General features: G+C 52.4%; 52 protein-coding genes and 3 rRNA genes (2 of these 55 cut by a window edge). 12 read left to right on the forward strand and 43 right to left on the reverse strand.

From position 1 onward, the window contains the following. Positions 1-627, forward strand: the 3' portion of a protein-coding gene (locus NSS83_RS13945; RefSeq protein ID WP_341348451.1) for a response regulator transcription factor. 60 nt of this gene lie to the left of the window's left edge; only the last 627 of its 687 coding nucleotides appear in the window; its start codon lies off the left edge, out of view; the stop codon is at positions 625-627. A gap of 2 nt (positions 628-629) precedes the next feature. Continuing rightward, positions 630-2,048 (forward strand): HAMP domain-containing sensor histidine kinase, encoded by a 1,419-nt coding sequence (locus tag NSS83_RS13950; RefSeq protein WP_341348452.1) that lies wholly within the window; start codon positions 630-632, stop codon positions 2,046-2,048. 23 nt (positions 2,049-2,071) lie between these two features. Here NSS83_RS13950 and NSS83_RS13955 read toward each other — a convergent pair whose 3' ends face one another. From NSS83_RS13955 to NSS83_RS14010, 12 genes are all read right to left on the reverse strand, one after another. Continuing rightward, on the reverse strand, positions 2,072-2,545 hold the full coding sequence (locus NSS83_RS13955) for an OsmC family protein (protein ID WP_341183991.1): 474 nt from the start codon (positions 2,543-2,545) through the stop codon (positions 2,072-2,074). Between the two features lie 64 nt (positions 2,546-2,609). Further along, on the reverse strand, positions 2,610-3,311 hold the full coding sequence (locus NSS83_RS13960) for a metallophosphoesterase (RefSeq protein ID WP_341348453.1): 702 nt from the start codon (positions 3,309-3,311) through the stop codon (positions 2,610-2,612). 129 nt (positions 3,312-3,440) lie between these two features. Further along, positions 3,441-4,238: a dihydrodipicolinate synthase family protein gene (locus NSS83_RS13965; protein WP_341348454.1), complete on the reverse strand. Its 798-nt coding sequence runs from the start codon at positions 4,236-4,238 to the stop codon at positions 3,441-3,443. Positions 4,239-4,267: 29 nt separating this feature from the next. Then, a complete protein-coding gene (locus NSS83_RS13970; protein ID WP_341183988.1) occupies positions 4,268-5,014 on the reverse strand; it encodes a type 1 glutamine amidotransferase in 747 nt (248 codons plus the stop codon). 92 nt (positions 5,015-5,106) lie between these two features. Then, complete coding sequence (locus NSS83_RS13975; protein WP_341183987.1) at positions 5,107-6,198, reverse strand: hypothetical protein; 1,092 nt, start codon at positions 6,196-6,198, stop codon at positions 5,107-5,109. Positions 6,199-6,301: 103 nt separating this feature from the next. Next, on the reverse strand, positions 6,302-7,597 hold the full coding sequence (locus NSS83_RS13980; RefSeq protein WP_341348455.1) for a HAMP domain-containing sensor histidine kinase: 1,296 nt from the start codon (positions 7,595-7,597) through the stop codon (positions 6,302-6,304). 80 nt (positions 7,598-7,677) lie between these two features. Beyond that, positions 7,678-8,337, reverse strand: a complete 660-nt coding sequence (locus NSS83_RS13985; protein WP_341183985.1) for a response regulator transcription factor — start codon at positions 8,335-8,337, stop codon at positions 7,678-7,680. A gap of 211 nt (positions 8,338-8,548) precedes the next feature. Next, a complete protein-coding gene (locus tag NSS83_RS13990) occupies positions 8,549-9,637 on the reverse strand; it encodes a hypothetical protein (RefSeq protein WP_341183984.1) in 1,089 nt (362 codons plus the stop codon). A gap of 439 nt (positions 9,638-10,076) precedes the next feature. After that, positions 10,077-10,193: ribosomal RNA gene (gene rrf / locus NSS83_RS13995) — 5S ribosomal RNA — on the reverse strand. Between the two features lie 77 nt (positions 10,194-10,270). Continuing rightward, a 23S ribosomal RNA gene (locus tag NSS83_RS14000) occupies positions 10,271-13,196 on the reverse strand. A gap of 250 nt (positions 13,197-13,446) precedes the next feature. Next, positions 13,447-15,007, reverse strand: a 16S ribosomal RNA gene (locus tag NSS83_RS14005). The 16S, 23S and 5S rRNA genes sit together here, the layout of an rRNA operon. 194 nt (positions 15,008-15,201) lie before the next feature. Further along, positions 15,202-16,086 carry a hypothetical protein gene (locus NSS83_RS14010; RefSeq protein WP_341183983.1) on the reverse strand — a complete coding sequence of 295 codons (885 nt, stop codon included), beginning with the start codon at positions 16,084-16,086 and terminating at the stop codon, positions 15,202-15,204. Positions 16,087-16,473: 387 nt separating this feature from the next. Here NSS83_RS14010 and NSS83_RS14015 point away from each other — a divergent pair, with 387 nt between their 5' ends. Next, entirely contained in the window at positions 16,474-17,787 is a 1,314-nt protein-coding gene (locus NSS83_RS14015) for a hemolysin family protein (protein WP_341348456.1), read from the forward strand. A gap of 50 nt (positions 17,788-17,837) precedes the next feature. After that, positions 17,838-18,902, forward strand: a complete 1,065-nt coding sequence (locus NSS83_RS14020; RefSeq protein ID WP_341348457.1) for a hemolysin family protein — start codon at positions 17,838-17,840, stop codon at positions 18,900-18,902. A 57-nt stretch (positions 18,903-18,959) separates the two neighbouring features. Here NSS83_RS14020 and NSS83_RS14025 read toward each other — a convergent pair whose 3' ends face one another. Further along, complete coding sequence (locus NSS83_RS14025; RefSeq protein WP_341183980.1) at positions 18,960-19,730, reverse strand: class III extradiol ring-cleavage dioxygenase; 771 nt, start codon at positions 19,728-19,730, stop codon at positions 18,960-18,962. Positions 19,731-19,736: 6 nt separating this feature from the next. Next, on the reverse strand, positions 19,737-20,396 hold the full coding sequence (locus NSS83_RS14030; protein ID WP_341348458.1) for a dienelactone hydrolase family protein: 660 nt from the start codon (positions 20,394-20,396) through the stop codon (positions 19,737-19,739). Between the two features lie 159 nt (positions 20,397-20,555). Between NSS83_RS14030 and NSS83_RS14035 the strand changes: the two genes are divergently transcribed. After that, the gene (locus NSS83_RS14035; protein ID WP_341183978.1) at positions 20,556-21,107 is read left to right on the forward strand and encodes a helix-turn-helix domain-containing protein; all 552 of its coding nucleotides are present in this window, start codon (positions 20,556-20,558) and stop codon (positions 21,105-21,107) included. Positions 21,108-21,156: 49 nt separating this feature from the next. Here NSS83_RS14035 and NSS83_RS14040 read toward each other — a convergent pair whose 3' ends face one another. From NSS83_RS14040 to NSS83_RS14050, 3 genes are all read right to left on the reverse strand, one after another. Then, the gene (locus NSS83_RS14040) at positions 21,157-21,885 is read right to left on the reverse strand and encodes a peptidase E (RefSeq protein WP_341348459.1); all 729 of its coding nucleotides are present in this window, start codon (positions 21,883-21,885) and stop codon (positions 21,157-21,159) included. 103 nt (positions 21,886-21,988) lie between these two features. Next, positions 21,989-22,795: an RNA methyltransferase gene (locus NSS83_RS14045; protein WP_341183976.1), complete on the reverse strand. Its 807-nt coding sequence runs from the start codon at positions 22,793-22,795 to the stop codon at positions 21,989-21,991. A 31-nt stretch (positions 22,796-22,826) separates the two neighbouring features. Continuing rightward, positions 22,827-23,486: a TrkA family potassium uptake protein gene (locus NSS83_RS14050; RefSeq protein ID WP_036700269.1), complete on the reverse strand. Its 660-nt coding sequence runs from the start codon at positions 23,484-23,486 to the stop codon at positions 22,827-22,829. Between the two features lie 193 nt (positions 23,487-23,679). On the opposite strand from NSS83_RS14050, the gene NSS83_RS14055 reads away from it, so the two are divergent. Further along, positions 23,680-23,916 (forward strand): small acid-soluble spore protein SspI, encoded by a 237-nt coding sequence (locus NSS83_RS14055; RefSeq protein WP_036700271.1) that lies wholly within the window; start codon positions 23,680-23,682, stop codon positions 23,914-23,916. 123 nt (positions 23,917-24,039) lie between these two features. Here the strand turns inward: NSS83_RS14055 and NSS83_RS14060 are convergent, their stop codons facing one another. From NSS83_RS14060 to NSS83_RS14120, 13 genes are all read right to left on the reverse strand, one after another. Beyond that, positions 24,040-25,626: a peptide chain release factor 3 gene (locus NSS83_RS14060; protein ID WP_341348460.1), complete on the reverse strand. Its 1,587-nt coding sequence runs from the start codon at positions 25,624-25,626 to the stop codon at positions 24,040-24,042. A gap of 345 nt (positions 25,627-25,971) precedes the next feature. Continuing rightward, a complete protein-coding gene (gene zwf, locus NSS83_RS14065; RefSeq protein ID WP_036731156.1) occupies positions 25,972-27,522 on the reverse strand; it encodes a glucose-6-phosphate dehydrogenase in 1,551 nt (516 codons plus the stop codon). 209 nt (positions 27,523-27,731) lie between these two features. Continuing rightward, positions 27,732-28,538 carry a hypothetical protein gene (locus NSS83_RS14070; protein ID WP_341348461.1) on the reverse strand — a complete coding sequence of 269 codons (807 nt, stop codon included), beginning with the start codon at positions 28,536-28,538 and terminating at the stop codon, positions 27,732-27,734. 147 nt (positions 28,539-28,685) lie between these two features. Next, positions 28,686-29,345: a response regulator transcription factor gene (locus NSS83_RS14075; RefSeq protein WP_341016752.1), complete on the reverse strand. Its 660-nt coding sequence runs from the start codon at positions 29,343-29,345 to the stop codon at positions 28,686-28,688. A gap of 15 nt (positions 29,346-29,360) precedes the next feature. Then, positions 29,361-30,395 carry a sensor histidine kinase gene (locus tag NSS83_RS14080; RefSeq protein ID WP_341183974.1) on the reverse strand — a complete coding sequence of 345 codons (1,035 nt, stop codon included), beginning with the start codon at positions 30,393-30,395 and terminating at the stop codon, positions 29,361-29,363. Between the two features lie 38 nt (positions 30,396-30,433). Next, complete coding sequence (gene liaF / locus NSS83_RS14085; RefSeq protein ID WP_341016750.1) at positions 30,434-31,081, reverse strand: cell wall-active antibiotics response protein LiaF; 648 nt, start codon at positions 31,079-31,081, stop codon at positions 30,434-30,436. A gap of 280 nt (positions 31,082-31,361) precedes the next feature. After that, a complete protein-coding gene (locus tag NSS83_RS14090; RefSeq protein ID WP_341183973.1) occupies positions 31,362-32,069 on the reverse strand; it encodes a PspA/IM30 family protein in 708 nt (235 codons plus the stop codon). Positions 32,070-32,072: 3 nt separating this feature from the next. Then, complete coding sequence (locus NSS83_RS14095; RefSeq protein ID WP_209994095.1) at positions 32,073-32,552, reverse strand: PspC domain-containing protein; 480 nt, start codon at positions 32,550-32,552, stop codon at positions 32,073-32,075. A 4-nt stretch (positions 32,553-32,556) separates the two neighbouring features. Then, on the reverse strand, positions 32,557-33,234 hold the full coding sequence (locus NSS83_RS14100; RefSeq protein WP_341016747.1) for a PspA/IM30 family protein: 678 nt from the start codon (positions 33,232-33,234) through the stop codon (positions 32,557-32,559). Between the two features lie 47 nt (positions 33,235-33,281). After that, the gene (locus NSS83_RS14105; protein ID WP_036731138.1) at positions 33,282-33,584 is read right to left on the reverse strand and encodes a hypothetical protein; all 303 of its coding nucleotides are present in this window, start codon (positions 33,582-33,584) and stop codon (positions 33,282-33,284) included. A 240-nt stretch (positions 33,585-33,824) separates the two neighbouring features. Then, positions 33,825-34,697 carry a helix-turn-helix transcriptional regulator gene (locus NSS83_RS14110; protein ID WP_341183971.1) on the reverse strand — a complete coding sequence of 291 codons (873 nt, stop codon included), beginning with the start codon at positions 34,695-34,697 and terminating at the stop codon, positions 33,825-33,827. Positions 34,698-34,725: 28 nt separating this feature from the next. Then, positions 34,726-35,697 carry an EamA family transporter gene (locus NSS83_RS14115; protein WP_341183970.1) on the reverse strand — a complete coding sequence of 324 codons (972 nt, stop codon included), beginning with the start codon at positions 35,695-35,697 and terminating at the stop codon, positions 34,726-34,728. Beyond that, the gene (locus NSS83_RS14120; RefSeq protein WP_341183969.1) at positions 35,694-36,299 is read right to left on the reverse strand and encodes a transcriptional regulator; all 606 of its coding nucleotides are present in this window, start codon (positions 36,297-36,299) and stop codon (positions 35,694-35,696) included. The genes NSS83_RS14115 and NSS83_RS14120 overlap by 4 nt, the downstream gene beginning before the upstream one ends. Before the next feature lie 223 nt (positions 36,300-36,522). On the opposite strand from NSS83_RS14120, the gene NSS83_RS14125 reads away from it, so the two are divergent. From NSS83_RS14125 to NSS83_RS14150, 6 genes are read left to right on the forward strand one after another with little or no spacing between them, the layout of a single operon-like run. Continuing rightward, positions 36,523-37,404 carry a sugar ABC transporter permease gene (locus tag NSS83_RS14125; protein ID WP_341348462.1) on the forward strand — a complete coding sequence of 294 codons (882 nt, stop codon included), beginning with the start codon at positions 36,523-36,525 and terminating at the stop codon, positions 37,402-37,404. 35 nt (positions 37,405-37,439) lie between these two features. Next, positions 37,440-38,282 (forward strand): carbohydrate ABC transporter permease, encoded by an 843-nt coding sequence (locus NSS83_RS14130; RefSeq protein ID WP_341348463.1) that lies wholly within the window; start codon positions 37,440-37,442, stop codon positions 38,280-38,282. Between the two features lie 34 nt (positions 38,283-38,316). Beyond that, complete coding sequence (locus NSS83_RS14135; RefSeq protein WP_341348464.1) at positions 38,317-39,666, forward strand: ABC transporter substrate-binding protein; 1,350 nt, start codon at positions 38,317-38,319, stop codon at positions 39,664-39,666. Positions 39,667-39,706: 40 nt separating this feature from the next. Next, a complete protein-coding gene (locus NSS83_RS14140; protein WP_341348465.1) occupies positions 39,707-40,657 on the forward strand; it encodes an HAD family hydrolase in 951 nt (316 codons plus the stop codon). A gap of 14 nt (positions 40,658-40,671) precedes the next feature. Further along, a complete protein-coding gene (locus NSS83_RS14145; protein WP_341028040.1) occupies positions 40,672-40,995 on the forward strand; it encodes a multidrug efflux SMR transporter in 324 nt (107 codons plus the stop codon). 39 nt (positions 40,996-41,034) lie between these two features. Beyond that, a complete protein-coding gene (locus NSS83_RS14150; protein WP_341183965.1) occupies positions 41,035-41,961 on the forward strand; it encodes a metallophosphoesterase in 927 nt (308 codons plus the stop codon). Positions 41,962-42,076: 115 nt separating this feature from the next. Here the strand turns inward: NSS83_RS14150 and NSS83_RS14155 are convergent, their stop codons facing one another. The 13 genes from NSS83_RS14155 to NSS83_RS14215 all read right to left on the reverse strand — a co-directional run. After that, positions 42,077-42,925, reverse strand: a complete 849-nt coding sequence (locus NSS83_RS14155; RefSeq protein WP_341026972.1) for a MetQ/NlpA family ABC transporter substrate-binding protein — start codon at positions 42,923-42,925, stop codon at positions 42,077-42,079. A gap of 34 nt (positions 42,926-42,959) precedes the next feature. Further along, positions 42,960-43,622 carry a methionine ABC transporter permease gene (locus NSS83_RS14160; protein WP_209994116.1) on the reverse strand — a complete coding sequence of 221 codons (663 nt, stop codon included), beginning with the start codon at positions 43,620-43,622 and terminating at the stop codon, positions 42,960-42,962. Then, entirely contained in the window at positions 43,615-44,376 is a 762-nt protein-coding gene (locus NSS83_RS14165) for an ATP-binding cassette domain-containing protein (protein ID WP_341028041.1), read from the reverse strand. The genes NSS83_RS14160 and NSS83_RS14165 overlap by 8 nt, the downstream gene beginning before the upstream one ends. A 306-nt stretch (positions 44,377-44,682) precedes the next feature. Further along, on the reverse strand, positions 44,683-45,645 hold the full coding sequence (locus NSS83_RS14170; RefSeq protein WP_341026976.1) for a carbohydrate ABC transporter permease: 963 nt from the start codon (positions 45,643-45,645) through the stop codon (positions 44,683-44,685). Further along, positions 45,645-46,619, reverse strand: coding sequence for an ABC transporter permease subunit (locus NSS83_RS14175; RefSeq protein ID WP_076081983.1), 975 nt, complete (start codon positions 46,617-46,619; stop codon positions 45,645-45,647). Before NSS83_RS14175 ends, NSS83_RS14170 begins: the two co-directional genes overlap by 1 nt. A 90-nt stretch (positions 46,620-46,709) precedes the next feature. Continuing rightward, on the reverse strand, positions 46,710-48,410 hold the full coding sequence (locus NSS83_RS14180) for a sugar ABC transporter substrate-binding protein (RefSeq protein WP_341026979.1): 1,701 nt from the start codon (positions 48,408-48,410) through the stop codon (positions 46,710-46,712). Between the two features lie 112 nt (positions 48,411-48,522). Beyond that, positions 48,523-50,070: a response regulator gene (locus NSS83_RS14185; RefSeq protein WP_341183964.1), complete on the reverse strand. Its 1,548-nt coding sequence runs from the start codon at positions 50,068-50,070 to the stop codon at positions 48,523-48,525. Between the two features lie 3 nt (positions 50,071-50,073). After that, positions 50,074-51,897 carry a histidine kinase gene (locus NSS83_RS14190; RefSeq protein ID WP_341183963.1) on the reverse strand — a complete coding sequence of 608 codons (1,824 nt, stop codon included), beginning with the start codon at positions 51,895-51,897 and terminating at the stop codon, positions 50,074-50,076. A 191-nt stretch (positions 51,898-52,088) separates the two neighbouring features. Continuing rightward, on the reverse strand, positions 52,089-53,636 hold the full coding sequence (locus tag NSS83_RS14195) for a response regulator (protein ID WP_341348466.1): 1,548 nt from the start codon (positions 53,634-53,636) through the stop codon (positions 52,089-52,091). Between the two features lie 556 nt (positions 53,637-54,192). Next, on the reverse strand, positions 54,193-55,596 hold the full coding sequence (locus tag NSS83_RS14200; protein ID WP_341348467.1) for an ADP-ribosylglycohydrolase family protein: 1,404 nt from the start codon (positions 55,594-55,596) through the stop codon (positions 54,193-54,195). Positions 55,597-55,599: 3 nt separating this feature from the next. Further along, positions 55,600-56,556, reverse strand: a complete 957-nt coding sequence (locus NSS83_RS14205) for a nucleoside hydrolase (protein WP_341183960.1) — start codon at positions 56,554-56,556, stop codon at positions 55,600-55,602. 42 nt (positions 56,557-56,598) lie between these two features. Then, the gene (locus NSS83_RS14210; protein WP_341183959.1) at positions 56,599-57,537 is read right to left on the reverse strand and encodes an ABC transporter permease; all 939 of its coding nucleotides are present in this window, start codon (positions 57,535-57,537) and stop codon (positions 56,599-56,601) included. Continuing rightward, on the reverse strand, positions 57,534-57,671 hold the 3' portion of the coding sequence (locus NSS83_RS14215) for an ABC transporter permease (RefSeq protein WP_341183958.1). Its footprint extends 909 nt past the window's final position; only the last 138 of its 1,047 coding nucleotides appear in the window; its start codon lies beyond the right edge, outside the window; the stop codon is at positions 57,534-57,536. The genes NSS83_RS14210 and NSS83_RS14215 overlap by 4 nt, the downstream gene beginning before the upstream one ends.

A 57,671-nucleotide genomic window follows, 5' to 3' on the forward strand; every position in this document is an offset into this window, starting at 1 on the left:
AAGCGGGCAGGCTTCGAGATCGCGGAAGCTTCTACCGGTGAAGAGGCGCTGAGCATTGCCCGGGAGCAGAGGGATTTCGACATCGCGATTCTCGACCTGATGCTGCCCGGACTCAGCGGGTTCGAGGTGTGTACCCTTCTGCGTGCACAGTTCCCCCGGCTGGGAATCATTATGCTCACGGCCAAAAGCCAGGAAATCGACAAGGTCATGGGCCTGGAATCCGGCGCAGACGACTACGTAGTCAAGCCCTTCAGTCCGGTAGAGCTGGTTGCCCGGGTGCGCTCGCTCTACCGCCGGATGTATCCGGGTGAGGCGCTGCCGCAGGAGAACCTTATTGAGCTTCCGCCTTTTACTCTGATGCTGGATGAACGGAAATTATTGAAGGACGGGCAGGATATCCCGCTGACCCCTACCGAGTTTATGATCGTCAAGCTGCTGATGGAGCAGCCGAACAAGGCTATGAACCGGGACGATATTCTGACAGCCGTATGGGGGCAGTACTTCATGGGTGATCTTAAGATTGTTGATGTGAATATCAGCCGAATCCGCCAGAAGATCGGACAGGAGTCCTCCGGGCCGCAGTTCCTCGAGACGGTATGGGGATTCGGATATATTTGGAGGGGCTAAGAGTGCTGAAGGGAATCAGGTCCAGACTTATCGTCTATATTACCCTCATGCTGCTCCTAATCGTGCTGCTGCTGGAGGGGGTATTCATTGCCGCTGTTCACTATTATTATCTGGGCAGCGCGATGGAGACATTGAATACAAGGGCCACGACTTCAGCGACCTTTTTCAATAAGTATCTGGAGAGCTATAGCTTGAATGAGCGGGCGCGTTATATTCTGGAGAATATTTCCTCTGAGGAGAGCAGTAAGGTGGAAGTGCTAAGCCCGGCCGGGCAGGTGGTCATTAATTCCTTCGGCTTCTCCAGTACAGAGCAGGTGAATACCCCTGATGTGAGAGCAGCTCTGACCAGCGGCAAAGGAAGCTTTCAGAGCATCAAGCCGGTGAACGGGGAACGAATTATGGCAGTTTCTATTGCGCTGAAGGAGTCGGGGAGTACGATCGGCTTGCTGCGTTACTCAGTCTCGGCAGAGCCTTTATATAACGTTATTCTCAAAATTGCGCTGAATGCAGCCATCGTCGGGCTGCTCGTCATTGGGTTCGGCTTCATGCTCAGCCTGATTATCGCCAAACGGATCGTAGGGCCGATCCAGCAACTGACCGGGGTCGCCAAGGAAATGGCCACCGGTAATTTTGCCGTCCGGGCAGAGAGACGCTATGACGATGAAGTCGGTACCCTTGCGGTAACGCTGAATTATATGTCAGAGGAAATTCTGAAGAGCGAGAAGCTCAAATATGATTTCATCTCCTCCGTCACCCATGAGCTGCGGACCCCGCTGACCTCTATCAAAGGCTGGGGCGAGACACTGCTGGTCGGTGATTTGTCGGACAGGCAGGAGACACTCCAGGGTCTTGAGGTCATGACCGGAGAGACAGACCGGCTGATCGGCCTGGTCGAGGATCTGCTCGATTTCTCCAAGTTCCAGGCCGGAGAGATCCGCATGGTACGCCAGCCATATGATCTCAGAGGCCTGCTGGAGGATCTGCTGCTGCAGTTCAGATACCGGGGGCAGACGAAGCAGATCCGCCTCTACGCCGACCTTCCCGATCAGCCGCTGCCGGTGGACGGTGATTTTAACCGGTTGAAGCAGGTGTTTGTCAATTTGCTGGATAACGCGTTCAAGTTCACCCCTGCGGAGGGTGAGATCCGCCTTACCGCAGTGCTGGAAGGCGAGCGGATAACCGTCACCGTTGCTGACAACGGCGAAGGCATCGAGGCTGCGGATCTGGCGCAGCTTGGCACCAAATTCTTCAAAGGCCGCTCCCGTCAATCCGGCAGCGGCCTGGGCCTCGCCATCTGCAAAGAGATTATCGAGCTGCATGACGGACAACTGCGGATCGAGAGCGAATTCACTAAGGGAACCACGGTAATTGTAGAGCTGCCGCGCTACGAGGTGGAGCAGCATTTTACCTCACCAGTGTAGCTCTAGCTCTGTATTCCGCTGTGCTATGACTCTATCCGGGCTTGTCCGTTCCCGTGCGCGATTTCTACTACTGGCTGAGTCTCAATAGAGACGTTCCCGGCCACAGCTCTGGAGATCATACAGGAGGCTTCAGCCTTATGTGCCAGCCGCTCTGCCAGTTTGAGCTGCGCCGGTGTCGCATCAGCCTGAAGCACAATGCTAGGCTTATGCAGGATCCGCTCGTACGTGAACACATTATTCGTGACATCTACTGTTGCCTCAGATGCCAGGGTCAGCCCCTCTGGAACAATCTCCGAACGCTCCAGCATCGCAGCCAGGGTAATCAGATAACAGGTCGCTGCTGCGCCCAGCAGCATCTCATCGGGATTCGTGCCGGTTCCCGGTCCGCCCATCTCCTGCGGAATCGATATGACCGTCCGCAGTCCGCCTGCATCGATATGCCCTTCGCTGTTCCTCCCTCCATTCCATACCGCCTTCAGGTGAAAAGGATGCTTCATCTCAGTCCGTCCTTTCTTTTCTCCATATCAAATAAGTGCTATTGTCTTTGTGTCACTCCCGAAGCTAGATACGTCCGATCCGTCTGGTCTCCAGCCGCTGGTCTGCCTGTCTATACACATGGCAAGTCATCTCCGTCAGATTCACCAGTCCCAGCGACCTTTCTTCAAGTATCGGGTAGGTATTAGATCCCAGATCGCAGTTCATCCTGGCGCCATCACCATAGATCCGTTCAACCGGCGTATGCCCATGAATCACCGGCCTGCCCTTCGTTAAGGCAAGCAGTGCTTCACGCGGCTGGCGGTAGAACTCATATTCTGTCATCCATAGAATCTCCCGGTTCTGCTCCTCCAGAGGCTGCCCTGTATACAGTCCGGCATGTGTATACACATATTCATCATCCTCGAAGTACAACGGCAAAGAATAGGCCCACTCCATCAGCTCCTGCCGTTGATCCGCGTCGGGATAAGCCTGTTTCAGACCCGCTAACGTCTCGCGTCCGCCGTGACTCAGCCAGAGCTTGTCACCGCTGATTATATAATCCCCCATCATTTCTTCATGATTGCCAATCAGCGCATGGACCTGGCCCGGATGCCGCTCTGTAAGCTGCTTAAGGTAACCAAGCACTCCAGCCGAGTCCTTCCCCCGGTTGATCATATCTCCGCCGATGACCAGCTGGTCTTTTCCCCAGTCCAATCCAGACTGCCGGAGCAGCAGCTCCAGCCCCTTTTGATCCCCATGGATGTCCGTTATGAAGAATTTGCGCATGAACTCCCTCCTTAACGGTTAATCTCAGCTTCCTCAGATTCTCAGGCTGAAGCTGTCCCTCTCCAATAACTCTATACCCGCAGGCTCCTTAATCAGCCGTTCCAAAGCATTCCACCGTCATTGTGAGCATCACAAAAGAGGCGCTCGGCAGATCCCCGCATGAATACCTAAGCTGTTGTAATGCTGCTTGATGTTAATCAGAGCATGGCCGCTGAACACCCGGGAGACCCTCTCTTCGATGGGACCAGCCTCCACCTGCTCCTGCCGCAGCAGCCGCTCCACCGCGGCCTTGATCTCCATGGGATATATATTTCCGGCCACACTGGAGAGACCATTGCAAGGGCCTGAGGTGAAATTCTCCACAAGCTTCATATCCCCCGCGGCAAAAAGAATGAATTCCTCCGGGGACTCCACCCCCACATGCCGCTGCAAATCGCCTGTTTCCTTGTAGCCGACAATATTGGGATGGCGGCGGATTAACGTATATAGCGACTCCGGTGTCAGATCGAATCCGGTTCTTCCCGGATTATTATAGAGGGCAACAGGCTTAGCCGTATGACTAAGCAACTCCTCCACATAAGCGATTGCCTGCTGCTGCGTAGGCCGTATATATGGCGGGAAGCCAATCATGATGGCATCCATCACCGATGTCTCCAGCGCCTGAACCAGCATTACCGCGTCTCGGGTTCTAATGGCAGAAGCCCCGAAGACCAGCTCTATCCCTTGGAAGCGCTGCTGATTGAAGTATTCAATGATCTCCAGTCTCTCTCCGATACTCATCGAATGCTGCTCACCCGTGCTTCCTGAGATAAGCAGCGATTCGATACCGTTCTGCTTCTGGTAGGCGACAATCGCTTCGAATCCTTCTACATTCAGACCTTCATCGCTATGAAAAGGCGTAGGTATCGCTACATTTAATCTTTTCATATTACACTCCTTACTGTTAGTAGCCGTACTTAAGAAGTTCTGGACAAATGCTTCTCTTCCATCGCATCCAGGAGTATGAACAGCAGGGTATTAGACGCTATTATTCGCTCCGCCTGATCTGTCATGTCGGACGGTGCTTGAATGTACTCACCAGGCTCCAGCTCTCCGGCACAATTGGTAATGATTTTGCGGATGCTGGATTCATTAACCTCCAAATGGAACTGCAGCCCGACTACATAATCCTCATATTCAAAACACTGCTGGGCACAGCCCAGGCTGGAAGCAAGCCTTCTCGCTCCGGCAGGCAGACTGAAGGTGTCTCCATGCCAGTGAAACGGCACCCATTGCTCTGGGAATCCTTGGAAAAAGGCAGAGGTCTGCGCATCTCCGGTCAGTCTGACAGGGAACCAGCCAATTTCCTTCCACTTGTTGGGGTAGACCTCGCCGCCGATTTGTTCAGCAATAAGCTGGGCCCCCAGACAGATACCCAGCGTCAGCTTGTGCGATTGGATCCCTTCTTTAATGAAAGCTTTCTCTGCCGTCATCCAAGAGTATAGTGCCTCATCATATACACCCATCGGGCCGCCCATCACCACGAGCATATCGAAATCCCGGATGGCAGGCAGAGCCTGACTCTCATACAGCCGTGTTGTGGTTAGCGCATGCCCCTTGACCTCTGCCCAACCTGCAATTTCCTCCGCCGCTTCGAACGGAACATGCTGCAAGCAATGAATTCTCATGCACTCCACCCGCTTTACATTTTTTTGTACGATCATCTTCTATCTCCAATGTAACAAAAAATCCTGATGAATCAAGAAATACTTGATCATCAGGACAAATTCAGTTCTATAGCAACATGACTTCCCGCTTATTTAGCCTTGCCGGCAGGCTCATAGATCAGACAACGCAGCTGCTTACCCGGATAGCGTAATTCCGCATTATATTTGCTGCCGTCTTCCAGTAATACATCCACAGCCACCATCCCGCGTTTATTGTTTACCTCAGTGCCCGTCAGATACGCCTTCACTATTTTTCTTTTCTCTCCCTGCTTGTCCTTTACAATCCGGGTGGCTTCCTTTATCCAGCTGTCATCCTTCTTCATGGCAGCCGCTGCCGCAGCGTCGATAGGGGTTCTTTTAATCACAGAGTTAAAAGCTGTCGTATCTACCACCACCCCGGTGTCAGGATCGATCTGCACACTATATTGCCAGAACTCCTGGCCTTGTCCAAGCAGAGTGGAGGACTTATAAGGAATGTAGCCAACTGACCAGAATGAAGGTATACCATATCCCGGCTCCACCAGCATTACATTCGTCTTCAACTTGGAGACATCGGCATCGAACAGCTTGCGGACACTTTCAGCCGCCCGTGTCTGTATTTCAGCCTTACTGAATTTCTCCGGTACAGCAACGACAGGAGCAGTAATATTACGTTTGGATGCCACAAGATTAAGCCTGTAGCGCCAGTCAATCATTTGCAGCAGCTCTTCATCCGTCCAGGTGCGCTCCGGTTGATGATACGTATTGGTCTTCAGATCCAGATACACTTCTCCTTGACCCGCCTGTAGCGGCAAAAGCTTCTTGGGACGTACACCATCATACACATACTGATCTTCAAGCACCTGCCTGCGTTTAATCTCCGCATCGGTCATTTCCCTGCCTGAAGTGTTCGGATCGCCCGGTAGCTCCAGATAGTCGTAGATTTGCTGGATCTGCTCCTCTGTCATCTGCTTCAGCAGCAGATCATCATTCACCGTAGATACCGGCACGGGTGCCTCTACCTTCAGCACCGGAACAGCACTTCCTGCCGGACTTGCCTTAGCATTGACCTCAGTTGCCGTACTGTACTTCGCAATGACTGCTGAGTTCGCCAGACTGGGGACAAGGAGTCCGCTGAATGCAAACATACCGCCTGAGCATAGGACAACAGCCATAGTAACAGACCACTTTTTCTTGTTCAAATGTATTACCTCCATCGGGATTCAGAATATGAACTCTTTCCATAGCTTAATCCCGGGATATTATAGAGTAGAGGAGCAGTTGTTAGGGAGTTGTAAAATAGCTTCACAAAGTGGAGCTTAAAAAAAGGCGGATGTGCGTTCCCTCTCCGGGAGCAGATAGCAGCTCAATTCTGGCCTGATGCGCTTCGGCAATCTGGCGGCATAAAGAGAGACCCAGGCCTGCATGGCCATAGGCCCTCGAACGTGAAGAATCTGCACGGTAGAACGGCTCAAACGCACGCCTGCTCTGCTCATCTGTCATTCCGCTTCCGCTGTCCTGTACTTCAAGTACCCCTTCTCCGTCCTGCGGATAGGCCAGCACACGGATCGTCTGCCCTGGCGGGGACACCGGAATCGCATTCTCGATCAGATTCACCAGTAAAGCTGCCAGAAGATCAGCATCTCCCCATACGGCAGAAATGGAGCTATTCATCTCCAGCAATAATCCATTCTCCTTTACCCTTTGCTGCTCGGTCTGGGCCACAGTGTCGAATAGAGAAGCTACGTCTACCTTTGCCAACACCAGCGGCTGATGCCGCAGAACGGACAGATCCAGCAGTTTAAAAGCCAGATTCTTCAGCCTCACCGTCTCACTAAGAATATAGCGGCCCGCCTTGACCTGATCCTCCTGATCGATGTTAGCCGTGGTCAGCAGCTCCGCGAATCCCTGCATACTGGTCAGCGGTGTCCGCAGCTCATGAGCCAGATTATCGACCATCCGCTGCTTATCCTCAGCCATGCCTGCGAGATCGGTGATCCGCTGCTCGATCACTGAAGCCATCCGGTTGAAGTTTACGGCCAGCTCCCCGAATTCATCCCTGCTGTTCAGCTCCACACGATTGGAGTAGTTACCTTCGGCAATCGTCTTCGTCGTCTCTGACAACAGCTTGAGCGGCTTGGTCAGATGCCGGATCAGAAGGTAGAGCAGCACCACAAGAAGTGGCCCCACAATCCAGTTAATCATCACAAAAAAACGGTTCAGCTCCTCCTGCTGAGCATACAGACCGCTAATATCGCGGTTATAGGCCAGCTCCAGATGCTGATAAGGAGCAGGGAGCGGCATCGCTAACGTCATGATATGTTCTTCCTGCGCCGCATGCACCTCTTCCTGACCGGAACTCCCCCCGTTCTCAACGGGATAGAGCAGCAGTCCATTATCCCGCAGTTCCAGTTCTATTCCCTGCTTACGATAGTGTTCTCCATAGGACTTGGCTACACTGACCAGCAGTGCCGGGGTAAGAGAGACACCTCTTGCCCGAATCGAATCCAGATTCTCATAGATATTATTCGTAATTAGCAGTTGCTCGCTGGCCGCACGTTTGCTCTCACTGGCCATGTTCAGCTGCCAGCTTTTTTTCATCACCATTACGACACTTATATCAAGGGCCGCTATAAATAGCACCAGGACAGCAAGGAGAATCTTATGCCAGAACCGCATGGCTAGACCTGAACTTCCAGCCGGTAGCCCAGCTTGAACACGGTTTTGATCCGTTCTTCCCAGCCCAGCTTTTTGCGCAGCTGCCTTATATGTACATCTACAGTGCGAGTATCGCCCGCATAATCATAACCCCATGCCAGCTCCAACAGCTTCTCTCTGGAAAGAGCAATATTCCGGTTACGGATCAGCACTTCAAGCAGCTCAAATTCTCTGGCCGTCAGATCCACCGGCAGCTGTTCCACCCACACCTGACGCTCCGTGAACCGTATTTCAACCCCATCGCATACAAAAGCAGAGGCGGCCTGCTCATTCCTCCGCAGCACGACATTAATCCGGGCCAGCAGCTCCAGAATCTCAAAAGGCTTGATAATATAATCATCCGCCCCCAGCTCAAAGCCCCTGATGCGGTCAGAGAGTGCACCCCGGGCCGTAATCAGAATGACTGGAATCTTAAGCGGAGCAATCTGCTGCATCACCCCGAACCCGTCCAGACCGGGAAGCATGACATCCAGCAGGACGAGATCCGCCCGTTCCTTCTCCAGCAATTCCGCAACCTCTGAGCCGGTATAGGCTTTGGAATACGTATGTCCCACCAGCTTAAGGTTCATAGTTATTAAATCATTAATCGCCTGTTCATCCTCAACAACAAGTATATGAGCCATCTATTGAATATCCTCCTAACTCTAGCCACAGGGTACCTGTTTATAGGTAACCTTGTCTTAATCATACCAGATTCCAGTACATCCATTACCTATATGCTCGGAACCTGACCTTACACACCCGCCCACCTGCCAAAAAATCCTGACGAATCAAGAACTCCTTGATCGTCAGGACTTTTTAAGTTCATTGAACATAAGGCTGCCCGCTTATCATTTATTTCTCCTTATCAGCAGGCTCATAAATCAGACAACGCAACATCATACTCGGATAGCGAAATTCTGCATTATATTTGCTGCCGTCTTCTAATAACACATCCACCGCAACCATTCCCCGCTTATTGTTCACCTCAGTATCGGTCAGATACGCCTTTACGATTTTCCGTTGCTCTCCTTGCTTGTCCTTAACAACCCGCTTAGCTTCCTTGATCCAGCGATCATCCTTTTGGATAGTCGCAGCCGCAGCTCCGTCAATAGGCGTTCTTATTGCGTCCAAATTAATAGCTGTCGTATCCACTAACACTCCGGTATCTGTATCGATAATCACATGGTAATTCCATACCTCCAGTCCTTGTCCCCGCATGGTCCGCTCCTTGTAGGGGGAGAAATACACCCACCATTGGGAAGGAAATCCAAATCCCGGTTGATGTAGACTGGTGGATATTTCCAGCTTGGACACATCCGCATCATAGAGCTTACTTATACTTTCAGCCGCACGCATGATGAATTCTGACTCGCTGTACTTCTCAGGAAAAACAAGTTTGTCCGGAAAGCGGAGAGAGGATACATAACCCTGCCGAAATAACCAGTCAATGCCCTGCAGCAGCTCTTCATCGGTCCAAACTCGATCTGGAATATAGAACGTATTGGTCATTAGATCCAGATATAAATCCCCTTGTCCCCCCTCGAAGGGCATGGGCCTCTGAGGCCGAAGTCCATCATACACATACTGATCTTGCAGCACCAATTGGCGCTTAGTCTCCGATTCTGTCAACTCACGGCTACTCCCCGCTTTGGGCTCAAGTCCTCTGTCCAGGTAGTCATTAATTTGCTGAATTTGTTTCTGGGTCATATTCTTCCGCAGATAATCATCAACAGTAGATACCGGCACGGGCGCCTCAACTTTCAATACAGGAACCGTATTTTTGGGCAGGCTTTGTCTGACATTCTTCTGTGGTGCTGCTGTGCTGTCTTTGGCGACAACAGCAGAGTTCACTAAGTTCGGGACGACAACAGCACTGATGGCGAATAAACCTCCGGCACATAACAGGACAGCTATAGAAGCGGACCGCTTCTTCTTGTTCAACGGGATAACCTCCACAAGAATATAGTTATTTCTCTACCACTACCCTACTCTCAACATGTTATAAAGTAGAGTCACAGTTGTTATGGAGTTGTAAAAAGTAACAGGACCTGCAATGACTCGATCCAGATTGGAACCAGAACGGCTTCTGCAGCACGCAAATGGAAAAAAGTATCTTATTGTTTAAGTTTCCCGCAGATGGACCGAAGTAAGTGGATAAACAACAACTATTTCTGCTTGTGAACTCTACTTTGGCTGAAATCGAATCTATTAAGTGTTGTTTTTCCAACTCCTGCCCCTGCATCGGTCATTTGCTTATCAGCAAGTGGATAAAATCCAACTATCCGCCTTAAACGTTATATCGTTGCTTATCTGGCTGCGCTCAGGCTTCTACAGAAAACACAAAAAGACCACTGTCTGAAAATCAACAGTGGTCTTAAGTGCTTGGCAACGTCCTACTCTCCCAGGACCCTTCGGTCCAAGTACCATCGGCGCTGGAGGGCTTAACGGTCGTGTTCGGGATGGGTACGTGTGGAACCCCTCCGCTATCGCCACCAAACGGGCATTTACAGCGTAAATGCTTCAGGAATTTGATTCCTGAAAACTGAATCCGAAACGAATCTGCGTGATAGAAATTTGGATAAGCCCTCGACCGATTAGTATTGGTCAGCTCCATGCATTGCTGCACTTCCACCTCCAACCTATCTACCTCGTCGTCTTCAAGGGGTCTTACTAATTGGGAAATCTCATCTTGAGGGGGGCTTCACGCTTAGATGCTTTCAGCGCTTATCCCGTCCGTACGTAGCTACTCAGCCATGCTCCTGGCGGAACAACTGATGCACCAGCGGTACGTCCATCCCGGTCCTCTCGTACTAAGGACAGCTCCTCTCAAATTTCCTGCGCCCACGACAGATAGGGACCGAACTGTCTCACGACGTTCTGAACCCAGCTCGCGTACCGCTTTAATGGGCGAACAGCCCAACCCTTGGGACCTACTTCAGCCCCAGGATGCGATGAGCCGACATCGAGGTGCCAAACCTCCCCGTCGATGTGGACTCTTGGGGGAGATAAGCCTGTTATCCCCAGGGTAGCTTTTATCCGTTGAGCGATGGCCCTTCCATGCGGTACCACCGGATCACTAAGTCCGACTTTCGTCCCTGCTCGACTTGTAGGTCTCGCAGTCAAGCTCCCTTATGCCTTTGCACTCTGCGAATGATTTCCAACCATTCTGAGGGAACCTTTGAACGCCTCCGTTACTCTTTAGGAGGCGACCGCCCCAGTCAAACTGCCCGCCTGACACGGTCCCCGTACCCGATAAGGGCACTAGGTTAGAACCTAGATACGATCAGGGTGGTATCCCAACGGCGCCTCCGCAGAAGCTTGCGCTCCTGCCTCCACGGCTCCCACCTATCCTGTACAGATCGTACCCAAATTCAATATCAAGCTGCAGTAAAGCTCCATGGGGTCTTTCCGTCTTGTCGCGGGTAACCTGCATCTTCACAGGTATTAAAATTTCACCGGATCTCTCGTTGAGACAGCGCCCAAGTCGTTACGCCATTCGTGCGGGTCAGAATTTACCTGACAAGGAATTTCGCTACCTTAGGACCGTTATAGTTACGGCCGCCGTTTACTGGGGCTTCGGTTCACAGCTTCGGATTGCTCCTAACCGCTCCCCTTAACCTTCCAGCACCGGGCAGGCGTCAGCCCGTATACTTCGCCTTACGGCTTCGCACAGACCTGTGTTTTTGCTAAACAGTCGCTTGGGCCTTTTCACTGCGGCCCCCTCGGGCTATTCACCCTACCGAGGCACCCCTTCTCCCGAAGTTACGGGGTCATTTTGCCGAGTTCCTTAACGAGAGTTCTTCCGCGCGCCTTAGAATTCTCTTCTCGCCTACCTGTGTCGGTTTGCGGTACGGGCACCTTCTCCTGACTAGAGGCTTTTCTTGGCAGTGTGAGATCATGACCTTCGCTACTGTAATTTTCGCTCCCCATCACAGCCCAGCCTTACGGTGTGCGGATTTGCCTACACACCAGCCTCACTGCTTAGACGGACATCCATCAGTCCGCGTCACTACCCTCCTGCGTCACCCCATCGCTCATAGCGGATTACGGTGGTACAGTAATTTCAAACTGTTGTCCTTCGACTACGCCTTTCGGCCTCGCCTTAGGTCCCGACTTACCCTGAGCGGACGAGCCTTCCTCAGGAAACCTTGGGCTTTCGGCGGATCAGATTCTCACTGATCTTTTCGTTACTCATACCGGCATTCTCACTTGTATACTCTCCAGCGCTCCTTACGGTACACCTTCAACGTATATACAACGCTCCCCTACCCCAGATACAAAGTATCTAGCCATAGCTTCGGTGGTGTGTTTAGCCCCGTTACATTTTCGGCGCAGAGTCACTCGACCAGTGAGCTATTACGCACTCTTTCAATGGTGGCTGCTTCTAAGCCAACATCCTGGTTGTCTGTGCAACTCCACATCCTTTCCCACTTAACACACACTTGGGGACCTTAGCTGATGGTCTGGGCTGTTTCCCTTTTGACAATGGATCTTAGCACTCACTGTCTGACTCCCGGCAAGAAGTAAATGGCATTCGGAGTTTGACTGAGCTTGGTAACCCTTGCGGGCCCCGCACCCAATCAGTGCTCTACCTCCACCACTCCATTCACCGAGGCTAGCCCTAAAGCTATTTCGGGGAGAACCAGCTATCTCCGAGTTCGATTGGAATTTCTCCGCTACCCCCACCTCATCCCCGCATTTTTCAACATGCGTGGGTTCGGGCCTCCAGTGCGTGTTACCGCACCTTCACCCTGGACAGGGGTAGATCACACGGTTTCGGGTCTACGTCCACATACTTAATCGCCCTATTCAGACTCGCTTTCGCTGCGGCTCCGGCTTCTCACCTTAACCTTGCATGTTAAACGTAACTCGCCGGTTCATTCTACAAAAGGCACGCCATCACCCATAAAAAGGGCTCTGACTTTTTGTAAGCACACGGTTTCAGGTTCTATTTCACTCCCCTTCCGGGGTGCTTTTCACCTTTCCCTCACGGTACTGTTTCACTATCGGTCGCCAGGTAGTATTTAGCCTTAGCAGATGGTCCTGCTGGATTCATACGGGGTTTCACGTGCCCCGCACTACTCGGGATCCGTCTCGGAGAGAATACCATTTCGGCTACAGGGCTTTTACCTCTATCGCGGGCCTTTCCAGACCTCTTCGCCTACCATATTCCTTTGTAACTCCATGTGAGACGTCCCACAACCCCAAGAGGCAAGCCTCTTGGTTTAGGCTGTTCCGCGTTCGCTCGCCGCTACTGACGGAATCACTATTGTTTTCTCTTCCTCAGGGTACTTAGATGTTTCAGTTCCCCTGGTCTGCCTCTGCGTATCCTATGTATTCAGATACGAGTAACTGCGAATTACCACAGCTGGGTTTCCCCATTCGGACACCCCCGGATCAAAGCTTGCTTACAGCTCCCCGAGGCAGTTTCGTTGTTCGCCACGTCCTTCGTCGGCTCCTGGCGCCTAGGCATCCTCCGTGTGCTCTTAGTAGCTTAACCAATGTGTTTTCCCTAAGGAAAATCACGGTAGCAACTAATAACTATTTCCACTTGCTTACACAAGTTTCAGCTAAAAGATGTTCTAAAACGCAAATTCGTTTCGGTATCCAGTTTTCAAGGATCAAAGGTAAAGATGAGAGCTTAAACTCTCAAAACTGACCAACGAGTGAGTAACAGGCCTAAACCTGATTGGTTTGGAAGCGAAGCTTCCGATTTGAATGTTTCCGTTGCAGGAAACGATTCTCCATAGAAAGGAGGTGATCCAGCCGCACCTTCCGATACGGCTACCTTGTTACGACTTCACCCCAATCATCTACCCCACCTTCGGCGGCTGGCTCCCTTGCGGGTTACCCCACCGACTTCGGGTGTTGTAAACTCTCGTGGTGTGACGGGCGGTGTGTACAAGACCCGGGAACGTATTCACCGCGGCATGCTGATCCGCGATTACTAGCAATTCCGACTTCATGCAGGCGAGTTGCAGCCTGCAATCCGAACTGAGACCGGCTTTGCTGGGATTGGCTCCACCTCGCGGCTTCGCTTCCCGTTGTACCGGCCATTGTAGTACGTGTGTAGCCCAGGTCATAAGGGGCATGATGATTTGACGTCATCCCCACCTTCCTCCGGTTTGTCACCGGCAGTCACTCTAGAGTGCCCAGCTCAACCTGCTGGCAACTAAAGTCAAGGGTTGCGCTCGTTGCGGGACTTAACCCAACATCTCACGACACGAGCTGACGACAACCATGCACCACCTGTCTCAACTTTCCCCGAAGGGCACCTAATGCATCTCTGCTTCGTTAGTTGGATGTCAAGACCTGGTAAGGTTCTTCGCGTTGCTTCGAATTAAACCACATACTCCACTGCTTGTGCGGGTCCCCGTCAATTCCTTTGAGTTTCAGTCTTGCGACCGTACTCCCCAGGCGGAGTGCTTACTGTGTTAACTTCGGCACCAAGGGTATCGAAACCCCTAACACCTAGCACTCATCGTTTACGGCGTGGACTACCAGGGTATCTAATCCTGTTTGCTCCCCACGCTTTCGCGCCTCAGCGTCAGTTACAGCCCAGAAAGTCGCCTTCGCCACTGGTGTTCCTCCACATATCTACGCATTTCACCGCTACACGTGGAATTCCACTTTCCTCTTCTGTACTCAAGTCACCCAGTTTCCAGTGCGACCTCAGGTTGAGCCCAAGGTTTAAACACCAGACTTAAATAACCGCCTGCGCGCGCTTTACGCCCAATAATTCCGGACAACGCTTGCCCCCTACGTATTACCGCGGCTGCTGGCACGTAGTTAGCCGGGGCTTTCTTCTCAGGTACCGTCACTCCGGTAGCAGTTATTCTACCGGACGTTCTTCCCTGGCAACAGAGCTTTACGATCCGAAAACCTTCATCACTCACGCGGCGTTGCTCCGTCAGGCTTGCGCCCATTGCGGAAGATTCCCTACTGCTGCCTCCCGTAGGAGTCTGGGCCGTGTCTCAGTCCCAGTGTGGCCGTTCACCCTCTCAGGTCGGCTACGCATCGTCGCCTTGGTGGGCCGTTACCCCACCAACTAGCTAATGCGCCGCAGGCCCATCCCCAAGCAGCAGATTGCTCCGCCTTTCATTCTCTCCTCAGGAGAAGAAAGAAATTATCCGGTATTAGCTACCGTTTCCGGTAGTTATCCCAGGCTTGAGGGCAGGTTGCCTACGTGTTACTCACCCGTCCGCCGCTAAGTCTGAAAGGAAGCAAGCTTCCTTTCAAACTCCGCTCGACTTGCATGTATTAGGCACGCCGCCAGCGTTCGTCCTGAGCCAGGATCAAACTCTCCAAATTGGTATTTAGAAAGAGCGATTGCTCATTTTGAAACATCTGACGAGAATTTACATTCTCATTTTTGGATCTCACCGAAGTGATTTCCGATACTCACTCGTTGTTCAGTTTTCAAAGATCAAGCTCGTTGTTAGCGCCGCTTACCGCGTCACCAGCAACTTTTATAATATAACATGGATCAAACAACTATGCAACTATTATTTCAAAAGTTCTTGCTGAAGCAATACCATCAGCTCTTCCGCAGTATCCCAAACCAGAGGGCGTATCTCCTGAAGATGTATCCTTAATTTATCTGCCTCATCCCTTCTAACCGTCCAGATTACCGGAATATTCAACCCAAGCGCATAGCCCGCTGCCAGATATACCTCAGATGACTGGCCTGTGAGGTCCGCAATAACCAGCTTGCTGTCCGCCACAGGCACCAGGGAATTCGCAGCTTCATTCTTACTGGCAAGCAGACGGGGGAAATAGCCAAACTGCTCGATTTTGGCCCATAGCTTATCCTGCCACTCTGCCTGCAACTTCTCATCATCCGGCAGAAGAACCAGGCATTGTTGTAAAATCCGGCCGCCTGCAATTGCAGCAGCTTCCTCCCACCCCATAGGAGTCAAAGAGAAGTTCATACCTTCCCGGACTAACAGTTCCTCATTTTGCAGCCTGTCAATAATATAGACCAGCTCCTGCAGATTGGGAGAGTATGTCAGATTGTAGCTGCGGGACAGGGGATGAATGACCACCGGCTCCCCAGAGCCATCGCAATGCCTATGCAGATACTGCAGCAGCCTGTTTCCTTTATCCTCAGCAGTTACCGGAATACCCGGGGCATTCACAATCTCGTCCAGATCACTGAACGCAAGGATCACCTTCTCGCCACAATCCGTCTTTTCGCGGATATAGCCTGAGATCAGATGCAGCATGTCCCGCTTCTGCTGGAACGAGAGCGCAAGAATCGCCTCATAACTGTCTCTAACCAGACTGTAGCTTCCGCCAGGAGAGCAGGAGCAGTCGAAATACTGATCATACTCACCGTCTGCTGCAATGCGGACAATCTGATCGCAGAATGCACAATGTTTCTTTTGCATAACTATCACCTCTTCAGAATAGCATTCTCCCTACCTTACCAAAAATGGATTGAAAAGTGGACCGGAAATTCCTTCCTCCCCCTACGGAGCTTAGCGATTCTTCACCGAAATAGGTGCCGGCAAGCGGGCGGGACATTAGACGGGCTTCTACATTCCGCAAAACGCAAACCATGACGTGGAACTGGATGGTTTATACGCATTTATGTTATACTCCTTCGTATAATTTGGTGGGGAGGTGAACAATAAATGGGAAGGCGATTTTGCAAATGGATTGTGCTCATGAATTGATTCACTTCTCAGGCGGCTGTTCATGTCCATCATTAAGTTCTATAGGGTATGCAATCTAACTATAACTTGGAGGTGAATCCCTCTTCATGAGGGAAAAGCTTGGACCTAATAACAATCACTAATTTAATTATTCTTGCCATATTAATTGCTTTAACAGCCTTTTTTGTAGCTTCGGAATTTGCGGCCGTCAAAATCCGCATGTCGCGGATTGAACAATTGATTGATGAAGGAAATAAGAAAGCCGTTATTGCCAAAAAGGTTGTCGGTAATTTGGATTATTATCTGTCCGCCTGCCAGCTTGGAATTACAGTGACAGCCCTTGGTCTGGGAGCTATCGGTAAACCAGCCGTGGAGCGTATTCTGTACCCGGTCTTTGATTTCTTTAACTTGTCGGGCGCAACCGCTTCCGTTGCTTCCTATGCCATTGCGTTTATTTTTGTTACCTTCTTACATGTCGTAGTCGGTGAGATGGCACCCAAGACGCTGGCGATCCAGTTTTCCGAAAAGATGACGCTGCTGCTCTCTCCCCCACTGTACTGGTTCGGCAAAATTATGCATCCTTTTATCGTTGCCCTAAATGGAACTTCCCGGGTTATTCTGCGCCTGTTTGGAGTTAAACCCGCCGGACATGAAGATCATTATTCAGAAGAGGAGCTTCGGATCATTATGGCTCAAAGCTCCAAAGGCGGGGCGCTGAATGAAACGAAGCTGGAATATTTAGATAACGTATTTGCTTTTGATGAACGTATCGCCAAAGACATCATGATTCCAAGAACTGAAATGGTAGCTTTGGATTACGATATGTCGTATGAAGAGATCATAAGTGTCATTGATTCCAATAATTATAGTCGTTACCCGGTCACCCAGAATGGAAACAAGGATATCATTCATGGTGTGGTGAACATCAAAAAAATGCTTCCCCACATTATCGCCGGCCGGGAGCGTCATCTGAAGGATTTTGCCCGCAGCCTCCCCGTTGTAGCGTCTACGACCCCTATTAAGGAAGCGATGCTCAAAATGCAGCAGGAACAGATGCATATGGCCATGGTTGTCGATGAATATGGAGGTACGGCAGGGATTCTGACCTTGGAGGATATTCTTGAGGAGCTTGTCGGAGAAATCCGCGATGAGTTTGATGCAGATGAGCTTTCCGATATTCAGCAGATCGGCGAGCAGACCTATAGAATCAATGGACGTGTTTTGCTTGAAGAGATTGAACAGCAGTTTGGATTGGTCTTTGAGGACAGGGATGGCATAGATACCATCGGAGGCTGGATTCAATATAAAGCCGGCAATCCCGTGAACCCGGGGTACGAGCTTCAAGATAGCGGTCAACACTGGGTAATCACTGAAATGGACAACCTGCAGATCAAGCAGATCGTTCTTACGAGAGCATTAGAGCAACAGTCCTAAACGTATAACTATAACTTTTGGAGGTGAATCCCTCAGCCGGAGGGGAAAATTTGGACGGAGTCATAACTTTAAACTTAATTCTGGTAGCTGTCTTTATTGGTCTTACCGCTTTCTTTGTAGGCGCTGAGTTCGCTATTCTCAAGGTACGTATGTCCCGCATTGATCAACTGATCACGGAAGGCAACAAAAAAGCGGTGACCGCCAAAAAGGTTGCCCGCGATTTAGATTACTATCTATCCGCTTGTCAATTAGGGATTACGATAACGGCTTTGGTGCTTGGTGCGCTCGGTGAGCCAACCGTTGAGCGGGTTTTGCATCCGCTTTTCGACCAAATGGGTGTTCCTGCTGCCTTGTCTACAGTCTTGTCTTATCTGATCGCCTTGTCAATCATCACATTCCTGCATGTAGTCATTGGAGAGCTCGCACCCAAAACCCTGGCCATTCAATTTGCTGAAAAGATGACCCTACTGCTTGCTCCTCCGCTCTATTGGTTCGGCAAAATCACCTATCCGTTCATCGTTGCCCTGAATGGATCTGCAAGACTATTGCTCCGTATGTTTGGAGTAAAGCCTGCGGGACATGAAACGGTTCACTCTGAAGAAGAGCTGAAGTGGATTGTGGACCAAAGCTTTGAGAGCGGAGAAATCAACAAGACGGAACTTATCTATCTAAATAACATCTTCGCTTTTGATGAACGCAGACTTAGTGAGATTATTGTGCCCATTGAAAAAGTGGTAACTGTACAAATGGGAATGCCCGTCGATAAGTTAATTGAAATCGTGGGTGAGCATGACTACACCCGTTACCCCGTTGTAAGTCCAAATGAAGGCGAACCTTTCATAGGTTACATTAACACCAAAGAAATGTTGACCAGTATTGCAGCAGGACGAAGCGCGGACTGGCAAAAATTCGTGCACGAGATTCCAACATTTACGGAGACTGAGAACCTGCGGGATGTATTGTTGCGCATGCAGCACACCAGGGTCCATATGGCAAAAGTGACGGACAGCACCGGCAAGACTACCGGCATTGTGACCATGGAGGATCTTCTGGAAGAGATTGTTGGCGAGATTCGTGATGAGTCATTAAATATCAATGTTTCTCCTATCTCATAGGGAACCTATAGCATTGTACAAAAAAGGCCTGTTTCAAGGCCTTTTTTTGTATGCAGCTTAATTAAACTGCCAGCAGCTCAAGCTTAGATTACCGTACTGATAACTCCGGTGAAGCAGCTGCGCATTACGCCCCGTGTCCCCCGCTCCCATAGCGATGAACAGCGGAATAAAGTGTTCACTCGTCGGGACCGCCATCTCTGCATAGGGAGCAAGCTCATCATATTGGAACAGCGCTTCTGTATCCCATGCTTCCAGCTTCTCCTGAATCCAGTGATCGAACTGCTCGGCCCACCCGTTGACCTCATCCGAATTCCAGTTCAACCTCCGCAGATTATGAACGGTTCCCCCGCTGGCGATGATAAGCACATCCTGTTCACGCAGCGCCGCCAGCGCCTTGCCGATCTCATACTGCTGCGCATTAGACAGATCACGATTCACAGACATCGCTACAACCGGAATATCCGCCTCCGGATAGAGCAGCTTCAGCACAGCCCATGCGCCGTGATCTAGTCCTCTTTGTTCATCCCTGACATTCTTCACCCCACCCGCGGTCAAAAGCTTCTGAATCTGCTCCGCGAGAGCCGGATCACCATGTGCGGGATACGTCATCTGGTACAGCTCGTCCTGGAATCCGCCGAAGTCATAAATGGTATCATACGTTGCAGCCGCGCCCACGGACTGCACGGGTTCCTCCCAATGCGCTGAGAAGAGAACGATAGCTTTCGGTTTGGGCATATGGTCTTTGAACTCTTTTAACAGTTTGGTGTAGGCATTATCTTCAAGAACAATAGATGGAGCTCCGTGTGCAAAAAAATAGGAAGGCATCATCGATAATCACTCCTTATTAATAGTTAATCCGGCATCCTGCTTGAGCCATTGCAAGAAATCACGCTGGTTCTCTTCAGTTACGCCATGGTCGGACGGATAGAGTCTGAAGGTCAACCGTTCGGTTTGTCCCTCCAGATAGGCGGCAGTCTCATGTCCAATGCGCACCGGGAACACCGAATCGTATTCACCATGCGAAGCGAAGACAGACACGTTCTTGAGGCTACGGAGGTTATACTCCATTTTCACAAATTCCGGAATATATCCATTAAGCGCGACAATTCCTTTGAGTTGCTCCCCCATCGTAAGCGCAAGCGTCATGGACAGAATGGCCCCTTGGCTGAAGCCGAGCAAATAACGTCTGTCCGGATCGACCGGATACTGCTGCGTTGCATAGTGAATGAAGGCCTCAAGATCGCTGACCGCTTGGTCAAACATCTCACGTATGGGGTTGCCCAGGCTTTTCAAATCATAATATTGATACCCCGTACCCAGCAGCAGATTCCCGCGAACCCCGATAATAATGAACTCCTCAGCCAGCGGCGCCACCAGACCGAACATATTGCGCTCATTAGAGCCCTTGCCGTGAAAAGTAAAGATCACCGGGTACTTCCTGCCTTGCTCCAGCTTATCCGGTAAATGAACATCATATGAATATTTAGGATTCATCTTATTTTCCTCCATACCGAAGATCTTCGCTTAAATATTAGTTATAATAATATATTTTCTATATGAGTAATTTATCGCAACCTGCATTGACTTGTCAATAATAAAATTGTTAATATGAAAATAAGTTTAGTATTACAAATATTATGAAGGTGTGATCCCATGGATATCGGCGCTACAATACGGGCAATCCGCAAGCGGAAAAATATCACCATCGCGCAAATCTGCGACACTACCGGCCTATCCCAAGGCTTCATGAGCCAGGTCGAAACTAATAAGACATCACCTTCCATCGCTACACTTGAGAATATCGCTCAGGCTCTGAAGGTCCCGCTTGCATATTTGCTGCTAAAAAAAGAAGAACGCATGCAGATTGTCCGCAAGGATGAACGGAGAATCACCACCAGCGGCGCAGCTAAGCTAAAGGTTGAGCACCTCAGTTCCACCCAGAACGTCCGGATGTCGATCGTCGAGTTCCCTCCCGGTGCCATGATTGGGGATGCCCCCCATGCGCATGAAGGACAGGAGGTCCATGTCGTCCTTAAAGGGACTATCTATGCGCAGCAAGGGGAAGACGGAGCTGAATTTACCGAGGGTGATTCCTTTAGCTGGAATGCCTGCACCCCCCATTCCGTCAAAAATACGGGGGAAGACACCGCGATTGTGCTGATCTCCATCTACACTGAAAACGAAAACGGACAAGATATACTCTGAACAATTAAAAGCCCGTACTCTGGCTAATAGGCGGAGTGCGGGCTTTTATTCACATATTCGCTATCTCATTATATTCAACATGCTTCTGTATCTCCGTCACGATCATCTGCTGATTGATCTCTTGAATCTTATAGGCCTTGGCCTGTTCTCTGGAGGAGATCACTTTGTACCCAACATCTTTATAAATAATGGCGCAGTGATTCTCAATGGCTATGCCGGTTGTATTCATTCCCTTAACCATGTCCAAGAAATCTGCCTCGCGGTTGTCTTCATTATAATGAGGACAGTGAATCTCTGGTAATATCCCCATCGCCTTCAATTTGATATAGATCCTCTCTCCTGTAGTATCGAACGTCTCTGTGTCACTATGACCGTATTCGTACCAGCAGATCGAACCCGCACTCATCCCTGACAGCACAACCCCAGAGTCGTACGCTTGCTTCAGCAAAGTATCCACACCGTGCTCCCGCCAGATGTCCAGCATCATCCTCGTGTTACCGCCACCCACATAGATTAAATCGGCGGATAAGATCATGTCCTCTATTTCTTCTGGTGCATATGTATTTTTCGTCAGCAGTAAATGCTTGATCTCACACCCTAACCGGTCACCGTACACGAATTGAAAAGAGTCACAATACCCTTCTGCATCCATACTGGCTGTAGGAATGAACAATGCTTTGGGATTCCTTTTGTTCGTTAGATCTAAAATCGTCTGATCGATGGCCAAAGTCTCCAATTCGCTAAGCTCTCCTCCGCCAATCGCCACAATAATCCCCATCTTCATCACTCCTATTTAAAATATTGAAGCAGAACAAGAATACAAAAAAGCCCCGGATGCATGATGTCTTATTCAGACACACCGGGACTGACTCTGTTGATAGTTATAAAGGTTGGTTAAGATAATTCCCCCGCTGCCGCATTCCCTCAAACAGCAATATCGTCGCGGCCATTGCAGCGTTCAGTGATTCGGCGCGGCCAGCCATCGGGATCAGGATGCTTTTGTCGACAAGCCGGGCTGTCTCTGGCGAGATGCCTTGGCCTTCGCTGCCGATCAGCAGCCACTGGCTGCCGTGAAAATCATGGGTGTAGCAGGAATCCTCCGCCGTCAGCGAGGTGCTGACCAGCAGCGCCCCGCCCTCCCGCGCCTGCGGGAGAATGGTACTTAGCTCTCCCTCCACTACCGGGAGATGGAACATCGAGCCCATCGTGGACCGGATGGTCTTCGGGTTAAAGAGGTCGGCACAGCCTTGGCCGAGGATCACGCCGTCCGCACCCGCCGCATCCGCACTGCGGATGATGGTGCCTACATTGCCGGGGTCCTGGACCCCATCCAGCACCACAACCAGGCTGTCCGGCTTCGCCAGAATGGCCTCTAGGCCCTGTTGCTCCTTCCGCACAATGGCGAATACCGGCTGCGGGGTGCCCGTGCTGCTGCACTTCGCAACCACTGCCGCCGACACGCCGATGACCTCCATACCCTGTACGGCCTGAAGCAGCGGCTTCAGCTCAGACGGCATGCCTTTATCAAGGTCAAAAGCCAGGCATTCCACATCCGCTTCGGCTTGCAACGCCTCCTGCACCAGATGAATCCCTTCCACGATATATTTACCGGACCGGTCACGGTGCTTCTTCTCCTGCAGTCCGGCCCATTCCTTCACCCGCGTGTTCTGCGGCGACATAATTTCCATAGGGTCCTACCTTTCTGTTGCTTACAGATTCCTATTGATAAGCCATCTCCAGCTTCGTCAGATTATCCTTCCGTCCGACAATGACAAGAACATCACCATCGGTCAGGCGGTCCTCCGCTCTGGGGGAGATATTCATTTCCTCGCCTTGACGGATCGCCATAACATTGCACCCATATTTGGCGCGTATATCAAGCTCCTGCAGGTTCTTGCCCAGCATCGGCCCCGAGACCTTCATGTCGAGAATGCTGTACTCCGGTGACAGCTCGATGTAATCGAGGATGTTCGGAGAAGCGAGATGATGCGCCACGCGCATCCCCATGTCCCGCTCCGGGTAGATCACCTTATCTGCTCCGATTTTGCCCAGCACCTTGCCGTGCAGCTCACTTTTGGCTTTGGCAATAATGGCAGGCACGCCCAGATCCTTCAAGATCAGCGTTGTCAGAATACTGGCCTGAATATCCTCACCGATGGCGACTACCACCACATCGAAGTTACGGATGCCCAGCGCACGCAGTGCCTCTTCATCCGTGGAGTCCGCAGATACGGCATGTGTCACAATGTTGGAGATTTCCTGGGTGCGCTGTTCATCTGCATCAATGGCCAGCACCTCATAGCCCATCCCGCTGAGCGCCTTGGCCACACTTGAGCCGAAGCGGCCCATGCCGATGATCGCATACTGTTTTTTTGCCATTAAGCCTTGTCCCTCCCGCACATATAATACATCTCACACAGTATAGCATAAGCCGTTATAAACTTGAATGTTCAGCGCTCCCGCAGGGCACCTTATAAAAAGGCTGCTTACCTGACAAGCCCCTGCTTTCGAAGTCAGTTTTGCGATGCTGATTCAGGAAGCAGATGCTCACACAACTTTAAGGAGGCCGATTATGCCAGTCACGCTTGATTTGCGCCAGGCCATCATTCACAAGGTACACGGCCAGTCCGAAGAAGGTCTGCGGGAGGTCATTGAGAATTCCGTAGACGGGCCGGAAGCCGCGCTTCCCGGACTGGGTGTCGTCTTTGAGATGATCTGGAAGGACCTCGACCCTGCGAAGCAGGACCGGGTTCTCTCTATGCTGCACAGACATCTGGACAAGCTTACCCCAGGGTCTATCACCTCCTAGAGGAGGCCCATCCCGCCAAAAACCTCCGCACCCCACCGTGCAGCTGCACAGGTGGAGGCGGAGGTTTTTTATAGCCTAATCATACATATGACTTCACTGCTCAGCCTGCTTATATTACACCCATCAAGGTGCAGTCTCCAGGAACTTCGCGGTCGGATTCTTCTCCATCGCGGTCCGCATGGCGTATTCATTCTCGAACAGCACTACGTAATTGCCCTTCTTGTCGGTAACCAGAGTGGAGTTGATCCGGAATTTACTGGCATCCGGCTTGTTCTCATCCACGATCCAGCGTGCGAACTGGTAGCTCATCCGCTGCAGCTGCACATCCACGCCATACTCACCCTTCATGCGGTACTCGAACACCTCGAACTGCAGCTGTCCGACTACACCCAGCAGAATATCGTCGAAGTTGACGGTACGGAACACCTGGATCATGCCCTCTTCGGTCAGCTGGTCAATCCCCTTCTGGAATTGCTTCGACTTCAGTGCATTCTTGATGGTGACTTTGGAGAAAATCTCCGGCGAGAAGGTCGGCAGCTCATCAAATTCGATATCTCCGGCCTGACTGAGTGTGTCGCCAATGCGGAAGATGCCCGGGTCGAACAGACCGATAATATCCCCCGGATACGCTTCTTCCACGATATCCCGGTCCTGGGCAAGGAACTGCTGCGGCTGGGATAGCTTGATGTCTTTGCCGGCACGTACATGCTTCACACTCATTCCGCGCTCGAACTTGCCGGACACGATACGCAGGAAGGCGATACGGTCACGGTGTGCGGGATTCATGTTCGCCTGGATTTTGAATACATAGCCGGTGAATTTCTCATTCGTCGGTTCTACAGAGCCCGCTGTACTGCGGCGTGGTTCAGGCTTCGGCGCAAGCTCCAGGAAATTATCCAGGAACGTCTGCACACCGAAGTTGTTGATCGCACTGCCGAAGAATACCGGAGTAATCTCCCCGCGCAGCACCTTCTCATAGTCAAAAGGATCACCCGCCACATCCAGCAGCTCCAGATCCGCGCATAGCTGATCATGCAGGTACTCCCCCGCCATCTCACGGATAATCGGGTCGCGGTAGCTCTCCACCTTCTGTACTTTAATTACGGAATGGTCATCGCCCTGGAACAGCTCGACCTGATTCTTCATCCGGTCATAGACGCCGCACAGCTCTCGGCCCATCCCAATCGGCCAGTTCATCGGCACCGAGCGGATGCCCAGCACATTCTCCAGCTCCTCCATCAGATCAAACGGGCTGCGGCCTTCACGGTCCAGCTTATTAATGAAGGTGAAAATCGGAATGCCGCGCTTCGCACAGACCTGGAACAGCTTGATTGTCTGTGTCTCCACACCCTTGGCTACGTCGATCAGCATGACCGCACTGTCAGCCGCAGTGAGCGTACGATAGGTGTCTTCACTGAAATCCTGGTGACCCGGAGTATCCAGAATGTTCACCCGGTGGTCCAGGTAATCAAATTGCATCACAGAGGACGTTACCGAGATTCCGCGCTGCTTCTCAATTTCCATCCAGTCACTGGTGGCATGCTTGCTTGCCTTACGGGCTTTGACGGTACCTGCCAGACGGATGGCGCCTCCGAAGAGCAGCAGTTTCTCGGTCAGTGTAGTTTTACCTGCATCCGGGTGGGAAATAATCGCAAAGGTTCTGCGCTTGTCGACTTCACTCTGAAGCTTTTGGTCCGTTGCTTTATTCATTGCACATATCCCTTCATCTATAAATTCATGCTTACTTCTGCCTCTATTGCCGGATCGGTCAAATCGGACTGCTATTCATGGATTCAGATCCTTTCCTTAGAGATTCAACAGAGAATCAACGTCTATTTCTTGAACGTAACGTTTACCATGTATAGGATCATCTATAGCGCTAGGCTTAGAAATCTTTATGTTGAAAGCATCCTTCTCAGTATAGCAAAATCCGGCAGAGATTATCTACAAAAAAGCGGCTATAGTCAAATATCTTGTAATATAATTTCACGATTCAGCAAAAAGATCCCCCTGCAGCGAGATGCAGGAGGATCTGTAACCAATCTTATTCAGGGACTAGCGGTTAACCTGCCAGACCACATTGTCTTCATCCTGGCCGTTGACTGGCCACCAGTGGAAGCCTTCTCCGGCAAGCAGCTGGTCGGCTTCAACCGGACCCCAGGAGCCTGCAGGATAGGAAGCCAAGTCGTTGCTCTCTTCCTTCCACGCCTTGGCAATCCGGTCCACGAAGGACCAGGCCGAGGACACTTCATCCCAGCGGGTGAAGTAGGTCGAATCGCCGCGTGCAGCGTCATGCAGCAGACGCTCATACGCCTCCGGCGAATTAATGCCGATCATGCAGCTCTGGCAGAAATCCATGGCCAGCGGCTGAATCTCGGATTCCGAGCCCGGCTTCTTCGCATTGATCTTCACGTAGATGCCTTCCATCGGATTGACGCGGATGACGAGCAGGTTCGGCTCGAGCTTGTGCTTCTGGCCCAAGTAGACGTTGGTCGGCATTCCTTTGAATTCTACAACGACTTCGGTAGTCTTCACAGGCAGACGTTTGCCGGTACGGATATAGAAAGGAACCCCGGCCCAGCGGAAGTTGTCCACGAACACGCGGGCTGCGAAATACGTCTCCGTATTCGATTCCGGGTCCACTTTGTCTTCCTGGCGGTAAGCCGGAAGCGTCTTGCCTTTGTAGAGACCTTGAGTATATTGGCCGCGTACAACGTTCTCGCGGACCTCATCCGCGGTAGCATAAGGACGCAGCGAACGTAGTACTTTCACCTTCTCATCACGGATATCTTCAGCCAACAGACGGCTAGGCGGTTCCATAGCAATCATCGTCAGCAGCTGCAAAATATGGTTCTGGCCCATATCGCGTAGCGCCCCCGCATGGTCGTAATACCCGCCGCGTTCTTCCACACCCACCGTCTCGCCGAGTGTAATCTGAATGTTGGCAATATGCTTGTTATTCCATAGCGGCTCGAAGAATGCATTGGCGAACCGGATCACTTCAATATTCTGAACCATTTCCTTACCCAGATAGTGGTCAATCCGGTAAATCTCTTCTTCCTTGAAGACCTGGCGGATCTGTTCGTTCAGTTCCTCAGCGGATTCGAGATTGTAGCCGAACGGCTTCTCGATGACCAGACGGTTCCAGCCTCTGGCCTGCAGCATACCGCCTGCCTTGAGGTTGAAGGATACGCTGCCGAACAGCTCAGGCGCAAGCGCCAGATAGAACATGCGGTTGCCCGGAATATGGAACTTCTCTTCCAGACGCTCCGTCTGCTCATTCAGCTCACGGAAGCCGTCAATATTATTGATGTCGAGTGACTTGTATTCAAAATGCTGTACGAACTCGTTCCATTCCGCAGCATCTCCTGCCTGATAACGGCAGAACTCACGAATGGATTCCTTCACATCTTCCCGGAATTCATCCTGGGTGCGGGGACGCCGAGCCACGCCAATGACCGCAAAATCTTGGGTCAGCTTGCCTTCACGGTACAAACTGTAAATCGCCGGGAATAGCTTACGCCGGGCCAGATCTCCGGTTGCCCCGAAGATAAAGAATACAGCACCGGGTGTATGCAGTGCATCAAGGGTTTGATTTTCAGCCATGGCTCCTCATCTCTCTGTATGTAATATAGTTGACATTCATTCTCATCGCCTGGTATGAAACAACATACGACTATAGGCGTGATGTCATTTTATCATAATTGCACGGAGGATGCCATCACATTCCTGACAGTTTTTCTCGGGATTTCGCACTTTTCCATTACTCTTTCTTATACTTTCATCGGATTACACTTATATGGCCTCACTTAACCTCAGTATTCGATTGTAATTAATGGCATTCCTAGGGTTAGCCGGTTCTCATCCGCATTGATGTTCTTGTGAACTGCCAGCTGTAGGGCCAGGCTATGGCTACCGCTGCTAACTGTGCGCTGAAGACCCGGCACACTATACGAATGACTGGATGTAGAGACGTCAGCGTAGCTCTCCTCTGCCTGAATTCCGGGAAGATCTGCAGCCAGTAACTGCTCCGTAGCAAGGAGTGCTGTCTGCGTTCCGCCCTGCTCCTTCGCTGGTGCCTGCAGCGATGCATTCCACTCCGCAGCAATCCCCTCCTGAAGCATAGCTTCTCCAGCGTCCGCCGCTGCGTCCCCAAGCTCCGGTGAACCCAGAAGATCCGCCGTCTCCAGCGTAACAATACAATAGCTGCGTCCTCCGCCAAGCTCACTCCAGAACAGGGACAACTGTGTGCCGCCGCTGAGCTGCGTCGCAGAACGCCAAGCCCGGTGTCCTTCATCATCTGCTCTGCTCATTTCACCGAGCGCTAACCGGGTGGAAAGGCTCTGTACGGCAGTCTCTGCAGCTTCTTCACCGCTGTATTCCCCCTGCCATTTCAGTACGAGCCGGAGCGGCGCACCGGGAGCGGAGGCCTGTCCGCCCAGTGTGGTCAGCAGAGCAAGGGATTCCTGAAGATCTCCGGCAGCTGTAGAAGCAACAGCATTCTTCTGTACACCGCCTACTCCTGCCGGTTCCGCACTGCGGAATCCGCTCAACAGCAGCAGCGTACATATCCCCGACAGCACTAACACCAGTATTCCCTTGCTCCGCCCTTTATTCCCCACTTCGCATCTCCCTCTCAATCCGTTCTAGTAATCTACTAGACAGGTTATCCAATTTCAGAGAAAGATATACGAGCGCATGCAAAAACACTTCCAAGATCATCCGGGCGGATTCGCTTGAAAGTGCTCCATAGCTTCCACAGACCAGGCTTACTCCGCCAGTCCATTCTTATATGCATAAATAGCCGCCTGGGTCCGGTCTTCAACCCCCAGCTTGGCAAGAATATTCGTGACATGGAATTTCACCGTCTTGATTCCGATAATTAATTGATCGGCAATATCCTGATTGGACTTGCCTTGAGCTAACAGCTTCAGTACTTCCATCTCTCGTTCCGTAAGCTCTTTGTAGGCCGGTGACTCACCTCTTGCATTGGAACGGAAGCGGTTCATCATCTTGGAAGCCACCTGCGACTCCAACACCGACTGGCCTCTTGCGGCTGCCCGGATCGCATCTGCGACTTCGCTGGCCCGTGAGGTCTTGAGCAGGTAACTGAAGGCTCCCGCTTCAATTACCGGATACATCTTCTCATCATCCAAATAACTGGTCAACACAATAACCTTACAATCCGGGTACAGCTTCAGCAGCTGTCTAGTCGTCTCAATGCCATCCATGCCGTCCATGACCAGATCCATCAGCACCACATCCGGCGTATACTCCTGGGCCAGACGGATGCCCTCCTCGCCGCTTCCTGCCTCCCCGACGACTTCAATGCCATCCTCGGTGCCGAGCACCGCAGCAAGTCCTATCCGGACCATCTCATGATCGTCTACAAGCAGGACCTTGATTGCATCATCTTCTTCTATCTCCATCGTTACACCTGCCCCCTATTCATTGACTACCGGTACGGTAATATCGATCCGCAAGCCTTTGCCTGGAGCGGTGATGAACTGGATCGAGCCCCCGATCTCAGTAATCCGCTCCTGCATATTCGACAGACCGTAGGAGGTCTGCTTGCTGTCATCCATCTCGAAGCCGATTCCGTCATCGCGCAGCGTCAGCCGGACCGTATCCCCCCGGCGGTGCAGGCGGATCTCCATCTTCTCCGCTTTGGCATGGCGAAGCGTATTCGAGATAGCCTCCTGCACAATACGGAACAAATGATTCTCCACACCCTTCAGCAGCTCTACACCCTGATCCATCTCGAACACAATATCAATCGGCACCTTGATCTTCAATTCCTTAATCAGCTCCTGCAGACCTTCCTCCAGCCCCTTGCCTTCCAGATACACCGGTCTTAAATGCAGTAGCAGTGCCCTCATCTCCGACTGGGCTACGGCCGACATCTCCTCGATCAGTGCGATTTGCCGCTGTGCCTTGTCAAAGTCTTTCTCCAGCGTCCGGCCTACGGCCGTTGCCGTCATCGAGATGGCGAACAGCTGCTGCGATACCGCATCATGCAGCTCCCGTGCAAGCCGCTGCCGTTCCTCTATGATTGCCGTAACCCGGGCCTGCTCAGCAAGCTTCGCATTATTGGTGGAGAGCCGCTGCAGCGTATTGACCTGATTCTCCCACTTGCCGCTGATCCGCCCGAGCTGTTCCCCGAGCCGCCCCAGCTCATCATTGCCTAGGTCCGGCATGGCCGGGGTGAGATTGCCTTTCTCCCAGGCGACCAGGGTGGCCCGCAGTAATTCCAGCTTGCGCTTGCTGCGGAAGCCCTGATAGAAGCCGTACCCGATCCCAAAAGCCATAGGAAGCAGAATTAGCGTCAATCCTGTCCTTACGCCAATCCGCCAATCCTCGAATGGCCGTAATAAGCCATATGTATACATAATATATGTAATAACGAGCAGCATGATAAAAGAGAACAGAGCTCCCTCACCCATACTGCGCGTTACCATGTTACTGCTTTTTTTGTCCATGCCGGGAGCTCTCCCTTCTCTCTTGATCTAACATACTCTTAAGGGAAGCGTACGTCCAGATCCCCCATCAGATAAGAAATGTTAAATTTCACTTTATGTTCGCAGCTGTCATAGTTGGGTGACTTCCAGTTCAGCCGGTTCAGCATTCCCGTATCGCGGTTACTGCCAGACTCAATCGAGCCGAACAGCACGAATGCCTCAATCTCTACCCCGTAATCCTCAGACAGCAGAATATCCACATCACCAAAAATCCCCTGATACAGCATAATCGTCTCCTGCTCTTCCGCCATGGCCAGGGAAAGATCCACATCCACCTCACCCAGCACATGCCAGGCGCTCAGGCTGCGCATCACCCAAGGCGAGAGATCCCAGTCGAACCGGGAAGAAAAGCTTTGCTTCTGCACAAACCCCGCCTTGCGCTGCATTCTTTTCGATTTGACAAAGAACATCCCCAGCGAAACCAGACAAATGCCAAGCACCAGCAGCAAATGATCCAGCAGCAGCAGCACCGCTCCGACTCCCATTAGCTTATAGCCTTGCTTGACCCTGCCCGACGTCGTCCGGTAGATTCCCAGCAGCAGGAACAGGAGTGCGACAATGGAGAAGAAGCCGATCCATTTGCCAAACATCATCAAGCAGCCTACACCAATCAATCCGATGGCAATCAACCGGTTCCGTTTATCCATTTCCGCACCTCCTTAAAGTTTTGCCAAGCGGAAACAATTACGCCGTCTTTTAAGGGACGGTGCGTTTCAGCGAGAAATAGAAGGAAAAGTTATCATGCATAGCATATAATTTCTTATATTTGAAGCAAAACTGACTTCGTAAGCATTAGCTGAAATTTTGCGAAGCTACATCTTCAGCCTACTGCATCCGCTACAAAAGCCATACCGGTATGGAGAATCCATACCGTATGGCTTTACCTTGATCAGCATATCATATCCGGCTGTTCTTTAGGAACAGGGATTATTGTTCTTTTTTATTCAAAGGAGGGGCTGCAGGGGTGGAATTCAGCTTGTTCTTGAGTGCGGCAAGCTGCTCCTCCACTTTCAGTTCCTTCTCAGGATCTACCGGCTTAGCATATGCGGTTGCCGAAGGGCTATACGGAGCGCGCATCACATCTGCTTCCGCTTCGAGCTGCATGATCTTTTCTTCCATGCGGTGGAATCCAAGAGATGCACTTCCGCTTTCAATGGAATGTACGCTGCTGATCTGGGACATTTGCTTTTTGGCCTTAGCCATCTGAGCGCGGGATACCAGTTCATTGCGTTTGTTGCGCATCTTGTAGAACTCATCCTTCATATCATGAAGCTGCTGCACCAGTTCCTTGGCCTGTACTTCAGCCTGTGCGTGAAGCTCACCATACTCGGTATGCTTCTGGTCGAAGTAGATCTTCTCCTCCAGCAGCTTACGTGTAACTTCTTCCTGACCGTTCTTCAGCGCAAGCTCAGCCTGTGCAGCACGTTGTCCGGCTACCTTGGCAGCTTCGTCCACACGCTGTTTCATGCGGCGTTCATTAGCCATCTGCTTCGCTACCGTTACTTCAGCCTCATGAATCTCAGCCTCCATATCGCGCAGATACTGATTCAGCATCACAATCGGGTCCTCTACCTTATCCAACATATCGTTTACCGACGCCTTAGTCATATCTTTAATCCGTTTGAATACTCCCATAATTTACACTTCTCCCTTCTCGTATTTAGCAAGTTTTTGTTTGAGCTCTTCCACTTCTTTTTGCAGTGCCTTCTTCTCGATATCCTTCATCATGGCATCCAGGCCAGAATCGGGAGCTGCGTGAGCGCCTGCCTTGTCATAGCCGGGATTGTAGCCCGGCTGTCCGCCATAGGGGCCATATCCCTGAGGTCCTTGATGCGGAGCCTGTGGTCCGCGGCCATATTCAGGTCCGCCGGAGTAAGGTCCGCCGTACGGGCCACCCGGCGCGCCGGGTCCGGGACCGAAGGGATTGTACTGGTTAGGCTCCTTGGCAATCACCATTGCTGCGATAAAGTATACGAGGATCGTAGCTCCGCCGCTAAATGGAATACTGATCACCAGCAGAATCCGGAACAGGGTAGAGTCAATGCCGAGTGTCTCGGACAATCCGCCTGCCAGCCCTGTCATTACTTTGTCTCTTGTTGAACGATACAATCGGGTCATATTACTACTCCTTTCTGCCATCATTGTTCAGCTTCTCCTTTAGGCGGGCCATTTCTCTTTCGAGTACGGTTGCCACGGTCTCTCCGGCCTGTACCGCGTATTCCTGTCCCATCCGGCGCAAGTCGCTCAGGCTTTTGGCTTCAAGCTCCCAGTCGGACATCTTGTCTTCCAGACGGCCGAACATTTTGGGAACATCTCCGCCGCCGTAAGCACCCGCTCTTTGATTCATGCGTTGCTGCAGCCGCAGCGACTCCATCCGTGCTGCATAGAACTGGCGTTTGCTGTATACCGTCTGATACTCCATTTTGAGCTCATTCAGCTGGGATTCCAGTTCGAAAAGTGATTGCTGGCTCGTCTCCAGCAGCCCGCTGTATTGCTCCAGCTTTTCCTCGTGGATAATTTTCTCCTGCAATGCCAGCTTGGCCAGATGATCTTCGCCTGCCTTGAGTGCGAGGAGCGCCTGCTCTTCACGTTTGTTCCTCATGGCTGTGGCCTGATTCACCTGCTGCTGCAATTGCTTCGTATGAGAAGCGTACTGCTGGTACAGCCGTTCGGCCTCCCCGATCTCTTCACGGGTTGAATGTAGAAATTGATCAATCAGCTTCACCGGATCTTGGCTCTGCTCCAGGCGTTCATTCAAGTTGGCTACGGTGATGTCCCTCATTCTGCGAAAAACACTCATGATTTCCTGCTCCCTCCCTGCTTCTTAATAAGTATGGACTGTGTGTATTAGTATGTTCTGCTTTGTTTGCCCCTGAGTACCGAGATGCCCCACACTACCAGAGCAATACCCAGCAGCGGACCGATAATCCAGGAAAGCTTGGAGATCAGGGACATGACACCGATGAACAGCACCACCCAGCCGATAATCTTGCGGCCGCTCTTAATTCCGTAGTATCCGAGCACAACCAGCACTGCCGGGAACAGGATGCCGAAGATTCCTGAAATCAAGTGGGGCAGAATGCCAAGCAGCATTACCGCTCCGATTACAATCAGCGCAATCGCAAGTCCGTTACCTTTGTTTCTTTGCATTTGTTATCACCGCCTTTCGCTGCTCTCTCTTTCTTATACCCTTATTCTAGGGCAATCCCGCATCTTTCAAAACAGACTGTGGACGGTTTTATGTACTGGACCTTAGTCGGGGATGGTTGCAGGACTTGGGCGTCTGGGCGATGGCTGTCGGCCGAAAAGCTGTATGCACATGGGATAAAGGCATACCAAAAAGCCGGATGCTCTGTTAGAGTACCGGCTGTTAATGAGTATAGAGTAAGGTCATTGTCTGGAGAAGGTTTGCGCAGCAAGGCTATCCAGAATTTCCTCACTGAGGAACGGGGCGAGCGGCAAGAGCGCTTTAACGCCTTCTTTTGTAGAAATAGTTACAGCAAGTTGATCCAGTTGTTCGTCGCTTATATATGGAGCGAGAGATACCAGTGCCTCCAAACCTTCCACGGCATATACGAGCTTGGCCAGTTCATCTATTGCTTCATCACTGACAAACGGGGCCAGCTTCAGCAGCGCCTCCAAACCTTCCGCGGCATATACAAGCTTGGCCAGTCCGTCCATTGCTTCATCACTGACAAACGGGGCGAATTCCACCAGTGCCTCCAGACCCCCCGCGGCATATACGAGCTTGGCCAGTTCATCCATTGCTTCATCACTGAGGAACGGGGCGAGCTTCAGCAGGGGCTCTAAACCTTCCCTTTCAAACACCTGCTTGGCGCATGAATCGAGAGTTTCCTCGCTCAGGAACGGCGCAAGTGCCAGCAGATCCTCTACAGCGGCCCCGTCCTTCACATGCTCAAATGCTTCACCAATCTGCTCATTATGAAGAATTGGCGCAAGGTCTGAGAGCTCTTGGGCTGTTCCTTCCCCCCGCTCAAAATAATCTGTACCGCCACGCTCCAGCACACTCCCGATCACGCGGGAGCCCTGTCCTTGTTCCTCCCCGAGGATCTCATCGATTCCCACACCAAAGATTTCTGCCAGCTGCGGAAGCTTGGAGATATCCGGCATACTGTTGCCCCTCTCCCAATTACTCACCGCCTGATAACTGATGCCCAGCTTGTCCGCAAGCCCCATTTGAGTCAGACCGGCCAGACCTCTTAATCTAACGATATTCCGGCCCACTTTTAGCATATCAAACATACTTCCCACTCCTTCGGCTAAGATGCTCTCAGTGTATCGACTGCTGCTGCGGTTGTATATCAAGCACTGCTTGAGTTACTGCCGGGTGTGGCTTACTACGGAAAAGAGTAACCAAAACCACCGCCCCGATAATGATCACGGCAGCGATCAGGGTATTCAGGGTAAGCTGTTCGCCAACCAGCAGCCAGCCAAGCAGCACTGCGACTACCGGATTAACGAAGGCATACGTGGAGACAAGAGTAGCATCAGCATTCTTAAGAAGCCATATATAGGCTGTATAACCGACAATGGAGCCGAAGGTGATCAGGTAGGCCAGAGCCAGGTAAGACCGCATAGAAATGCCGGAGATATGAAGTGTGGACCAGTCGCCGGTAAAATAAGAGAAAATCACCAGCAGCGCGCCTCCTGTTAGCATCTGCGCCGCTGTCGCCATCAAGGGTGAGTCCGGCATGGCCGCGTTTCGGGAGTACATCGACCCTGCTGCCCAGCTTATGGATGCCGCCAGCACGGTAATAATACCGAACAGATCGGTAGCGCTCCCCGTCTCCCCCTTTCCCGGCTGGAAGACCAGTACGGCGATGCCGAGCAGTCCTAGTGCAATTCCTGCGATAACTCCGGCATTCGGCCGTTTGCCGCCGCGCCCAAGCCAGCCCATCAGCATCATCCAGACAGGCACGGCCGCCACGATGAGCGAAGCGATAGAGGAAGAGACTCTTTGCTCTGACCAGGCCACAACCCCGTTGCCCCCAAGCAGCAGCAAGGCGCCAACAATCGTTGAGGCGCGCCATTCACGCTTTACCGGACGCTTCGCTCCGCTTAATCTGGCTATGATATAAAGGACCACACCTGCCGCAAAAAAGCGGACTCCCGCCATTAAAAAAGGCGGCATCGTCTCAATGGCAATCTTCATGCCGACATAGGTGCCTCCCCAAAATAAATACACAAATAAGAGCGCAATTCCTACTACATACACTGAATTAGCCTGTGATTTGTTCTTCATAAGGTTTTCTCCCTTTCTTCCTTAAGACCACTGCTGTTCGTCTTACTCTCCTGCAGTCCGCCGCCAAAAACATTCCCCTCCGCAAGCCCCGACACGAACCGCTGCAGCCAGGCATAGTACTCGGCCGCATGTTCCAGCTTCTCCAGATCTCTGAGGCAGGCCTGGCGTTCCTCTTCGGGTGTGTCTGCTGCATGGGCCAGTGCCTGGAGGTCAGGGACCGCAGCTCCCATGGCTTCCTGCATCACATCGATCTCCCGCTGAAGCTTCAGGGTGAAGAAGTTGCGGAAGGCCTCAAAGAAGTCTGTCTCCGCCGCGTACAGCTCCTTCCGCTCACGCTTCTCCGGAAGCTTCGTAACCATCCGGGAGGCGATCAGGGAGCGGACGCCGTAGCTCATATTGCTTTTACTCATATTCATAACCTGCTTCATTTCCTCCAGTGTCATCGGCTTGTCCTCGAAGAACATCACTCCGTACAGCTGCCCGAAGGAATAATTCGCTCCATATAAATCCATGGTTTGGGCTATGGCATCGATCACCGGGCCGAGCAGCTGCTCCCGGGGCGAACGGTGCGGATGTTCCTCGCCGAATGCGGCCTGCTTCATCAGGTGGCACCTCATTTTCACATAGAATCGTTCTCTCTACATTACACAATACCGCAGCTCTGCGGCAATCATCCTACAAATTTTACACAAAAGCCGAACGGGTTTTACCTCTGCTTGACCACAAGCCTGTCTCATGAGTGTACAATTTTTTTTGAACAGAGGAGCTGTCCTCTGCATTATACCGCATCAACCAATGTGGATGAAATGGAGAATATGGACGAAAATGACACGTTCAAAGTTAATCAGCGGCTTAAAGCCCGTGCTGTTCACTCTGCCGGCCATGATCCCGTTCGCCGTGTTCTGGCTCGCGCCGCTGCTGTATGTGCTGTATCTCAGCTTCACGGAATGGGATTTCATGAGCCCGGAGAAAACTTTTGTCGGCTGGCAGAATTATACCGATCTGCTCAGCAATCCGGCTTTTTACAAAGCGCTGAGGGTGACCGTTCTCTTCTGTCTCGGCAGTGTGCTGCCGGTGATCCTGCTCGGACTGGGCCTTGCCCTATTAATGAACAAAAAGCTAAAAGCATCGGCACTTTATCAAGTGCTGCTGTTCTCCCCCTGGGTGACGCCGACCGTTGCAGTGTCTATCGTCTGGTCCTGGATCTATCAGCCTGAAGCCGGTCTCGCGAATGCGGTGCTGAACTTCTTCGGCCTGGACTCCATCGGCTGGCTGCAGGACCCCAAATGGGCCTTAACCGGCGTCCTGCTGGTCACGATCTGGAAGTCGGTAGGCTGGGCAATGATCTTTTATCTGGTGGCCCTGCGCAATGTGCCTTCCGACCTGCTGGAAGCCGGGGAGCTGGACGGGGCAAGCCCGGTGCAGAAGTTCCTGCGGATTATATGGCCGCTGATCTCGCCGACTACTCTTTTCTTATTCGTGGTGCAGCTCGTCTCGGCGCTTCAGGCTTATGACCAGATTAATGTGCTGACCCAGGGCGGCCCGTCCGGCTCTACCCGCACTCTGCTCTATTTGTATTATCAGTCCGCCTTCGAATCGTTCCAGATCGGAGAGGCTTCTTCCGTAGCTGTCGTCCTGGTTCTGATCTGCATGCTGCTGTCTGTTCTCTCCTTCGGGATCAGCAAGCGGACCACTCATTATCAATAGAAGCTTACTATCAGCCCTTAAGGAGGTCTAACCGCTTGACTATATTCTCACGTATCAGCGGGCTGGTCCGTCAGGTTTTTTTCGCTGCCCTTGCTCTTCTGATGGCCTTCCCGTTCTACTGGATGGTTACGAGTGCCCTCAAAACTAATGATGAAATCTGGCGTTCCCCGCCCACGCTCTGGCCCGAGGTTCCGCTGTGGGGCAACTTCGCCGCTGCCTGGAACGAAGCGCCGTTCGCCAGATATATGGGTAACAGTATCTTTGTCGCTGTCTCCATTGTCCTCCTGCAGACGATCAATTCCGGGATGATGGCTTATGCGCTGACGCATATGAAATTCCGCCTGAAGGGCGTTTTTGCCGGAGTGATTCTGTTCGGTTATATGGTTCCTGCAACGGCAGTCTACCTGCCAGGCTATCTGGTCCTCTCTGAGCTGCACTTGCTGAACTCCTATGCGGGCCTGATTCTCTCCAACTGTGTGAGTATCTTTTCGATCTTCCTGATCAGACAGGCCTTCCTTCAAGTCTCGCATGAGCTGGTGGAGGCCGGTGAAGTGGACGGTGCCTCGCATATGCGGATTCTCTGGACGATTCTTGTGCCGGTCACAAGATCCTCATTCGCCGTACTGGCGCTGATTACCTTCATTGACCAGTACAATAATTACTTCTGGCCGATGCTCATTACGAAGGACCCCAGCCTGCAGCTGGTCTCGGCCGGTCTGCGCAGCTTCTTCGTGGAAGGAGGTGCTTACGGACTGAAATGGCCGCTCATCATGGCCGCCAGCGCCTTCACGATTGCCCCGCTGCTGCTAGTCTTCCTGCTAGCGCAGAAAACGATAATGCAAAGTGTCAACATGACCGCAGGCTCAAGCAAAGGCTAAAACCTAAACTTCAATATCCAAGAGGAGAATGATGATGAACGTATTCAAAAGGTTGTCCGCAGTATCCCTGATCGCCGGACTTTCCGTACTCACCGCTTGCGGCGGAAATGCCGCTCCCGGCAATGCATCCACTGCGGACGGCGCAGCCGCGGCAGTCCCTGCTGCCAATGCCGCTCCGGCAGGAGGCGCACCGGTCACGATTGAATTCTGGTATGGGCTCGGTGGCAAGCTGGGTGAAAATATGGAATCGCTCATTCAGAAATTCAACGCCTCCCAGCAGGAGGTTGTTGTCAAGGGGATCGTGCAGGGAGATTATACAGAGACCGAACAGAAGCTTCAGGCAGCGATTGCTGCCGGGCAGGTCCCGGCGGTGGTCCTCTCCTCCAACATCGCTTGGGCGCGCAAGGGTTATTACGCCCCGATGGATGAGCTGATTGCCAAGCAGCCGGACTTCAATAAAGAGGATTTCGTCCAGACCTTCCTGAATCAGGGCCAGGTGGACGGCAAGCAATATTTCCTCCCGATGTATGGATCGACCCAGGTGATGTACTACCGTAAGGATGCTTTTGCGAAAAGCGGCATAGATGCCAGCCAGATTAAGACCTGGGAAGACCTCGCTGCGGCCGCGAAAAAGATGACCGTCTCCGAAGGCGGCAAAACCACCTTCTACGGCTGGGAACCGATGTGGGGCTCCGGCAATATGATTGATGCCGCTCTCAGCAAAGGAGGCAGTATTCTTAGTGAGGACGGCACCAGGGTCACGATTGATTCCCCGGAGTGGATCGACACCTGGGAGTTCTTCCGTAAGTCGATTCATGACGACAAGATCATGCGCATCCACTCCGGCGGGCAAGGCTGGGAGTACTGGTACAAGACGATTGACGATGTGATGAAAGGCCAGGCGGCCGGATACACCGGCTCCAGCGGCGACCAGGGCGACCTTGATTTCAGCGTCGTCTCCGCTATGGAGCAACCGGGCTGGGCCGGAGCCGGCGAAGGCAAACCTGTCGCCGGGGCGAGTATGGCCGGTATTCCTGCCCAAGCCGGAGACGCCGAGAAGCAGGCAGCGATGAAATGGCTGACCTACTTTACAAGCTCCGAGAATACTGCGTTCTGGTCCATCCAGACCGGATATATTAGCGTCCGCCAGTCAGCGCTGCAAGATCCGGCCTTCGTCGCCTTCAGTGAGAGCAACCCGCAGATCAAGATTCCATTGCAGCAGGCGGCTCATGCTTCCGCTCCCTTCCAGGACCCGACAGGCGGCAAGATTAACGATGCGCTGAAGATCGCTGCGGATAAGGTACAGATTGAGAATATTCCGGCAGCCGACGCGCTGAAGGAAGCACAACAGACGGCTCAGGCCGCACTGGATAAGCTGAAATAGAACGGCTGAATACATTTCTATTAATGAAGGGGGACGCTGCATGATCGAGCTTAATACTCCGCAAGGAGACTATCCTGTATCGGCTATCCTGTTCGACAAGGATGGAACATTGCTGCAGTTCGTATCTCTCTGGGGAAGCTGGGGCGAGTGCTTCCTGGACCAGTTCGCCCGGGGGCTTGAACAGCGCGGCTTGAGCTTCCCTGAGCAGCACCGGTCCTCCCTGCTGGGAACGGTACATGATGCCGCAGGGAAGATCACCGATTACGACCGTAACGGCCCGCTCGCCATGGGCACGATGAACGATCTGTATGCCATTCTGTCCTGGCAGGGCTATACTCTTGGCCTATCCTGGGCCGAAGCGGTCGAACTGGTGGACTCCTGCCGGAATGGAGCGGATGTGATGCTGGAGCAGAGCCGTCCGGTCCGCCCGCTCCCCGGGCTGGTGCCCTTTCTGGACGCTTGCGCAGCCCAGGGCATACCTATGGCCGTAGTGACTGCCGATGAAACTGCGGCAGCAGAGAGTCATCTGCGATGGCTGGGCATCCGCCAGTATTTCACCGCCGTGATCGGCACCGATCAGGTGGAGCGGGGCAAACCCTTCCCCGACATGGCACTGCTTGCCTGCGGGCGGCTGGGGGTATCTCCGGCTGAAGCCGCCGTGATCGGCGATACGAACGGAGATATGCGGATGGCTGCGGCTGCGGGCGCTGCCGCAGCTATTGGGATTGCCGGCGGAGTCACCGCCGGGCTCACGGCTTCCGCTGCGGCGGAAGGACCGGCCGCACATGCGGGCGGGATCGGGCAGGCGGCGAGCCGGGTTAGCGCGGCGGCAGATGCTGCTGCAAGCGGGTCGGGTGATGCGCACGGAGCGGCTGATGCGGGCCGAAGCGGGCTGGCGGCAGCCATGCAGGCTGCCGGGACTCTTTTGCCGGATGCAGATTGTGTGATTTCGTCTTATTCGGAGCTTAGCGTACGAAGGATGGCACGATGAAGGCCGAAGGGGCCTTGGCCTGGGTATTTCTTGCCTTGGCTATTGTCTTCGAGCTGTCTGGAACGGTCTCCATGAAGCTGTCTCATGGCCTCACCCGGCCCTGGCCCTCTGTGCTAATGTTCCTGTTCTACGGGATCAGCTTCACCTCGCTGAGTATCGCACTCACCTCCATCAAGGTTGGAGTCGCTTATGCCGTATGGTCCGGTGCGGGTATCCTCTTGATTTCGCTGGCGGGGGTCTTATTTTTCGAAGAGCGGCTATCGGGTTCCTCCCTCCTGTGGGTAACTGTGATTGTAGCCGGAATTGTCGGATTGAACATTAGCGCCAAGGGGCATTAATCTATCGAAGAAAATATTTCAAGGAGGCTTCGCTTGCCTATGAATACATCCGCCACAACCGGCGTTACTGAACCGCTGTTGACGTTCCAGATTATTACCGACACCCATGTCACGGCTGATCCCGAGCATGAGTACAACCAGAACTTCGGACGGGCATTGCAGGATTTGGCCTTACACGCACAAGGCAGCAGCGGCATCATGCATATTGGAGATATTACGAACAATGGCTTCCCGGAGGAGTACGAGGAGGTCCAGCGTATTCTTGAACAGCATCAGGCTTCACTGCCGCAGATTCGTTACACCCTAGGCAACCATGACGTCGGCCTCGGCCACTGGGAATCCCGGCTTGCGATGTATACTTCCCGCATGGGCATGCCAGGTCCTTATCATGATCACTGGATCGGCGGGTATCATTTCATCTTCCTGGGTACTGAGGAAGGGCTGCAGACATTCTGCAATTTATCCGACGGGCAGCTCCAGTGGCTGGACCGGAAGCTTGGGGAACGCGCACCGGACAAACCAGAGGCTAACAGTTATTTGCAGCCGCACACGGAGCAGGCATCTCTGCCGGATCAGCCCGTCTTCCTCTTCCTGCACCAGCCGCTGAAGGATACAGTAGCCGGTTCACTGGAATCTCAGGAATGGTACGGAGTCACTCAGGATCAGGAGCTGCGTACTATTCTGTCGCGGCACCCGCAGACCCTGCTGTTCACCGGGCATACCCACTGGGAGCTGGAGGTCGGCAATACCATGTATCCCGGCAACGGACAGACAGCAACGATGTTCAATGCTGCTTCTGTAGCCTACCTCTGGACGGATGCGGATGAACACAAGAACGGCAGCCAGGGCTATTATATAGAAGTCTATGCTGATAAAGTGCTTGTGCGGGGACGGGATTTCACTACGGGCACCTGGATTGAAGCGGCGCAATATGAGGTAGCCTATCCCGTTAGCGCTCTACGGTAAGTTAGGGAATTATTGAAGTTCCACTCACAATAAAAAGCTGCCCCAAGCAGCCATTTCATGGCTTTTGGGACAGCTTTTTCATCTGCTTCGATGCAGGAGTCAATCCGTGTATCTACTATTTAAAAGCAGGCAGCGCAATGTCCGCGTAATTATCCTCCAGGAACTTCTTCACTTCCGGGCCGCTGATCGCCTTGGCCAGCTTCTGGATGGCCTCGGAATCCTTGTTGTCCTCACGGGCAACGAGGGTAATGGTGAAGGCTGAATCTTCACGCTCGGTGATCAGCGCATCCTTCTTCGGAGTCAGACCCAGCGGGCTCGCGTAGGCCGGCGTCATCGCTACCAGATCCGCATCATCCAGCATCCGGGCCAGCATCAGCAGATCGACCTCCTCGAACTTATAGTTCTTCGGATTGGCGGTAATATCGGCTTGCGTAGCCTGAATTCCTATGCCATCCTTCAGCGTAATCAATCCGGCATCTGCGAACATTTGCAGGGAGCGCCCAATGTTGGACGGATCATTCGCCATCACGAGCGTTGCCCCCTCCGGCAGATCGGCAATGTTCTTGAAGCGTTTGGAGTACCCGCCGTAGATGGCATCATACACAGGCTGAACGGGCACCAGCTTTGCGCCTTTACTGGCATTGAACTGCTCCATGTAAGGGACATGCTGGAAGAAGTTCGCGTCCACCTCTTTGTTCGCCAGCGCTTCATTCGGCTGCACGTTATCGGACAGTACGACAACCTCCATATCCACGCCTTCTTCCTTCAGAATCGGCTTCACGATATCGAGAATATCTGTCATTGGCGGAATCAGCGAGGCTACCTTGATCTTCACAGGCCCGGTGCTGGTTGCCGCCGGTGTCTCTTCCGCTTCTTTGTTGTTGCCGCAGCCTGCAAGTGCAAGCGTCATTACAAGCAGTACCAGTGCAAACGTGGTGGTCATTCTTTTTCCTGTTCTTTTCATGATCTCTCTTATGCCCCCATTATTGTATAGTATTCTAGCGTTTGTCGAGCAGTCTGGCTATCGTGCTTCCCGTGAATTGAATGAGCTGCACCAGTACAATCATCACAAGAATGGCGTAGATCATCACTTCAGTCTCGAAGCGCTGATACCCGTAACGGATGGCGAAATCGCCCACGCCGCCGCCGCCGACAACCCCCATTACGGTTGAAAAAGAAATGAAGCTGATCGTAGATGCAGTAAGTCCCAGCACCAGCCCTGAACGGGCCTCTACATAGAGAAACTTGAAGATCATTCCCGGCTTCGAGGCCCCCATCGACAATGCCGCCTCAATCGTTCCGCGCGGAACCTCCAGCAGGGACTGCTCCACCAGCCGTGAGTAATACGCAATGGCAACGATGGACAGCGGCACCGTGGCCGCCAGTGTACCGATCGCCGTACCCACAACCAGACGGGTGAACGGAATCAGCGCCACCACCAGCAGCAGGAACGGAAAGGAACGGACGACATTGACGATGCTATTGAGCACTAGAGACAGTCCTCTATTCTCATATAACTGGCCTTTGCGGCAAAAATACAGCAGCGTCCCCAGCGGAAGGCCCAGCAGCAGCGCAGCGCCTATGGAAATACCGACCATGACAAAGGTCTCTCCAATAGACTGCCACATCTGATCCTGGTATTTCAGCATGCTCTCAAACATCGGCGGCCCCCGTTCTGCCGGTGATCCGCTCCCGGAAGGAGCCTGAATGAGTTCCCGGCGGAAGGAAGCCGCCCTCCCCACGGGAGAAGGAATCTACGATCCGTCCGCCCTCCATGACAGATACCTCGGAACAGATGCTCCGCACGACATCCAGTTCATGGGTAACGATCACAATCGTTACGCCCATGGAAGCATTGATATGGCGCAGCACCTCCAGAATATCTGCCGTGGTGCCTGGATCAAGCGCAGAGGTCGGCTCATCGCACAGCAGCAGCTTCGGACTGTTAGCCAGTGCGCGGGCAATCGCTACCCGCTGACGCTGTCCGCCGCTGAGCTGGGCCGGATATTGCCCGGCTTTGTCCGCCAGGCCGACGAATTGCAGACATTCCTCCACCCGCTTCATCCGCCCTGCACGCGGCACTCCGGCAAGCTCAAGAGAGATCGCCACATTCCGGCTGACAGTGGCATTGCCGATCAGATTGAAATGCTGAAAGATCATCCCGATTCTCTGCCGCTGCCGGCGCAGCTCCTTGTCCGGCAGCTCCGTAAGCCGTTGCCCGTCAACCGTAACCATTCCTGCATCGGGCCGCTCCAGCAGATTGATCAGCCGCAGGAGCGTGGATTTGCCCGCGCCGCTTGCGCCAATAATACCGTGAATGGCACCCGCCTGCACTTCAAGCGATACCTGATCGACAGCCTTATAAGGGCCATCCTTCAGAGTGAAGCTCTTGCTAACCTGACTCAGCGAAAGAATATGAAGCCCTCCTTTACAGACTGCCTTAACGTACTCTCTGAACCTCAGGGCATATTGTACTATAATTATTTAAAATCTGTTTCATTAAAAATCTCTTTAAATAATAAGGTATTTCTTCCGCTGTGTCATCATTTATTTCAAAATGATTGCTAAGTTCTTGGAAGAGCAGAGCATTATAAGGATGCTCGTGGCTCTATGGGATTATTCAATGGAAGCAGGATAGTTAGCACAAAAAGGGGTGCGGCCCCTGATAGGACTGCACCCCTTTTGCTATTTTGCATGGACAAGTCTATTTGCTCTGAACGCTTATTCCTTCACACTACCGACATTGAGACCCACTACGAAATACTTCTGCATGAACGGATACACCAGCAGTATAGGTACGGAGGCGACTACTGTGATAGCTGCCCGGATCGAGATCGGCGTGACCATTGCCCGGGCTGAATTCTGATCCATCCCCACCCCGTTGGTTACGGTAGGGTTCCCGTTGGAGTTCATCGTTGAAGACAGCAGCTTCATCAGCTCATACTGCAGTGTACTGAGATGTTGCTTGGAGGAGGTGTAGATGAAAGCGTCGAACCAGGCATTCCAGGCTCCGACCGCCACGAACAGCGCAATCGTCGCGAGCACCGGTTTACAGAGCGGGAAGACGACCCGCATGAAGATTTTGAAATCCCCGGCGCCGTCAATTCTGGCCGATTCCATCAGACTCTCCGGTATCGTACCGATGTAGGTGCGGATGACGATCATGTTAAATGCACTGATCATCGATGGAATAACGTAGACCCAGAAGCTGTTCAACATGCCCAGGTCCTTAATCAGGAAGTAGTTCGGGATCAGACCTGCGCTGAAATACATCGTCAGCACGAAGATTACCGTAATAAACTTACGGAATACATACTCCCTGCGGCTTAAGGTATAAGCCAGCATGGTGGTCAGAAAAATATTAAGCAATGTAGAAACCACTGTACGGGCCACTGAGATCAGGAAAGCATCAAAAATCGTTCCGGTGGCAAAAATCGCCTTGTAATTCTGAAAGGTCCACTGTCTTGGCCATAAGTAAATGCCGCCGCGGATCGTATCATTTCCTTCATTAAATGAAACAGCAATCGTATTGATGAATGGATATAAAGTCACAACCACCAGACAGACCATGAAGACCGTATTGAAGGAAGTGAACAAAAACGGTTCAAGTCTGCCGGTGCCCAGGTTTCTTTTCGCCGTAAAGCCTGCTTGTTGCCCAGGGGTAATCTGCCGGTTATCCGCCATTATAACAACCTCTCTTCCCCAAGCCGCTTGGAAATCCCGTTAGCCATAAGCAGCAATGTCACGCTGACCACCGTTTTGAAAATCCCGCCAGCGGTTGCGAGTGAATAATTCCCTTGTGCAAGTCCGTATTTAAGCACGAAAATATCTATCGTTTCGGCCCAGTCTACTACCAGTCCGTTGCCGAGCAGGTACTGAACTTCAAAGCCTGCTTCCAGCACATGTCCTATGGACATAATCATCAGAATAACAATGGTTGCCTTGATCCCGGGCAGGGTTACATGCATCATTTTCTTGTAACGGTTCGCACCGTCAATCTCCGCCGCCTCATACAGGGCAGGGTCAATGGAAGCGATGGCGGCCAGATAGATAATGGTATTCCAGCCCACTTCCTTCCACACATGCGAAGCCCCTACGATTCCCCAGAAATACTTGCCTTCACTAAGCCACAGAATCGGCTCTTTAATCAGATGCAGCTTCATCAGAACGATATTTACAATCCCGTCATTGATGGACAGCGAGGTGGCCACAATACCGGTAACGATTATCCATGATAGGAAATGGGGCAGATAGGAGATCGTCTGCACGGTTCTTTTCCAGAATACTTTCTTAATCTCGTTAAGCAGCAGCGCCAGCACGATGGCTGTCACGAAGCCGAGGATCAGATTGATAACCCCCATAGCCAGAGTATTGCGCAGGACACGAATGAAGTTATCATCGGTGAACAAAAACTTGAACTGCTTCAGTCCCACCCATTCCTGCTCGCCGAAGGACTTGGCCGGTCTGTAGTTCTGGAACGCCATGGTCCAGCCCCATACAGGAACGTAGGCAAAAAGGATAATGTAGAGCATTAAAGGCACAGACATCCAGATCAGCTGATTCTGATTCTTAATTACGCGCCAGGTAATCGGCTGCTTTTTCCTCTTGTTCTTCTTCGGACGCCGGACGCCAGTATCTATTTCTAAGGTCTCATCCATATTCGTTGTCTCCTACTCCATCAAATTAATGGAAGGCGGAAGGCCGTCAAGCGGCCTTCCACCTTCTAAAACCCGGTACCAGACCTTACGTTATTTACTCCAGTTCTCGATTCTCCACTTAATCTGCTCATTGATCTTGTCTTCGTAAGCCTTCACATTGGCTTTCTCGATCTGTTCCGTATAATCGGTCCATACGGAATCGAATTCAGCCGGCTTGGCAAGAATGGCTTTCGGCAGGAACTTGGTCTGCAGCTCATTTAGCTTGGTGCTGGCAATTTTGGCATCCGAGCCTTCGATCAGGTCGATGGACCAGGCAGGATAATAGACAGGGTTCGGCGGCGGATCGCTGAAGAAGTCTACGTAGGAGTTGAAGCCATAGGCATCCAGAACTTCCTTATCGTACGGCTTCAGGCCTGCTTTATATTCTTCCGGCTGCGCAGCAGCATCCGTGGAGTTACCGTCGCTGTAGCTTCCTTCGGTTTTAGGCAGATATTCAAACAATGATTTGGCCTTGTTGGCCAGCTGCCATGTGGCATCGGCGGCATTGTCACGCTGTTCCTGGGTTCTCATGAATCTGCCGTTCTCAACGATATAATCCTCGCCTTCCACACCCCAGGAGAACAGCTTCTGCCACTTCTCATCCATCAGGGTGTCTAGCAGCTTGATAATCTTCACCGGATCTTTGGCATTAATGCTGATACCGAAGCCGTTGTTGAGGTTAAGCACCGCAAGATCGCGGTAGTGGTCTTTGGTCGACTCATCGTATACCAGCGGAAGACCTACATAAGTACGTTCAATTTTATTCTGGGTCGTCAGTGAATCCTCAGCAGCGTTGAAGTTCCAGTGCTGGTCGAACATCCCCAGAACGGTGCCGCTGGACAGCTTTGCCATGTACTGGTCATAGTTCTGTACGAACGTTTCTTTGTCGATAATGCCCTTCTCGTTCATCTCATTCAGCTTCTGATAGTATTTCTTGGCATAATCCTTGTTGGCAAATACCTCGGCTACGCCGTCCTTCACGACCACGCCGCCATCGTTCGGATGTCCGATCAGATGCTGCGGAGCGTTGAACAGCCCCCAGTTCTTCCAGTCATAGTTCAGAATTTCGAAGCCGATGGTCGGGCTTCCGTCGATTTTCGGATATTTTGCTTTATATTGCTCAATCAGGTCAAAGTACTGATCCAGTGTCTTAACCTTCGGATAGTTGAATTCCTTAAGCACTGCTTTTTGAATCCAGAAGGCCGGTCCTGAATACCATGAGCTGTTGACCTTACCGTTATATACACCGTAGTTAGGCAAAATATAAATATGTCCGTCATTCGGGTCCTTCATCATGTTCCAATAGTCTGCATAATGCGCTTTCAAATTCGGCGCATGCTCTTCAATCAGGTCTTCAAGCGGGATATAAGCCCCTGCTGCTGTCAGCTTGGTGCTTCCGGTCATAAGGTCCGGATAATCCTGACCTGCAATCATAACCCCTAGCTTCTGGTTAATATCACCTGCTAAGAATTCCATATCGAAGCTGGCACCGGTCTCCTCTTTGATCTTCTTGTAGATCTTGTTATCCGGTGTCGGCTGTTGCCCGGCTACACCGATAAATGCGCTAACCTTGAACGGTTCAATCTTTCCTCCCGTGTTAGATGAAGCAGAATCCGTTGCAGCTGTCTCCTTAGCTTTGTCAGTTGCAGCAGCATTCTTATCGTTTCCTCCACCGCAGCCTGACAACGCGAAGCTAAGGGTTAATAAAGCAACCAGGGAATACTTAAACGTCACTTTCGACTTGCCCCCCATAAAGCACCTCCATAGTGTATTGTCTTTATTTTGTAAGCACTTACACAAGTAAATTATAGAGGTGAACTGACCGCTAAAATACGACCGAACTAAAGGTGTACCCCCGAAAATTTTAGAACTTGGCATTCCGGTACTCATTCGGGCCCATGTGCAGCTCCTTCTCGAACCGTTTCAGAAACTGTCCGTAATTGGCATAACCGACACGTTCGGCAATCTCTGAGAGCTTCAGCCTGCTCCCGCGCAGAAGCTCAGCCGCCGCCTGAATCCGCAGATGATGCAGCTGCTCATTGAAGGTCATCCCGTTCTTCTTAATCAATAATTGGCCCAGGTATACCGGATGCAGGAAGAAGATCTCAGCCAGCTTCTGAATGCTCAGGCTCTCCTGATAATGCTCCCCGATGTACTGGTTGATCTCCCGGACAATCCCATGCGACTTATAGTTCTGCTCACGCACCAGCAGATCTATGGCCTTCCCTCCGTAGGACCATAGGCGGCTGAGCAGCCCGCTCAGGGGGGTCATCGCCTGCTGAATCTCTGATACCTCAACGCCCAAGGCCACTCCGCCCTCTTCGCCTGCGGCTTCTGCCCCGGGTGCGAGTGCGAAGATCCGGTACATGAGGTGGATTCCGAATTTGCGTACTACCTCCGGCGCCACCTGCTGTTCCCGGAAGCTGCGGGCTGCCGCCTCCAGTGCCTCGCGGTAGCCGTCCGCGTCCAGAAGATTCACGCAATTCAGCAAGGCATCCATCAGCCCGATATGGTCATAGTGATAACTGAAGGGCTTGTCCAGCACCCCGCTGTAAGCCAGCACCCCTGCCTGCTCCGGCTCGTAAAAGAAATGCAGCAATGTCTCTTTGGCCCGGCCATAACTTCCCTCTATGGACAACAAGGAGTCCTCCGGGGCTCCCAGCGCGATATGGATATTCCCTCCTCCGTATTCGCGCAGCAGGGTATCAAGCACTTCAGCTATTCCGCCAGCGTCCCTGCTGCCTGCCGTCATCCCGTACACGATCCCGAGCAATCCCGTCTCCAAATCAATCGTTATCAATGCTTTATATCCGGCCAGCAGGGAGACTGTGCGGCTCCTCACCTCTGTATACAGCTCCGGGACCGTCCGGATCAGGCAAACATTCCAGGAAGGGCTCTCCTTGAAGCCGGGCAGAGTCTCCAGCCATTCCATAAGCTCGGGTTCTTCCTTTTTGCCATATAACAGCCCCTTGATTAAGGTTGCCGCCTCTTCCCCGGAAGCGGTCTCATGGATTCTTCTGCGGTTCGCCTCCTGCTCCAGCTCCAGGCGGATCTCCCGCAGCTCCTCGGTAGCCTCCTCCGGGAAGACCGGCTTCAGCAGATAGTGATTGATTCCGTAGCTGATGGCTGTGCGGGCATATTCGAACTCACTGTAGCCGCTCAATATGACGAACTTAGTTGAATCCATCCCCTCCTGCCGCCACTCCCCGATCATCTCCAGACCATTCATCAGCGGCATATGGATATCGGTAATGACCAGATCCGGCTGAAGCTGCTTCATCATCTGCAGCCCCTCCCGGCCGTTGCCGCAGGTTCCGCACAGCTCGAAGCCCAACTCCTGCCAATCGATCCACATCTCCATACCCTCCAGGGCACTTGGCTCGTCGTCGATTAATAGTACTTTATATGTCATGATCTATACCTCTCTTTCCAGGGAATAATTCTGCTCAAGCAGCTTCAGGGGAATGCCAAAGGTCACTACGGTTCCCTGATCCGGCGTACTGGATATCTCGAAGCGCACCTGATCTGCGTAATTCAGCTCCAGCCTGCGGTATACATTGCGAATCCCGATGTGGGTCCCCGAGTAATCCTCCTTGCGGACCGCGAACATCAGCTCCTTCAGCTTCTCCGGCTCCATGCCCTTACCATTGTCGGATACTGTAATCTGCAGCCTGTTATCCAGCACGGCCGCAGCCACCTTGATTACCCCCAGCCCCTCAATCGTCTGCAGGCCGTGCTTGCAGGAATTCTCGACCAGCGGCTGCATGCTCAGCTTCGGTATTTTATAGTCCAGGGACTGCTCATCGATCTCAAAGGTATAATCGAATTTATCCCTGAACCTGAATTTCTCAATCCTCAGATACATGTCGATAAATGCGATCTCCTCGCGCACCGACACCAGATCCTCCTTCCAGCTGAGCAGTCTGCGCAGCAGCTTCGACAAGCTTTTTATAATATCAGTGACATCGTTATATTTGTTCTTGGTGCAAACCACCAGAATCGCATTCAGCGTGTTGAACAGGAAGTGGGGGTTCATCTGGCTCTGCAGGAAATTCAGCTCCGCCCTGACGCGCTCCATCTCCAGGTTCTTGCTCTGGATCTCCAGCTTGTACACGTCATTGATCAGGGAGTGAATTCTGGAGGTCATCCGGTTAAAATTGTGAATTAGCCCGCCGATCTCATCCCGGCCCTCATCGATGGCAATCAGCTCGAACTTCTCGTTCGTCACCTTCTGCATGTGCCGGGCCAGGCGTTTCACCCGGTAATTATAGGAGCGCAGCATGATGTAGATGAATATGCTGGTCAACACGGTAAGCGTGGTCGCCAGGCCCGCTGCGTACAGCCGGATATCGAGAACCGCCTGGGAGATCCGCTCCCCCTGCGTAATTCCGACAATCCGCCAGCCTTTGAGATAATTCGCCGTCCCTACAGCCATCACCCTCACCCCCTCGCTCTCGTCCTGGCTATCGCCCCACTGATCAAATACCGGATAGGGATTATCCGTAACGTGCTGATAGCCGCTGTCCGCTGACATCACAATCTTGTTCTCGCCATTGATCAAATACAGGCTCAGGTAATCCCGTTCCCGGACGATAATGTCATAGATCTCACTGATGTCCAGATCAATCCGCAGCACCTTCTCATAGTTGTTCAAATTACGGTAATTGTCCATGGTCTCGATGATGCTGAGCGTAGGGGTGGACGAGGCCAGATTCTTGTTCTCCGTCGTCCGGTAAGCAGCAACATATATTTGGGTAGTCGCTTTCTTCGCCTGCTGGTACCAGTCACTTAACCATACTTTATCGGTCATTACCTGATAATTGCCCCCGGATACAACCGTCTGGTTGTTCGTGTATACACTAATTCGTTCCAGCTGATTATTGACAGGCATATAGCTGTTCATCCGGTCTCTAAGCTGTTCGTTGAACATGCTGTAGAACTCGATAGAGTCCGTATAGGTGCGGTCCAGCATCTCGTACAGGTTCTTATCCGCAGCCAGCGTGTAGCCGACAGAGACCCCGCCTTCAATAAAATCATGAATGTCCTTCCGCGCCCGTTCCATGGAAATCTCCAGATTCTGCTGTTCCCTCGATTTGATGAGATCCGTAATCCGCTCCAGGAATACCAGATTGAGCACCATAATCGGCAGGAGCACACCCACAATGTAGATGAGATAGAACTTGTAGCTTAGCGGAATATCATTGACGATGGTGCCGAATTTAAAGCGTTTTGTCGCCATCCCTCACACACACCCGGCTTTCTTAAGATTTCGGGGTCCCCGCAAAGGTTCTGAGTAGCCTTCGAAGCCAACGCCTCACTTTGCGGGGTTATTTTAAAATATAAGAATTTATAGGTTTCACTCTATAAATTATCCTTCTATTTCTCGCTGAAACGGTACCGTCTTTTACAGGACGGCAAAGCCGTTTCCACTTACAACTGTTTATTGTTGTGGGCATTCTTGTACACCGAAGGTGATGAACCCACCTTATTCTTGAACTTGTCGATGAAATAATCGGTATTGGAAAAGCCCACCTGCACCGCGATATCCGATATCTTGAGCTGCGTGCGCTTGAGCAGGCTCTTGGCTGCTTCAATCCGCTTCTCATTCAGATAATCGCTGAAGCTGCGCCCCGTCTCCTTGCGGAACAACTGGCCCAGATAAGCCGAATTCATATGAAACTGCCGGGCAAGGTCCTGGAGCTGCAGCTTGCTGCGGAATTCCAGATCCACGTATTGGATCACATTATAGATGGTGTTCCCCTCGTTATTAGCCCGTAGCTCGGTGAGGTACGCCGCTGTCTCCAGACAAAGCCGGTCCACATACAGACTGAGCTTGTAATAATCCGTGAGTCCGCCCAGGTTGCCATATTCCTTGTGCATCGCACACATGATCTGGTCGGGATCTCCCTGCATCTCGGTAATGCTCCGGCATAAGGTCATCTCCAGATGGGCTACCTCGGCCTGTGCAGCTTCAATGCTCACCCTCTTGGCAGTCATAGCTGCGAAGGCTTCCCTGGCAGCAGCCCTGATTCTATCCGGCACCCCTTCCTTCACCTCATTCAGCACACGTGTAAAGTGCCCGCCAATGAATTCAGGGGACAAGCGGGCCGTACGCAGATCGTTGTAGTAGAAAATCCCGCCCCGCTCCTTCCGGTACTTGAGCCCCCAGACCTCAAGCGTCTGGGTGTACAGCTCCTGGATGGAGCGCAGGCCGTTCCCCCGGCCGCTGATCATTACAGCCACCGGAACCCCCAGCTTCTCTGCCTGCACCTTTTGCACCCGGGTGGCGGCCGCCTCCAGCGCTTCCGGAGAGAGTCCGGCTGAGCGAACCAGGAGTCCGGCCCTTCCGGCCGGATCGTGGAACACATAGCCCAGGTGATCCGGGAAGCCTTCAGTATCCCCTTCGTTCAAGCTCACCGTGCCTGAACCTGAGATGGCAGCAGCGAGAATGCATTGCAGCTCTGTATCAGGCTGAAGCCCCAGCAGACCGGAGGCGGCCTGTTCCAGCTCCTCACTCCAATCCCCCTGGACACAACGGCTGATCAGGTTATGTACCAGGATATTGTGCTTCTTCTGCCCCTCTACTCTGGAAGCGGTTTCATGTTGGATAATAGCACGGATCTTCCCCAGCAGCTCCTCAATCTCCTCATCATCCACCGGCTTCAGCAGGTAGCCGTCCACCTTATGACGCAGCGCGATCCGGGCATAGTTGAAATCGTCATACCCGCTCAGGATCACGAACCGTGGCGGCGGGTCCACCGTCTCCTTCACCGCCGCAATCAGCTCCAGGCCGCTCATCACCGGAAGATTAATATCCGTCAGCAGCAGATCCGGCCTGTGCTCCCGGATCTGCCGCAGCGCCTCCCCGGCGCTAAGCGCTTCAGCACATACCTCGAATCCGGATTTCTCCCAGTTCACCATCGTCCTGAGTCCTTCCAGAACCCAAGGTTCATCGTCCACAATCATGACTTTCAGCATGAGCTCTGCCCCCATCTCAATCATCTAAATTTGGTAATTATTGAATTACAAGTAATGCTAACATACAAGTTCAATCCTGTGAATGTTAACTTGAGCGGATATCTGACCCATATCTATATCAGACGCACTTCAGATTTGAACTCGATGCATGGTCGTCGCTGCTGTGAATATTTGGATTTCCGGCCGCTGCCAATTTGGATTTCCTTATGGGAACCGCTCCTCGCAGTTGTTGTACATCATGCAGGATTTCTCTAAAAATGTTACGGACTGCAGTACATTGTTGCATCATTTGCAGGAATCCCAGTGTATAGAGGCAAGTTAGCGCTGACTTTGTTGTAATTCATGCAAGATTTCAGCATCGGTTGCTTCTATCATGCAGTATTAGCTGCAAAGGTGGCTTGGTGCCTTCATGGATTGGACTTGCACCAACTAGATAATGCTTGCGTCCTGGCACGCAAAAACAAAAAAGCCGCCCAACCGCACCGGATGTTTTCCCCTGAAAACATCCGGTGCGAGGCGACTTCATAAGAGTGCTCAAATATAATTAGTATCTATATTATCCCTGTTTCGCTTCTCCCAGCTCCGCCCGCAGCTTCAGGAACACCTGATAGCTGCGCTCCGCGACCTCAGAAATGGCGATCGGGTGGAAGCCTGGCAGGTCTGCATACAGCAGGTCGTTCAGCGGTGCGGTCCATTGGACCGGCAGCTTGGCAGCCCCCAGCTTCGCTCCCATAATAGAGCCGACGGTGGCCCCGTTGCAGTCGGTATCCATTCCGGCTGATACGGAGGTGACCACAGCTTTCTCGAAGTCATCGCCGCCGTAGATCAGCGAGGCGGCCACAATGGCTGCGTTGTTGTTCGTATGCACCGGATCGTAATGGCTGAACTCGTTCCAGAGGGTACTGACCAGTTCACGCTCACTGCCTGCCTGCTGTGCAATTTCTACGCCCCGCAGCACATCCTTAGCCAGTCTGCTCGTCTGTGGAATCTCGCTCAGGCCAATCTGCACAATCTCTTCATTACTGAGACCCGCGAATGCCGCTGAGATCATCGCTGCATTGAACATTTCGCCGTAGATCCCGTTCTTCACATGTGAGAAGGAGGCATCCCGCCAGCCCAGCTCTGCCGCCAGCTCGGGATGTCCGGCCGCCCCGTAAGCCAGGCCGTCCGCACGGATTGCTGCACCGATCCATTCCCGGTACGGATTCAGATGCATCCGTACCCGCTCCTGCCGCAGCGGCCAATCCGCCGGCTTCTCCCCGTGCAGATGGGAGGTCTCCTGAGCAAAGTTCATATAGCTCTGTGTTTCCGCCGTACAGACCTGACTGTAGGTCAGGTGCCCGTGCCACAGCTTGCCGATATCCCAGGAGTCCCAGTTCAGCCCTTTTTGCTCCAGCAGCATCAGGCCAAGCACGGTATAACGGATATCATCATCGCTCTCCATGTAGCTGATCTTCTCGCGTGTGCTGGTGAAAGACCAGTCGCTTAATCCGAGTCCGTACTCCTCCCGGGCCGTAGAGAATTCCGGGGTATAGCCCGTAATCGGCCAGGCATCCGCACCGCGGAACCACAGCTCGATATTCTCCCAGCCGGTCCGGCCGTCCTTCCCGTACAGATAGTCCCAATATTCCAGCGGTTTGCCCAGCGCGCAGCCTACACTGCGCCCGAGCCAGGCGCCGTAGAATCTGTCTCTCCACTGGTCCGGTGTCCAGTCCAACGCAAGCTTGCGCGGCCCCTCAGGGCGAAGCTGTCTGATCGTTTCCAGATCCGACGGCTCCTGGTAAGGGAAGCCTCCGTCCACGGGAAGTGCCATCAGCTCCCGGTATACCTCCATCAGCTTGTCCTCGTCGCTCCCGGCTGCATCCAGCTTCTCCGCCAGGCTGCCCGGCTGGCAGCCTTCCTCGATCCGCTGCTGCAGCTCGAACCTTACCGTCTCCTGCAGACGTTCCCAGCCCGCCATCCGCTAGGCTTCTCCTGCCGGAGACCCCAGCTGCCGGTCTAACCGTTCCAACGAATCGAACAGCAGCTTGATGAAGGCTTCTCGGTCTACGCCAAGCAGTACCTCCGTATTCGCAGGCTGGTCCGGCTTCTTGCGGCGGTCGGCCACGGTCATACCGCGGGTAAGCTTGCCTTCGGTCTCTACCGTTACATACAGGTGCTCGGATTCAAACAGCTCAGGGTGCAGCAGCCAGGCAATCGCGCAAGGGTCATGCAGCGCATTGCCGACAAAGCCCATTTTCTTCCCGTAGATCGAATAGAAATCCAGCAGCTCGCCAACCATGACAGACACGGGGCCGCGCGTCTTAAGCTCCTGAATCTCCTCCTCGAAGATCGCCGCCTTATCCGTCACATCCAGTCCGCTCATGACAATCGGAATACCGGATTCAAAAACGATCCGCGCCGCCTCCGGGTCCACATAAATATTGAACTCCGCTGTCCGGGTCACGTTGCCGTAAGCCAATCCGCCGCCCATTAGAGAGATCTTCTCGATCCGCTCCTTCACTTCCGGGTAAGCGGTAATCAGCAGAGCGATATTCGTCAGCGGGGCGGTAGGCACCAGGGTGATCTTCTCTTCCGAGGCGCGGATAATCTCCAGCATGAATTCTACTGCTCCCTGCTCTATGGGCTTGAACTTGCTCGCCGGCAGCGCCGGGCCGTCCATGCCGGACTCCCCGTGGGCTTCTTCCCCGGTAACAAGCTTGCCGAGCAGCGGCGCCGCCGCACCCTTGGCTACCGGAATATCTGCATTTACAAAGCTGAGAATCTTGAGCGCGTTGTCGGTGATTTTATCCAGAATCTGGTTGCCGCCAACAGTTGTAATCCCCCGGATATCCAGCTCTCCCGGATGTGCCAGCGCAAGCAGAATGGCAATCGCGTCGTCATGCCCCGGATCGCAGTCAATAATGATAGGTGTTGGCATTCGTTGTCGCTCCTTTGTAGGTTGATCTTTACTATTTGTTGTTTATTTGGTAACAGTCGCCTTAAGCTTCTTATTCTTCTTCCGTGTCTCGGAGATGGCGTAGATAATCAGACCGATGACTGTCGCGACATAAGGCAGCGTAGCGATCAGCTCGGCTGGAATCTTCAGCACCTGCAGAGCATTGGAGAGCGCGTCGGCTGCGCCGAAGAGCAGCGAGGTCAGCGCTGTACCCACGGTGGTGCTGCGGCCCATGGATTCAGCGGCGATGGCAATCCAGCCCCGGCCGGCGATCATATCGCGGGTGAACAGCGACAGGTAGCCCATCGACATATAGGCTCCGCCCAGACTGGCGAAGAAGCCGCTGAGCAGCAGCGCGCTGTACTGAATGCGGACCACACTGACGCCTACTGACTGGGCTGCATGCGGATTCTCGCCCACAGAGCGGATTCGCAGTCCCAGCGGTGTACGGTTGAGCAGATAATAAACTACGAGCACTGACAGTATAGAGAAATACGTCAGAATGTGGTGCCCCGACAGAATCGGACCCAGCACCGGAATATCCTTCAGGAGCGGAATATCTATACTCGGCAGCACTTTACTCGCTAAGGAGGTGGAAGATCCTTTGTCGCCGCTCAGCAGATACAGAATAAAGACCGTACCGCCGGAAGCGAACATATTGATTGCCACCCCGCCGAGAATAATATGGGTCTTGAATTTTAAGGTGAAAAAAGCCAGAATCCCCGCAATCAGCGTTCCCGACAGCACCGCCCCCAGCAGTCCCACCCAGGCGCTCTGCGTATAGGCGCTCACGATAACCCCGGCCAGCGCCGAGACCAGCATGATCCCTTCCATCCCGATGTTGATGATGCCGGCACGGTTCGAGATCAGCGCCCCCAGTGCAGCGAACAGTATAGGCGTAGTTACACGCAGGACAGAGAAGGCAAAATCTGTGGTCAGTATGACATTCAGCAGACTGTTCATGCTTCCTTCGCCTCCTTCAGCAGCATGCGGTTCTTCCAGAACTTGAGGAACTGCTCAGCGGATATCAGCAGAATAATGACAGCCTGGATAATCGAGATCATCTCGGACGGCACATCGGAAAGACGTGACATCAT

It is taken from the genome of Paenibacillus sp. FSL H3-0469, from assembly GCF_038051945.1.
Classification (GTDB): domain Bacteria; phylum Bacillota; class Bacilli; order Paenibacillales; family Paenibacillaceae; genus Paenibacillus_AQ.

What these genes read in the sequence shown, in the direction of transcription:
- NSS83_RS13955 (WP_341183991.1), bottom strand. Translation starts at nt 2,545, where the DNA reads ATGAAGCATCCTTTTCACCTGAAGGCGGTATGGAATGGAGGGAGGAAC.
- NSS83_RS13960 (WP_341348453.1), bottom strand. Translation starts at nt 3,311, where the DNA reads ATGCGCAAATTCTTCATAACGGACATCCATGGGGATCAAAAGGGGCTG.
- NSS83_RS13965 (WP_341348454.1), bottom strand. Translation starts at nt 4,238, where the DNA reads ATGAAAAGATTAAATGTAGCGATACCTACGCCTTTTCATAGCGATGAA.
- NSS83_RS13970 (WP_341183988.1), bottom strand. Translation starts at nt 5,014, where the DNA reads ATGATCGTACAAAAAAATGTAAAGCGGGTGGAGTGCATGAGAATTCAT.
- NSS83_RS13980 (WP_341348455.1), bottom strand. Translation starts at nt 7,597, where the DNA reads ATGAAAAAAAGCTGGCAGCTGAACATGGCCAGTGAGAGCAAACGTGCG.
- NSS83_RS13985 (WP_341183985.1), bottom strand. Translation starts at nt 8,337, where the DNA reads ATGGCTCATATACTTGTTGTTGAGGATGAACAGGCGATTAATGATTTA.
- NSS83_RS14010 (WP_341183983.1), bottom strand. Translation starts at nt 16,086, where the DNA reads ATGCAAAAGAAACATTGTGCATTCTGCGATCAGATTGTCCGCATTGCA.
- NSS83_RS14025 (WP_341183980.1), bottom strand. Translation starts at nt 19,730, where the DNA reads ATGATGCCTTCCTATTTTTTTGCACACGGAGCTCCATCTATTGTTCTT.
- NSS83_RS14030 (WP_341348458.1), bottom strand. Translation starts at nt 20,396, where the DNA reads ATGAATCCTAAATATTCATATGATGTTCATTTACCGGATAAGCTGGAG.
- NSS83_RS14035 (WP_341183978.1), top strand. Translation starts at nt 20,556, where the DNA reads ATGGATATCGGCGCTACAATACGGGCAATCCGCAAGCGGAAAAATATC.
- NSS83_RS14040 (WP_341348459.1), bottom strand. Translation starts at nt 21,885, where the DNA reads ATGGGGATTATTGTGGCGATTGGCGGAGGAGAGCTTAGCGAATTGGAG.
- NSS83_RS14045 (WP_341183976.1), bottom strand. Translation starts at nt 22,795, where the DNA reads ATGGAAATTATGTCGCCGCAGAACACGCGGGTGAAGGAATGGGCCGGA.
- NSS83_RS14050 (WP_036700269.1), bottom strand. Translation starts at nt 23,486, where the DNA reads ATGGCAAAAAAACAGTATGCGATCATCGGCATGGGCCGCTTCGGCTCA.
- NSS83_RS14055 (WP_036700271.1), top strand. Translation starts at nt 23,680, where the DNA reads ATGCCAGTCACGCTTGATTTGCGCCAGGCCATCATTCACAAGGTACAC.
- NSS83_RS14060 (WP_341348460.1), bottom strand. Translation starts at nt 25,626, where the DNA reads ATGAATAAAGCAACGGACCAAAAGCTTCAGAGTGAAGTCGACAAGCGC.
- zwf (WP_036731156.1), bottom strand. Translation starts at nt 27,522, where the DNA reads ATGGCTGAAAATCAAACCCTTGATGCACTGCATACACCCGGTGCTGTA.
- NSS83_RS14075 (WP_341016752.1), bottom strand. Translation starts at nt 29,345, where the DNA reads ATGGAGATAGAAGAAGATGATGCAATCAAGGTCCTGCTTGTAGACGAT.
- NSS83_RS14080 (WP_341183974.1), bottom strand. Translation starts at nt 30,395, where the DNA reads ATGGACAAAAAAAGCAGTAACATGGTAACGCGCAGTATGGGTGAGGGA.
- liaF (WP_341016750.1), bottom strand. Translation starts at nt 31,081, where the DNA reads ATGGATAAACGGAACCGGTTGATTGCCATCGGATTGATTGGTGTAGGC.
- NSS83_RS14090 (WP_341183973.1), bottom strand. Translation starts at nt 32,069, where the DNA reads ATGGGAGTATTCAAACGGATTAAAGATATGACTAAGGCGTCGGTAAAC.
- NSS83_RS14095 (WP_209994095.1), bottom strand. Translation starts at nt 32,552, where the DNA reads ATGACCCGATTGTATCGTTCAACAAGAGACAAAGTAATGACAGGGCTG.
- NSS83_RS14100 (WP_341016747.1), bottom strand. Translation starts at nt 33,234, where the DNA reads ATGAGTGTTTTTCGCAGAATGAGGGACATCACCGTAGCCAACTTGAAT.
- NSS83_RS14105 (WP_036731138.1), bottom strand. Translation starts at nt 33,584, where the DNA reads ATGCAAAGAAACAAAGGTAACGGACTTGCGATTGCGCTGATTGTAATC.
- NSS83_RS14110 (WP_341183971.1), bottom strand. Translation starts at nt 34,697, where the DNA reads ATGTTTGATATGCTAAAAGTGGGCCGGAATATCGTTAGATTAAGAGGT.
- NSS83_RS14115 (WP_341183970.1), bottom strand. Translation starts at nt 35,697, where the DNA reads ATGAAGAACAAATCACAGGCTAATTCAGTGTATGTAGTAGGAATTGCG.
- NSS83_RS14120 (WP_341183969.1), bottom strand. Translation starts at nt 36,299, where the DNA reads ATGAAGCAGGCCGCATTCGGCGAGGAACATCCGCACCGTTCGCCCCGG.
- NSS83_RS14125 (WP_341348462.1), top strand. Translation starts at nt 36,523, where the DNA reads ATGACACGTTCAAAGTTAATCAGCGGCTTAAAGCCCGTGCTGTTCACT.
- NSS83_RS14135 (WP_341348464.1), top strand. Translation starts at nt 38,317, where the DNA reads ATGAACGTATTCAAAAGGTTGTCCGCAGTATCCCTGATCGCCGGACTT.
- NSS83_RS14140 (WP_341348465.1), top strand. Translation starts at nt 39,707, where the DNA reads ATGATCGAGCTTAATACTCCGCAAGGAGACTATCCTGTATCGGCTATC.
- NSS83_RS14150 (WP_341183965.1), top strand. Translation starts at nt 41,035, where the DNA reads ATGAATACATCCGCCACAACCGGCGTTACTGAACCGCTGTTGACGTTC.
- NSS83_RS14155 (WP_341026972.1), bottom strand. Translation starts at nt 42,925, where the DNA reads ATGAAAAGAACAGGAAAAAGAATGACCACCACGTTTGCACTGGTACTG.
- NSS83_RS14160 (WP_209994116.1), bottom strand. Translation starts at nt 43,622, where the DNA reads ATGTTTGAGAGCATGCTGAAATACCAGGATCAGATGTGGCAGTCTATT.
- NSS83_RS14170 (WP_341026976.1), bottom strand. Translation starts at nt 45,645, where the DNA reads ATGGCGGATAACCGGCAGATTACCCCTGGGCAACAAGCAGGCTTTACG.
- NSS83_RS14175 (WP_076081983.1), bottom strand. Translation starts at nt 46,619, where the DNA reads ATGGATGAGACCTTAGAAATAGATACTGGCGTCCGGCGTCCGAAGAAG.
- NSS83_RS14180 (WP_341026979.1), bottom strand. Translation starts at nt 48,410, where the DNA reads ATGGGGGGCAAGTCGAAAGTGACGTTTAAGTATTCCCTGGTTGCTTTA.
- NSS83_RS14185 (WP_341183964.1), bottom strand. Translation starts at nt 50,070, where the DNA reads ATGACATATAAAGTACTATTAATCGACGACGAGCCAAGTGCCCTGGAG.
- NSS83_RS14190 (WP_341183963.1), bottom strand. Translation starts at nt 51,897, where the DNA reads ATGGCGACAAAACGCTTTAAATTCGGCACCATCGTCAATGATATTCCG.
- NSS83_RS14195 (WP_341348466.1), bottom strand. Translation starts at nt 53,636, where the DNA reads ATGCTGAAAGTCATGATTGTGGACGATGAACCTTGGGTTCTGGAAGGA.
- NSS83_RS14200 (WP_341348467.1), bottom strand. Translation starts at nt 55,596, where the DNA reads ATGGCGGGCTGGGAACGTCTGCAGGAGACGGTAAGGTTCGAGCTGCAG.
- NSS83_RS14205 (WP_341183960.1), bottom strand. Translation starts at nt 56,556, where the DNA reads ATGCCAACACCTATCATTATTGACTGCGATCCGGGGCATGACGACGCG.
- NSS83_RS14210 (WP_341183959.1), bottom strand. Translation starts at nt 57,537, where the DNA reads ATGAACAGTCTGCTGAATGTCATACTGACCACAGATTTTGCCTTCTCT.